Raw genomic sequence first — 55,008 nt, forward strand, 5'->3', positions numbered from 1 at the left:
TTCAGTTCGTCGCGCGCCAGATATTCGTCGTCGACCAGCAATACGCGTTGTGTGGCTACCATGTGGCGGTCCTCTTCGGAATGGTCAATATGACTTCGGTACCGTGGCCCGGCCAACTGTTGATGGCCAGGTTGGATTGGCGCGGAAAGGCCAATTTCAGGCTGCGCTTGAGCTGGTACAGGCCGCTACCGTTGCCGGCCGCGGACTCGACCGGCCGGCTGCCCAGTTCTTTCAGGCGCGGTGCGGCGATGCCGCAACCGGTATCGCTGACCCGCAACGTCAACGTTTCGCCGTGGTCGACGCCGATGATGTCGATTTTCAACGGCCGGTTTTGGCCTTGCATACCGTGCAGCAAGGCGTTTTCGGCCAGAGTTTGCAGGCAACGCGGCGGCAACTGGCACGGCAACAGTTGCGGCGAGATATTGCGTTGAAATTGAAACGCCTCCGGGAAACGTAGGCGTTGGAAATCCAGATAGCGTTCGACCTGGGTAATCTCCTGTTGCAGCGAGATCGAATTGGCGCCGGTATTGGTGCGGGTGTCGTCCAGAAACCGCGCCAGCTTGACGACGTACTGCGCCGCGGCGTCGGGATCGCGCCGGATCAAGGCCTTGATCGCATTCAATGTGTTGTTCATGAAATGCGGTTCGATTTGCGCGTTCAATGCCCGCAGTTCGGCCTGGCGGGCCTGATTGGCCAGACGGTCGCGCTCCAGATCCTGCATCACGAACAAAAACAGCAATAGGCCGAAGGTATTGACGACCGCCACCGGCAGCGCGGTTTCCACCACTAACGCCAGCGCGTCGGCATAGGGCGATACCAGCGCCAACAGCACCGCTTTCTGCATCAGCGTCCCCACCAGGGCGATGAAAGCGGCGCCGCGCAGGCGTCTGGCCAATACCGGCCAGAATCGAACCGCCAATCCGGCCCAAACCCCTTGCAGCACGGTCGCCGCTGCGCTGGCTTCGCCGGCGAAACCGCCCAACAAGTAACGTTCGCCGCCGGCAGCGACGCCGGCGCCGAAACCGATCCAGGGCCCGGCCGTAACGCCGGCCGCCAACACCATCAAGTCGCGGAAGCCGATCACAGCCTGCGAATGCTTCAGCGCATCCGACAACTCGGCCGGCCAGGCAATATGCTTGCCCAATTGGTGAACGTCCAGCAAGAAACCGCTGTGGGTGCCGATCATCGCGAAGATGCCGAAAAACGCCGAACAGACCAAGCGGTTGCGCCACAGGTGGCTGTCGCCGCGCAAGGCTTGCCTGAGCCAGTCGATCCGGATCGATACGTGCGCGGCAATCAACACCACGCAGACCCGTTGCGACAGTTGCGCGGTATTGTCCAGCCAGTGGAACAGCATGTCGCTGCCGATTGGATAGTGCATGGCTTGTCCGTGTTTTGCATGTTAATGGCTATTCCGTTCCCGGTCCCCGGCATCGCGCCGGGCCAAAATCGGGTTACGACTTCACCAAAGCCGGCTTAACGCAACATTAAAACCCGACCGGGGCTCGCCTTCCGCTGCCGGCAAGGCCGCTTCCGGATTTCGCCACCGTTTCCCGGCGTTTGAACATCGATTGCCGCCTTTTGGCCGGGTCGCGCTGGCGTTGGGCTGCCGTTGGGAAATACTGCTGGCGCGGCTGAGACAAAACGCCGGGTACGCGACAAAACCGGCAAACGCGGGGCGAAAAGTGGCCGCAGCACAGCAACCTATATCGGAGGCACCATGACACGTTTATTACTTTTGTTGTTTTCGCAACTGCTTCTCGCCGAGTTCGCGCAAGCGCAGATTTCTCAGCCATCGCCGCAGCGGCCGCTATTCGCAGAACCCCTGCAATGCGCAGCGTTCAGCCCTTACGTCGGCAACCTGACGCCGGAGTATGGTCCGCCGCCGTCCAGGCAGCTAATCGACGGTTTGCTCGATCAGTTGATCGAACAAACGCCGTTCCGCTGCATCATGACTTACGGCGTCATCAACGGCCTGGGGCAAGTGTTCGCCTCGGCCCAAGCGCGGCACTTAAAAGTCATCGCCATCGTTTGGCTGGACAGGGATGCGGCGATGAATACCCGCTCCATCGTGGCCGGCATCGATACCGCCAAATCCTATCCAGACACGATTATCGCGTTGAGTTGCGGTTCGGAGGTCCGCACCCGCCACGGCAATCGTTTCGACGGCGAAATTTTGCGCTGCATCGACAGTTTGCGCCAGGCCGGCGTCCGCCAGCCGATCACGACCATCGATACCTGGTGGGAATGGTGCGACCGCAGCCTGAACTGCCGGCCGACCCTGTTTGCCGACAAAGTCGATTGGATAGGGACCAATATTTTTCCGTGGTGGGAGAACAAGTTTTCGCCGATCCATACCTGCACCAGCGCCGAACAGGCCGCCGCTTTCCATATCGCTCGGGTCGAGGAACTGCGCCGGACCTACCCCGGCAAAGACGTCGTCATCACCGAATTCGGCTGGCCGAACGGCCCGGCCGGAGGCTCGGAAAGCAACCGCCATACCGGCCAACGTTGCGGCATCGCCAATCCGGAAAATCAGGCATTGGTCGTGCGCACCACCTTCGAGAAACTGGCGGAACGCGGCTGGTCCGGTGTCGTGTTCGAAGCCTTCTCCGAAAACTGGAAACCGGGCAGCGAAGGCCTCTTCGGCAGTTTTTGGGGGCTGTGCCAAGGTCTCGAGCCTTATACCTGCCAACGGCCGTTCGCCGCATTCCGGCCCTGAGACTAGCACGCCCGCAACGGTTCAGCCAAGCCGGCCGCCATAACTGCCGCCGGCCATCGGCGAGTGGCGCGGCGAAACCAATTTTTACGGCATATCCCGCAACGGCCGAGGCATTTGCCTCAGCCGGTCTGGCCGTTAACCCGCACAAGCCGCAATGGTACGTTTGGTATAAATAATGCTCGTCAACCAAGTCCAGTTACTTGATATTGCACCGGCATGACATTATTTGGCGACAAGCTCGCACCCGCTCCCGATTTGACCGCCTTTTTCAACGAACGCCATGAGCAGTTGACCAACTATCTGTACTACATGGTCCACTCCCGCGAAAATGCCGAGGAACTGGCCCAAGAAACCTACTTTCGATTTTTAAAACAGACCCCGCAAGCCGCCATCCTCGATCTGAATGCCTTTCTGTTTACTATCGCCAGTAATCTGGCCCGCGACCATTTACGCGCGGCCAAGCGGGACCAGGAGCGCGAATTCGTAGCCTTGGACGATAACATGCCCGACCATAAATCCGACCCGGAGGCCGTTATCGCCAAGCGTTGCGTCGAACAACAACTGCAGCGCGCGATCGCCAGCCTGCCGAACAAAACCCGGGAAATCTTTTTGCTATACCGGGCCGACGAACTCAGTTACAAACAAATCGCCCTCCGCCTGAACATCTCCGAGCGTAACGTCGAACACCACCTGCACCAGGCGCTAATGCAGTGCAGAAACTTTTTGACAAAACCATGAACGCTGCTTAAATGGCCGAACCGCTATCGCCGCCGTTTCCGCCAGTCCAATCGGAGTTCCCCCCATCGAGCCTCACACGCCTTTACCCGAACAGGAAGACCTGTTCGCCGCCGCCAGCGGCTGGTTTTTTCGCTTGCGCGCCGACAACGCCGATAAGCAGCAACGCGAAGCCTTCGTCGCTTGGCTCAACGTCTCGCCGCAACACGCCGCGGCCTGGGATGCCGTGCAACTCCTGTTCGCCGAACTGGAAGCGCCGGCCAAAGCCTTGCGGGCCGAACATGCCGGCGATGCCGGCCCGACGCCGAGCCGCAACCTACACTCCGCCAACGTCAACCGCCGCAAACGGCTTCTGGTGCGGATACCGGCTGCGGCAGCCGCCAGCCTGTTGTTGCTGGCCGGAGTGCTGCAGTCGGATTGGTGGCAAAACCGACAGGCCGATTACCATACCGTCGCCGGCGAACAACGCCGGATTGCGCTGGCGGACGACTCGACAGTGGTATTGAATACCGATACAGCGCTGAAGGTATCGTTGCAGGCGAACCAGCGCCGCGTCGAATTATTGCGCGGGGAAGCCTACTTCCAAGTCGCACACGCCGCGGAACGCCCTTTTTGGGTAATCGCCGGCGATACCCGCGCCAAAGTGACCGGCACAGAATTCGCCGTTAAACGGGCCGCCGCGGAAGTCAGCATCAGCGTGGCCGAGGGGCGAGTGGAAACCAGCACGGTCCGCAATACCGATCCGATTTTGGCCTTGGCGCCGGGCCAGACCGCCGTTTACCGCGACGGCCGGGCCGCCGGCCTGGAACCGGTCGATTTGAGCCGCAGCCTGGCTTGGCAGCAGGGGCGCATCGTATTCGTACAAACGCCGTTGGCCGAAGCGGTCGAAGAGCTGAACCGTTACCGCGGCGACAAGCTGGTGTTGACCGATCCGGCGCTAGCCCGGCGGCCGATCACCGCGGTATTCGCCGTCGACCGTCCGGATGACGCCGTTTCGGCACTGGAACAAACACTGAATGTCCGCGCCCGCCGGCTGGCCGGTTTTTGGGTGTTGCTGGGCTGACGCCGGGCACGCATATGCCCCAGATTCCCGGGCATAATCCGGCAGGCCCGCTTACAGCTGCGCCGCCCGGAGACCGAACAACGGCCTGGCATCACTTGTTATTGCCGGCATTGCTGGCTCTGCCGGCTTACGACGCAGTGGCCGGCAGCGTGCTCGACGTTGACTTCGCCTGCCATATCGCGGCCCAGGCTTTGGATCGGGCGCTGGTCGAATTCTCGCTGCAATCCGGACTGCAGATCGTTGCTGACGGCCAACTGACGGCGGGCCTGAATTCGTCCGGCGCCAGCGGCCGGCTGAAGCCGAGCCAAGCATTGGCAAAAATTCTGGCCGGCAGCGGTCTTGGTTTTACGATTAACGCCGACAACAGCGTTCTGCTGCATCATGCGGCAACCGCCGCGACTGGGGATGCCAGCCTTCCCGACTTCACCGTGGTCGGCAGGCGCACCGTGCCGCCGGGCAATCCGGCGAATCAGGATTACCGGCTGCAGAATTCCGTTACCGCCACTAAAACCGACACTGCGCTGATGGAAACGCCGTTTTCGGTAGCGGGCGTTACCCGGCAGGTCTTGCTCGACCGCCAAGCCGTTCGCCTCGACCAGGCGCTGCAACTGGTTGCCGGCGTGTTGCCGGAGGCGTCGAGCGCCTTGCTGCGCGACAGCTATACCATGCGCGGTTTCAGCACCGGTAACGGCATTTTGGCCTACCGCGACGGCAGCCCGTTCCCACAAGCCTATTCCAACGGTTTTTCCAGCAAACGCGACCCGGCCAATCTGGAGCGGCTGGAAGTACTGAAAGGCCCCGGCTCGATCCTGTTCGGCCGCGCCGAACCCGGCGGCATCGTCAACATGGTCACCAAGCAGCCTTCGGCCAAGCCGTATTACGCTGTGCAGCAGCAGTTCGGTTCGTTCGACTATTACCGGACCAGCCTCGACGCCACCGGTCCGGCCGCTAGCAGCGGCAATGTGCTCTACCGTTTCAACGCCGCTTACGAAAATGCTGGCTCGTTTACCGACTTCGTCGCCAGCGACCGCTTGTTTGTCGCTCCGGTGTTGAAATGGCAACCGAACTCGCGCAGCCAGTTCACTGCGGAATTCGAATATCAGAGGTTCGACGAATCGCCCGGAGCGGCAATTCCGCCGCTAGGCAATCGCCCGGCCGCGGTAGCCCGCAGCCGTAACACCGACGAGCCGGATTTCCTGGCCAATCGCGGCTACCGGATGTTGGCCGGCTTTAATTGGTCGCACGAATTCAACGATTTTTGGCAACTATCGCAACGTTTTTACTACCACTCGATTCGCGCGGAGATCGAAAATTCCTTTTTTACCGGTCCGGCCGATGCCGCCGGCAATATCCAGCGCGGCCTCGGTCGGCAGCAGCCCCGTTCGGACAATTTCTTTACCTCGCTGCAGCTAACCGGCCGCGTCGCCGCGGCGGGGCTGAAACATACGCTACTGTTAGGCGGCGATTACTACCGCGCCGACGATAGCGATCCGTTCGACGTGCGTTTTTTACCGGGCAGCTTCAACGTCTTCGCTCCGGTCTATAGCCCTATCGGCTTCGACGGCATCGATTCCGCCCGCCGAACCTTTTTTGCCGTCGACACCAGCACGTCCTGGTTCGGTTTGTACCTGCAGGACCAGATCGAAATGCCTTACCGGGTGTTTGTTTTGGGCGGTTTGCGTTTCGATCAAGCCAACCAGTTAGACCGCTTGCTGAACTCGATCGCAGGCGACGAACACCGAGTCAGTCCGCGCGGCGGCCTGTTGTGGCGGGCGTTGCCCGAATTGTCGCTTTATGCCAATTACAGCGAGAATTTCGGCGCTCAGAACGGCCGCAACGGCGCCGGCGAGATGTTGCCGGCGCAAACCGCGCAGCAATGGGAGCTGGGAGCCAAGACCGAGTTGGCAAACGGCAAATTTTTCGCCAGCGCCGCTTATTTCGATCTGAGCAAACAGCATGCGGCCGTGTCGGACCCGGTCAATCCGCAACTGTCGACGGCCATCGGCGCGGCGCAAAGTCGCGGCGCGGAACTGGAAATCAGCGGCGAACCGTTACCGGGCTGGCGCATCGTCGGCGGTTACAGCTATTTGATGTTTGCCGAAATCGTTCGCGATACCGGCGGCAGCAACGGCAGCGGCGACCAGGGCCACCGGCTGCCCAACGCTCCGCGCCACTCGGGCAGCCTGTTTACCAGCTTCGAATTCCAGAGCGGCCCGTTCGCACATTTGAAACTGGGCGCCGGCTGTAATGCCGTCGGCCAGCGCCAAGGCAATCAAGCCAACGACTACCAGGTTCCCGGGTATGTGTCGGCCAACGTGATGGCGGCCTATTCGCTGAAACTCGGCCATAGCAAGCTGACCGCGCAACTGAATGTCGAGAACGCGTTCGACAAGTATTATTTCGTCGGCAGCAACACCGGCTACGATATTTTCTTCGGCGCGCCGCGCACGTTTCTCGGCGCATTCCGCGTCGAGTATTGACCCCGCCTTCGCTAACCCCGCAATACGCCGTCCGATACATTCCTAAGTTCCGGATCAATCGACAGCCGCTCGCCGGCACAAACGCTTTGTAAAAAAAAATTTTGGGACTTTCCCGGTCGCCGTCGTCCTTAACGATGACGGCCAGCTACAGGCCGTTTCGGGATAAGCGCGCAATCCGCTGCCGACCGTTCGGCAATTTAGCGGCGTTAGGCGCTTAACCCGCGTCACGGACGACGGCAAAGCCACACCCGCCGCGAGACGGGGCCGGAAAGCCATGGGGTCTGTTTCAGACAGCCCGGTTGCCGCTCGGACGACCGAGGACGAGGCCGATAGCCGGAAGGCTATCGATACCGCAATCCCAACATCAAGGCATACAAACTATGACTATCTCTAAAGCGCAATCGAATCCGCGGCATCGCTTCGGTGCCGCAGCGGGTTCGGGTTTCGACAGAAAAATCCCGTTAGCGCTGTTACTGGGCGCCATATCGTCGACGCCGGCCACGGCGCACATCATCCCGGTCAATTTCGGCACCTTCGATGGCGCCTCGGCCGTGGCGCCGATTTCGTTGAACAGCGGGGCGGTCGGCAACTACGGCTGGGCCGACGGCGCCGACGCCGATTGGGCCGACACCCATAAACTGGCGGCGTTTGCGTTTACCTTGACCGGCCGCGCCAATGTCCTGCTGCAGTTCGATAAGAAAGCGAATGCGTTCGGCATTAACGGCATGGTTCCCGGCTTTTCTCTCTACTTGGGCTCGCCCCACTCGGGTGCCGTCGGTTCCGACCACGACTATTCGGTGGGGTCGGAATTGCTCAGGGTCGCCGATTGCGTCGCGACACCGGGCTGCACGGCGACGGAAGGTTCCTTCAGATCGCTAACCAGTTGGAATATCACCAACGACCCCGATCCCGGCGCCGCATCGCCCAGCCGTTTCGAATACATAGGCAGCGCCTACGACGGTAGCCAGACCTTGCCGGCCGCCAATTCGCCGTTAGCGGACGGCAACGCCTACCCGATTCCCGGCGGCGACGGCTTGCAAGACGGATCGGTATCCAAGTTGTTCAGCAATCTGGCACCCGGCAGTTACACGGTATTTGTCGGCGGCGCGGTCTATACCAGCCAGGCCAACAATGCCAACCGAGGCGTATTGGGCAGCTTCAGCCTGACGCCGGCCGCGGTACCGGTGCCGGGTGCGGTCTGGCTGTTCGGCAGCGCGCTGGCATTGTTTGGCGCCGCTAAAAAACGCAAAGCGCGGCCGCTCTAACAGGCTACTCGGCTAGTCGCTATGTCCGCTCACGCCGGACCGGCATTACTCGATTAAAAATCTTTAAAGGAATTACACATGAGTTCTCCAACATTACCCGCTTCCGTCCTGAAACTGCGCGCCGCACTGGCCTTGGCCGTATGCGGCTGTCTGGCCGCCCCGGCCCACGCCGCCGACTATGGTTTTACCGACCTCGGCACCGCCGGCGGTCCGTATTCATCTGCCAACGCGATCAATAACGCTAACCAAACCACCGGCATCAACAGCCTGGGCACGCCCAGCGAAGACCAGGGTTGGGTTCTTTCGCGCTGGAACGGCGCCACGCTGAACCTGATCTCCGATCCGGGCCGTTTCAACGGTGGTTGGGCCATCAACTCGGCCGGAACCATAGCCGGCGGCTCGTCTCGTGCCTTCGTCGGCTATATCCACGCGGCAGTCTGGAACGGCAGCACCCGAACCGATTTGAACGATTTGGGCGGTGCGACCGACCCGAACGATAGACGTTGGAGTATAGCTACCGGCATCAACGACGCCGGCCAAGTGATCGGTACTTCGGTTACTGCCGACGAAAGCGCCACCAAAGCGGTATCGTGGAACAACAGCGTCAATCCCACCGTGTTGGCAACACTGGGCGGCGCTTCTAGCGAAGGCAACGGCATCAACAATGCCGGGCAAGCTGTCGGCAGCAGCTATCTCGACGGCGACGAATTCCGCCACGCGGCAGTCTGGAATCTGAACAACGCCGGCGTTGCCGATCTCGGTACCTTGGGCGGTAGCGAGAGCAATGCGTTGGCGATCAACAATGCCGGCCAAATCGTGGGTTGGAGCGACCTCACCGGCGATGCCGAACGCCATGCCGCACTTTGGAGCGCTGGCAGCGCAATCGATTTGGGTACCTTGGGCGGTTTGGAAAGCCGGGCGCTGGCGATCAACGATGGCGGCGCAATCGTCGGTTGGAGCAATTTGGCCGATGGCAGCCAACGTGCCACGGTATGGAGCGGAGGTACAGCCATCGACCTGAATAGCTTGCTGGAGCCGAGCGTGGCGGCAGCGGGTTGGATTTTGACCGAGGCGACCGGCATCAACAGCCAAGGCTGGATCGTCGGCAACGCCAAAAACAGCCTGCTGGGCATTACTGAAGGCCATGCCTACCTTCTGGCGCCAACCGCAGTGCCGCTGCCGGGCGCGGTCTGGTTGTTCGGGTCGGTGCTGGCGGGCTTTGCCGGCGCGGCGCGGCGCAAGCCCGCCAACGTCTGAGCGCCGCTTGGTGTCGGCCGTCCGGCATAGGCTGACGGCCGGACGTTTGATCGCCGCGGCGGAGTCGGTGAAAGGCGCCGCCGCATTTACTTGGCCATTTAACCGGTCAGGCATAGATCGGCATTTTTAGCAGGATTTCATATGAACAAACTTTTTTACGCTTTATTGGCCGCTGCCGGGTTGGTGGCGTTTGCCCCGCCGGCAACGGCCCACATCAGTTACGGCGATTTGGGCAGTCTTAGCGCCGTCGGCGATTCTGCTACCATGAGCAGGGGCCGGTTTTCGCGTTTCGGCTGGATCGCGGGGACCGGCGACAGCTTGGGCGACAGCCATGCGCTTGCCAGCGCCACCGGCTTTTTCAAGTTCAATCTGGCTCAGGCCGCCAACGTCCAAATCAGCGTAACCGCCGCCTCGGCCCAAATGAACCCGGCGTTCAGCGTCTACGCCGGTCTGTTGCCTGGCCATTCGCACGATTACGACGGCCACGATCCCTTGGCGAGTTACGACGATAATCTGTTGTATACGGCTTCGGCGCACGACCGTCGCCCGGACGACCCATTGATCAGCCATTACATTCCGGCCGGTTACGACAACAACGGCGCCGTGTTGACAGACCCGGTGTCCGGCTATCCGATACTGGTGGAAAACCCGGCCTGGAACGTGGCCGATCCCAATCTGAACGGCTTGAGTCCGGCGCAATGGTACGCACAGAACTATCAAGCGCACGACGGTTACCGGGACACGCTGAACTTCACCACCTTGGGCGGCTTGAAATACGAAGCGGAAGTCGGAGGCTGGGTGCCGGCTAATTTCGATGTGTTGAACGGCCCGTTCGACGGTTTTGCCGGCCAATTCGATCCGTTCGGCAATTGGAGCATGGCCAACGGCGACGGCGAGTGGAGCCGGATCGATTACATTTCGTCGGTTAGCAGCACCGCTTGTGCCGGGCCGAATTGTATCGTTACCGGCAGCGGCGGCTTCGCCAACCCCGGCCATTTCGCCGGCAACGACGGTATAACTGAGACCTTGATATTGGCGTTGGCTGCCGGAAACTACACGATTGCCGTCGACGGCGAGTCTTGCAACGACTCGTCTTTGGAGTGCTTGGCTCCGTTCATGGCGGCGAACGTAAGCGTGCGGGTGGTGTCGATACCCGGCGCGGCTTGGCTGATGCTTTCCGCGCTGGTCGGTTGGATCGGTTGCCAGCGCCGAGTCGGCGACGGTACCGCTCGCCAAGCGCTATAGCGCATTGGCTTCCGCCGCTGTCCGCAATGAAATAAACGCCCGGCCGTGCCGGTTCAGCGGAGCAAAGCCGGCTTTGTATGGTCCAGCCGCGCTTGGCTCTGCTGGCAATTGCCGGAATCGAGGCGGGTTTCCGCCGGTTGGTTCAATAACGAAACTCCGGCAAAAACACCGATTTCGCTTTCCAGTTGTCGCTCCAGCGTTTGTAGGCTTCCTTGGCGGAATGGCCGGCACCGATCGCCAGCGGGCAAGAGCAAATCCAGATATGTTTGTTCAATTTCATCTTAGGTTTGGTCATGGACTGATACTCCGTGTTGTTGCAATTTGGTTGGGCGGCATTCTGGCCGCGCTGTCTTACAAATTGCTTAACGAACTGGCTTTTTATCCGATTCGAATCCGTTACCGGTTACCGCCAGGATGCGCGTTTAGCTCAGTCGGCATATAAAATTTTTCATATAAGTCATTCAGATAATGCGCATTTGACTGATCTGCAGAGCTAGAGTAGATTGCAACAACCTCCGCACGGCATGCCTTGGCGGCATGGAGTGGAGGATTTCAAATCTACAGGAGGTTTTTATGATTTGCTTTGCCCGACTGCGCTCAACCGCCGCCGCCGCTCTTGCCCTGGTTCTGCTAACTCAGCCGGCACTGGCCGGCACCATCCTGTCGCCGATTGCGGTGATTAACAACACGATAGGCAATTACAAAGGCATCGCGGGCTTTCCGGAGGATACCGACGAGACGCCGATGTTCAACCAATCCGGCCTTTCCCTCGGCTTCACTAGCGGCGTCACCGATTTCGCCGCATACATCGGCTCCAACCCGACCCATATCGGCGGCACGCCGGAAATCGGCAACGGCTGGATCAGCCCGGCTTATTGTCCCTGCACCGGCACCCTCGATTTCGATTTGGGCGCCAACTACAGCATCAAGCAAATGGCGTTATGGAACATGGCCGCCAACAGCGGCGCCAACGTTGCGGAGATAAATTTGTACAGCTCCAAGACCGCCGATTTCGCCGCCCCCACTGCCATAGGCTCGTTTACCAACCCGGAAATGCCCGACGATAATCGCCCGCGCGCGCCGTATCCGGCAACGGTATTCGACCTGGACGATTCGGTCGGCCGCTACGTCAGATTGCAGATCAATTCGTATTACGAGGCTTATCTGGTTTCGGAAATCGGCGAAATCGCTTTCGACGTCAGCGCCGTACCGCTACCGCCTATGCTATGGTTGTTTGCCGCCGCCAGTTTCGGCATCCTTAGCGCGTGTCGGCAGCGGCAAACTACGGCATTGAATTAATTCGCAACGGAATCCGGCGCCCTAAACCGCTCGAAGCGGCGCCGGTACCCGACGAAATGCCCCACTAACGGTTCCCCTCGTTAAAATCTGCCTGTAAAATCCGCCGACTTCATTACTGCGATTACCGGGAGCAGCGCACTCATGGGCAGAGCCTACCAAAACCGAAAAGTATCGATGGCCAAAACGGCCGACGCCAAAACCAAGATTTACAGCAAATACGGCCGGGAAATCTATGTGGTCGCCAAGTCCGGCGGCGTCGATCCGGCCGGCAATCTGACCTTGCGCGGCTTGATCGACCGGGCCAAGAAAGACCAGGTGCCGTCCCACGTCATCGAAAAAGCCTTGGAAAAGGCCAAGGGTGCCGGCGGCGAGGATTTCGCACCGGCGCGTTACGAAGGCTTCGGCCCCGGCGGCTGCATGGTCATCGTCGATTGCCTGACCGACAACCCCAATCGCACTTTCAACGACGTCCGCCTGTGCTTCACTAAAACCAAAGCCAAGATCGGTACGCCGGGCACGGTTGGCCACATGTTCGACCACGCTGCGATTCTGGCTTTCAAGCACGACGACGAGGATGCGGTGTTGGAGGCGCTGTTGGCGGCGGACGTGGACGTCAGCGATATCGAAAACGACAATGGCAAGATCACCGTATTCGCGCCGCATTCCGACTATTTCAAAGCCAAACAGGCGTTACTGGATTTATTGGGCGAGATCGACTTCGAAGCCGACGAAATTCAATTCTTGCCGAAAGGCTTGACGCCGATTGCAGGAGACGATGTGGCGATGTTCGAAAAATTTCTGGATATGTTGAACGATCTGGACGACGTGCAAAACGTCTACCACGACGCCGAGTACTAAATCTCAGGTCTGGCTGCGCTCCAGCCAATGCGCGACCGCCGGCGCCCGGTAGCCGGCGTAGCGTTCCAGCAAGGCCGCCGGATCGGTGTCGACCATCAGCAGCGCCCGCGTTTGCGGTTTGACGAATTGTTCGGCGGCGACGTGGTCGAGGAATCGAATCAAGGCATCGTAATAGCCGGCGATATTCAGCACGCCGCAGGGCTTGGCGTGAAACCCGAGCTGAGCCCAGGTCCATATCTCGAATAATTCTTCCAACGTGCCGATGCCGCCTGGCAAAGCAATAAAGCCGTCCGCCAATTCCGCCATCCGCATTTTGCGCTCATGCATCGATGCGGTGACGTGCAGCTCGGTCAAACCGGGGTGGGCGACTTCCTTGGTTGCCAGCGCTTGCGGAATTACGCCGACCACTTGGCCGCCGAGCTCCAATACCCGGTCGGCGACGGCACCCATCACGCCGATACCGGCGCCGCCGTATACCAGACGCACATTCCGTTCGACCAAGGCTGCGGCTAGTTGCCGGGCAGCGGCGACATATATTTCGCTACGGCCCGGACTGGAACCGCAATAGACACAAATACTGCGAATGGCAGCCATTTTTCAAATCCAAAACTATTCTGTGCGCCAGGAAAATGCCGGCAGCGGGTAGGTTGCGAATCTTGTTCGGCCGCAGAGGGCCGAACCGGCTTTGCAGACGAAAACGCTCAGCCGCCGTCGGAATCCGCCGACGAGTCGCCGCCGGGCTTACCGCTATCGCGGTTTTCCTTGGCCAACACCTTGGTCACAAAAAACAAACCGCCGACCAAAGCCAGCACCATTACCACCTCTAGCAACATTCTCATCATAGCGGCCACCCCTTGCACGACGTTGGCGAACGCGGCACCGGTACGGGTACCGCCGGCACGTTTTAGACCGCGCTAGAGCGGCTGTCAACCATGATGCCCGCAGGGTTAAGCGCCGGCGTTACCTTGCTTCAGATCTTTTTCCAGTTGCTCGTGCGCCCGCTCCAATTTGGCGAATACCCGCAAAATGTCGGTGGCCGACAGGATGCCGACCAATTTGTCTTTCTCGACCACCGGCAAAGCGCCGATGCGGTGGTCGGCCATCATCGCCGCAGCCGCCGAGGCCGTGGTTTCGGGGGTAACGGTATAAACGCCGCGATGCATGATGTGCACGACTTTCTGCGAGACCACATGCAACTGGGTGTTGTCCTTATTGGCTTCGACGGCGTTGGAATTGCTTTTCGGACCCAGGGCCTTGTACAAATCGCGGTCCGAGACGATACCGACCAGTTTGCCTTTCTCGACCACCGGCAAATGGCGGATTTTTTCGTAGTGGATCAGGAAAAATACCCGGTCGATCAGGTCGTGGGGTTCTACGGTAAATACCTTGGTGGTCATCAATTCCGAAACTAGCATGTCGTTCTCCGATACGGGTTTAGCTTATAAAAATTATTAGGTTATTGGTTAATGGTCCGACCAACGGCGGTTAAAATCAAGCGCCGTTGCCGGCGCCCGGCCGGCGCAACGGTCGCAGCGGCTGCAAATGCGTCAGATAAAAATGCATATCAAGCGCTATCTGCCGTTAAGCGGGCTGCATCTGCTCGCAACGCCGGTAAAAAGTGTTGTCACGTCGTTTTGCGCGTAATTGGGCCAACTGGTGGACGACGCACTTGTACACCACAGGTCTGTTTTTAAAAACGGGTCCGATGCGTATCTTGTTCTTGGCTTGCAAACGCTCCTCCCCACTCGCGAAACGCCGCTGTCCAGAGCCCGGAGCCGGTATCGATTTTATCGCCGTATACGATTTTGACCGAGTGAGCAAATTGGCGCGGCATGGATGCCGAAGGTCGAGCAATGCGGGAACGATTGCCGAAACCGCGCAGATATTCGTTTGGAACGGATTTGAACGGCCGATAGGCTGGTCCGAAGGGCGAAAACCGGGGACGGTTTTGGTAGCGAAAGAACCCCGGCTGTGGCCGAGCCCCGACTTTAAATCCGGCTTTGCTTAGCGCCTGATTCATAACGCCTTAGCTTGAGCGCACTCTTTCAAATCCATCGCGTAGGCGCAAAGCGCTTTGGAGGATTTGTTGCCGTGGCCTGCGGATAACCTGCCAGGTATTCAGTGGCGGCATAGGCTGCGAGCCTGCCGCTGTCGGTAAGCGCACCGGTCAGTCCCAAGGCGGCTCGTCGCCGTCGTAAGCGACGAAGTGGCTATCGGCCGGCTGGGTGATATTTGCCGCCAGCGCCGCAACCGGCGTCGCGGAATCGGCCTTGGCAGCGGCTGGTTCCGCGGCACCTAGCCATTGGCCGAAGGGCTCCGGATCCTTGCCGGCCGGGATGTACCATTTTTTGTTGGAGGCATCCCAACGCGCACCGAGCGCTTTCGCGGCGTCCTTTTGCGCGTAAGGCACATTCAAATAGGTTTTTGCGGCCGCCATCATACTAAGCGCGGCCAAGCGGTAGTCTCAATCATGCCGGCATTGTAAATGATTGCCCACCCAAGCCATACCGCCAATCGCAGCGTTCGCGCAAGCTTTTGCCGCCGCGGCTCCGATCGGCCGGTTGACACCACCCGCGCCGGGCGCAAGCGGTCAGTCTTTTTGATTTTTCCGGTTTATGTTGATATTGCTGGCAAACGTGGTTGTGGCGAACAACAGCGACGAAATAATGAACTCGCCGGACAAGAAACCTACGATTCCGGTGATGAAGGCCAAGCCGTTCAGAATGTCTTTTTGTACGTTAGTCATGGTCTACTCCAAAAGTTGAACACATGGCTAGACTATAGGGACGGCCTATTTAATTAACAATAGCGCAAAAAACAGACACATTGTTTTTTAATCGAAAACAAACTGGCGAAATCGGCCTGATCTCGCTGCGGTGGTGGCCTGCGGCGGTTCCGATTCGGTTTAGTAAGGCGTCCCGTCTTTGTGGGTGAAATGCCAACGGCCTTCGATCCACGCCGCCTGCTGATCGTCGTCCGGGTATTGGGCCGAGTCGGCGGGGCTGCGGTCGCCGATTTCCAGATATTGCACTGCTTGCTCGGTTCGGTTCAGCAGATGGTGGGCATCGCCGCTGCCGGCCTTGAACCCGGCGCACATGCCCGGTGCCAGCGGAGTTTCCCCGGCATCGGTCACTAGGGTCGGATGGCCTTGCAGCACATAGATGAATTCGTCCTGCTGCGAATGCGCATGCCGTAACGCCGAACAGGCGCCAGGCTGCAAGGTCGTCAGATTGACGCCGAAATTAGTCAAGCCGAACAAGTCGCCGAGCGCGCGCTTCTCCCGGCCCGCCATCCTTGCGGCGAAGGGTTGCGGATACGTCGAGGCCTTGGCCCTGGGCTCGACCGCTGCCGCGAAAACGGCGGCCGGGACATCGGGTTGGTTAATATTCACCCCGCAGCCGGCGCTAGCCGGCGGTCGCGATTGGCCTGGACCGGCTCGACCTCGACCGGGCAGCCCCATAGGGCCGAAACTACCGCGTTCGCCCGCCCGCCCGCTGCGCTGGACAGGAAACGCGTCCGGGCCGGGGCCGGCCGCAAAGCCGCGGCGCGTTGATCGCCTAGCCGGCGTGCCAATTCCTTGGCGACCGCGGTCGCCGGATCGATAATCGCCCGGTCGGGACCGACGATGTCTTTGACCAGCGGCAGCAAAAACGGATAGTGGGTGCAACCCAACACGATGGTATCGGCGCCGGCTTCCAGTAGCGGTGCCAGATAGGTTTCCAACAAAGCCCGAGTGGCGGGACTGTCCAATTCGGCATTTTCCACCTGCTCGACCAGGCCGGGACAGGGTTGCAACAGAATTTCGATGTCCTGGCCGTAAGCCGCGCACAGCCGGGCCACGTTGGCGCTGGCCAGGGTCTGGCGAGTGGCCAGCACGCCGACCACGCCGGATCGCGTCATCCGCGCGGCGGGCTTGATCGCCGGTTCTATCGCCACTACCGGCAGCGGGCACCAGGCGCGTAGTTTTTCGATGGCTACCACAGTCGCGGTATTGCAGGCGACGACGATGGCCTTGACCCCTTGGTCCAGCAAAAAGCCGGCAATAGCGGCGGCGCGGTCTTCGATAAACCCGGCATCGCGCTCGCCGTAGGGGGCGTAACCGGAATCGGCTACATACAGCAAATCTTCCGCGGGCAACTCGGCGCGAATGGCCCGCAATACGGACAGACCGCCGACGCCGGAATCAAATACGCCGATCGGAGCGTCGGCGGCAGACATACTCATGACAGGACCAATTACCAGCTTGAATGGTTAAACGATATTGGCGAACAACTATACCAGCATCGCCGGGCGAAACGCTGTGCCACCGATAACTCGGGCTAGCGCGCCGGCGCCAGCGTCGCCATATCGATTACGAACCGGTATTTGACGTCGCTTTTCAACATCCGCTGGTAAGCGTCGTTGATGCCGGCCATCGGAATCAACTCGATGTCGGAGACGATGCCGCGCTCGGCGCAAAAATCCAGCATTTCCTGGGTTTCGCGGATACCGCCGATCAACGACCCGGCCAGCGCACGCCGTTGAAAAATCAGATTGCCGACATTCGGCGCCGGATGTGGCTTTTCCGGCACGCCGACCAGACACATCACGCCGTCGCGCTTCAGCAACGCCAGATATGGGTCCAGATCGTGCGCCGCCGCGACCGTGTTCAAAATGAAATCGAAACGTTTCAGATAACGGCTCATCGCTTGCGTATCCTTGGAAACCACCACGTCGTCGGCGCCGAGCCTCTTGGCATCGGCTGTCTTGTCCGGCGAGGTCGTGAACAGCACGGCCTCGGCGCCGAAGGCCTTGGCGAATTTCAGCCCCATGTGGCCCAAGCCGCCCAAACCGACGATGCCGACGCTGTGGCCGGCGCCGATCCGCCAGCGCCGCAACGGCGAATAAGTGGTAATGCCGGCACAAAGTAACGGCGCGGTTGCCGCCAAATCCAGCACGGGAGACAGCCGCAACACGAAATCCTGATCCACCACGATCTGGTTCGAATAGCCGCCGTAAGTCATTTTGCCGGTGTGCGGATCGGGGCTGTTGTAGGTAAATACTGCGTTTTCGCAAAACTGTTCCTGGTGGTCCAGGCAATCCTGGCAGGTGCGGCAGGCATCGACCATGCAGCCGACTCCAACCGAATCGCCGGCGCGGAAGCTAGTGACCGCGCCGCCGACGGCCGCGACTTTGCCGACGATTTCGTGGCCCGGCACGATCGGAAAGCTGCTGCCGTTCCATTCGTTGCGCGCCTGGTGCAAATCGCTGTGGCAGACGCCGCAGTACAGAATGTCGATCAGCACGTCGCGCGGCCCCGGTTCGCGGCGTTCGAATTGGAACGCACGCAACGGCGTCAACGGGTTGTAGGCGGCGTAACCATAACTTTTCAGCATTTCAGCGTCTCCTGGTGCGGATCGGGTAAGCGGGGTAAATAGCGGATTTTTACCACAAATCGCGCCGCCGTAGCGCCGAAGCGCGGCCGACCCCGGTAAATAACGCTGAAGCGGCCGGCTCCGGTTCGTGCTAACGTAGCGCCGATTTCAGCAGCACGCACTCGCGAGGTTCATGTCTCCCGACCAATTCCAACGACAGCTACTGGCCTGGTTTGACCGCCACGGCCGCAAGGATTTACCCTGGCAACGCGATATCAGCCCTTACCGGGTCTGGGTATCCGAGATCATGCTGCAACAAACCCAAGTCGCCAGCGCGATCGGCTATTTCGAACGCTTCATGTCGCGCTTCCCGTCGGTGCAGAGCCTGGCTTCCGCCGAATTGGACGAGGTACTGCAATACTGGGCCGGGCTGGGCTACTACGCTCGTGCCCGCAACCTGCATAAAACTGCACAAATCGTCGCGGCCGGCGGCGGCGAATTTCCGCAGACGCTGGCCGGCATGTGCGCATTGCCCGGCATCGGCCGCTCGACGGCCGGCGCCATTCTCAGCATCGCCTGCGGCCAGAGCCAGCCTATTTTAGACGGCAACGTCAAGCGGGTGCTGGCCCGCTACCACGCCGTAACCGGTTGGCCGGGCGAAACCCGCGTCGCCGAGCGGCTCTGGCAAATCGCAACGGCATACACGCCATCGCAGCGCACCGCGGCCTATACCCAAGCCATGATGGATCTGGGCGCTACGCTGTGCACTCGCAGCAAACCGTTGTGCGAAATCTGCCCGGTCGCCGCCGGCTGCCAAGCCCGCCAACAAGGTCTGGTCCGGCAATTGCCGGAAGCCAAACCGCGCAAAACCTTGCCGGTAAAACAGACCTATTGGCTGCTGCTGCAAGATCCGGAACGGCGAATATTGCTGGAAAAACGGCCGCCGACCGGCATCTGGGGCGGTTTGTGGAGCCTGCCGGAATTCGAAGACATCGCCGCCGTCGGCGACTGGTGCCGTCGGCTCGGCTGCATGGTACAGGCACCGCAGACGCTGCCGGCCGGGCGCCACACTTTTTCGCATTACCACCTGGATTACACGCCGCTGCTGGCCGAGCTGGAAAACCCCATAAACAATGTGATGGAAGCGGACCGGGCGGTTTGGTATAAAGCCGCCGACTTTGCGTTACTTGGCTTGCCGGCGCCGGTCAAGCGCCTGCTGCTGCAACATTACCCCGAGGATTTTTATGACGAGAATGGTTAAATGCGTGAAATTGGGCATCGAAGCGGAAGGGTTGGATGCGCCGCCGTTTCCTGGCCCGAACGGCCAGCGCATTTTCGAGCACGTCTCGAAACAGGCCTGGAAAGACTGGCTGGCGATGCAGACGATGATCATCAACGAGCGCCGGCTGGCCAGTTTCGACCCGGCGGCGAAAAAGGTATTGGAAGCCGAGCGCGAAAAATTCCTGTTCGCCGGCGGCTTCGAAATGCCGGACGGTTACGTACCGAAAAAGGATTGAGCCGCCGGGTGTAACGGCCCGCTGCCGCCTTGCAATCGAGTGCACAGGTTTTGTCCGGATAAGATCTGTGCGCGGCATTGACAACAAAGGCTGGTCTGGCAGACTGGCGACGGTTACAGCAACCGTGCCAGGAGACCACCATGAGCGCAACCGTAGCCCCGCAAGTCCAATCTATGCGCGCCGCTCTAAGCGACGGCAATTGGGTCGGCCGCATCGTCGACGTGTTTTACGCCAAGATGCTCGACGACTACCGCATCAACCGTTTTTTCTGCACCCGTCCGGCCGCCGAACAAGCTGCGGCGCTAAAGGCCTATCTGAAGGCTTATGCCGGCAACTTCAACAGCAAGGACGAAAAAGTGCTGGCGGCGCTGGACCATTACTTTACCGTGGCTTTCGCCCGCAACAACGCCAAGCCCGGCGGCAACGATTTTGCATTTTTGCCGGATACCGCCGGCGGCCGGGATAGCGGAACCGCGACACTGCTATGCCCGGCGCACGGCTTTCTGGTCAAACTCGGCCTCGACGATTTTCATTACGATATAGTTATCGAGCATCTCAGCGCCGCTTTACAGCAATTGAACGTGGCCGACGATCTGGCTTACCAGATGCTGGCTTTGGCCGAAAAAGGCCGCAACGGTTTGCTGGCCCGCGCCGGTAAATCCAACAGAATCGGCTGACCGGCAGTATTCGCCGGGGCGTTTGGCCCAGAAGCGGGTCAGCGCAAAATATCGTCGCCCAAGGTTCTGGCGTAATCTTCCGGAAAAGCGGTTTGAATATGAATGTCTTCGCGGCCGTTATCGGTCAGCTTGCAGACCAGAATAAACAATTGCACGATGAAGCCGTCACCCTTATGGGTGGATAGCCAGTCGAACGACATTTGCGCGCCCTTGGCTTTGGGGCGGAACACGGTAAATACGTCGAAATCCCGCCCCTTGCGCAGCACCACGCCGCGAATCTCTACTTTCCGGCATTGCGGATCGTTGAGCTTGGCCAGCTCGATTTGGCCCGGCACCGAATTCAGCACCTCGTGTACGGCTTGTATCAGATGCTTGCGCGAACCGAGCAAAATCGAATCTTTGGCCGGCAGTTTGGCGCCGCCGCGCGAGAAAAAATCCTCGCGCTCAGCGGTGTGCAGCGAGATGGCATGGCCGGGCTTGGCGACCCCGGCCGCCAGATCGGGGCGCGGCCGGCGCTCGCTGTCGCACAGTATCCGGTGGACTTCGTCCAGCCCGTAGGGGCGGTTATAAGCCATCGCTGAATTCCTTTCCGAAAACTGGTCGGCCAGAGGTTTACTTCTTCACGTACAAGTCGGTGATCGTGCCTTCGATCATCTCCGCCGCGAACGCGAAGGTTTCCGACAAGGTCGGATGCGGATGGATGCTGAGGCTGATATCGGTGGCATCGGCGCCCATTTCCAGCGCCAACACCGCTTCGGCGACCAGTTCGCCGGCACCGGGGCCGGTAAAGCCGGCGCCGAGAATGCGGCCAGTGGTTTTGTCGGTGAGGATTTTAGTAATGCCTTCGCTACGGCCCAGGGCCAGCGAACGGCCGGATGCGGCCCAGGGGAAGGTGGCTTTTTCGTATTCGACGCCTTGCTGCTGGGCTTGGGTTTCGGTCAGTCCCATCCACGCTACTTCCGGGTCGGTGTAAGCCACCGACGGTATCGTCAGCGCATCGAAGCCGGCTTTGTGGCCGGCGATGGTTTCGGCGGCGATTTTGCCTTCGTGGGTGGCTTTGTGTGCCAGCATCGGGTTGCCGACGATGTCGCCGATCGCAAAGATATGGTTAACGTTGGTGCGGCCTTGTTTGTCGACCGGAATGAAACCGCGTTCGTCTACTGTAACTCCGGCTTGCTCGGCGGCTATCAACTTGCCGTTCGGCCGGCGGCCGACCGCGACCAACACCGCGTCGAAGGTTTCGTTTTCCGGCGCACCCTTGCCTTCCATCGTCACTTTAATGCCGGCGTCGGTCGCTTCCATGGCCTTGACGCTGGTTTGCAGCCACAGGTTGTCGTATTGCTTTTTGATCTTGCGCTGCAATGGCGTGACCAAGTCTTTGTCGCAGCCGGGAATAATCTGGTCCATCAACTCGACCACGCTGATTTTCGAACCCAGCGCGTGGTAAACCGTGGCCATTTCCAGGCCGATGATGCCGCCGCCGACGATTAGCAGTTTTTCCGGCACGAAGTTCAGATTCAACGCGTCGGTGGAATCCCAAACCCGCGGATCGTCGTGCGGGAAACCGGGAATTTTGGTCGGCTGCGAGCCGGCGGCGATGATGGCGTTGTCGAAGGTCACGGTCTGGGTGCCGGCCTCGTTGGTCAGCGTCAGGCTGTTGGCGCCGGCGAATTTGCCTTCGCCGTGGAGCACAGTCACTTTGCGCTGCTTGGCCAGTTTGGCCAGGCCGCCGTTCAGGGTTTCGGTGACGCTCTGCTTCCAACTTCTAACTTTGTCCAGATCGATTTGCGGTTTGCCGAAACTGACGCCGTGCGCGGCCATGTCTTCGGCTTCGTGGATGATTTGCGCCACGTGCAGCAAAGCCTTGGACGGAATGCAGCCGACGTTCAGACAAACGCCGCCCAATACCGGATGGCGTTCGACCAAAACCACTTGCTTGCCCAAATCGGCGGCGCGAAACGCGGCGGTGTATCCGCCGGGGCCGCCGCCCAAAACCAGAACTTCGGCGTGAGTTTGTGTATTGCTCATGAAATGGAACTCCCTGAATGGTGGAATCGGTTACCGGCGCCTGCGGCAAGCTGGCGCTTAGCTTAGCAACGATTTTACCGGTTACCGCGCAGGATAGAAAATTAATCGGCCCCGGCCCGGAATCCGCAGATTCGGCAGGGGCGATCGGGCGGGAGTTCGCCGCCGCAACCGAAGGCCGGCCGGCCTTCGGCCGAGTTTGAAAAAATGCCTATTTGTTCATCGCGATGATATTGTTGATCAGACTCTTGCCCGGAAAATCCATCATTACCATGCCCACCCGTTTGCTGATGCGCATGTTGATATTCAGCGATTGGTAAACCTGGTTCAAGACCACGTAACTGGTGCGCAGATTGGCCAGATATTGACTGCTCAACGGATTGGTGCCGAGAAACGCGATCGAACACAGCTTGCCCAGGCAATTCACCCGCGGAAAATCCGGATAGGTGTTGGGATTGGTCAATGTGGTCAAGCCGGTCATCAATTGCGGCGCATCGGTTTGCGGCGAGCTTTTGCCGCTGGCGGCGAAGTAGGGAAAACCGCCGGTGGAACCGGTCAGGCAGCGGTTTATGTAAATTTTGTCCGGGTCGCCGCTGGCCGCCGCCATGAACTGCGTTTTGGCCTTTTCCCAGACGCTATACAGGTCCCAATTGGTGTTGAGCGGGCAATCGTCCGGCGCGGTGCCTTGCCGTTCCAGTTCCTTAAAATTGATACCCAGCCGGGTCCATTCCGCGAAGTTTTGCAGCAATACGACCTTGCCGCGCACCGAGCCCAAGGTCGGATTGAAGTCGGCCTCGGGCTGCCAGAACAGGTCGGGGTATTTGCCGGCGATCGCATTGTAGGTTTGCCAAAATTCGCGGGTGCTGCCGATGGCGGTCGATTCTTCCTTGATTCGCATAACCACGGTTTCGCCGGGATGCTGCTTCAAAAACGTCTGCACGATATCCAGTACGCCGGTAAAACTGGCTTTTTGGTAGACGGACCCGTGGTAAATCAGGAAATTATCGTTGACGTGGCGGCAACGGATGTCCAACACCCGGATACCTGCTTCGAGCTGCTCGCGCAGGTCCATGGACTGGGTTTGCGGAATATCGCCGCCGTACAAAGACATCGTGTCGTGAGTGCCGGGTAGCGATAGTTGGCTAAGTTTCAGCGTATCCGGCAGGTCGGTTAGCCAGTCCGGGTTGTGCGCGCCGCTGTCGGCGTCGTGAGAATAGGCCTCGCGGTCGATGGCGGTGGAGGCGGCTTCGGCATTGGCGGCGATCAGGCCGGCCAGGGCAAATGCGGTTAACGTGGCGGATAATTTCATGGCTGTCTCCTGATTACGGTTATCGAATACCGAAGATCGGCTTCGTTTAACCGATAACAGTCAATCCGCGTGCCAGCTTGCGCGATTCGGGACAATCCCTTGATTTATCAGGCTAATTGAAAATTAACCGCCGGCTTTAGCGAACAGGATGCGCTGGGATGGGTACGAAATATCGTATATTTGCTTTATGTCGTGCCGGGCTTGCCGACACAAAGCCGGCAGCCGCGTTGCAATCGAACGTTAGCCGGTAGCGGAATGGAAGGTTAGGAAATGGGTATCAGCGCAGCGAAAATTTTGCCGTTTTACCGGCATTCGCTGCGCGACAACATCCGAACGCAATAGCCATTTCCTATCAGGCTCTATTGGCTCGGCGTTTCCGGCAAATGCCGAGGCTGCGCGGCTAACGGCTTACTCTGTACCGCTATCCTACTGCTTCCCGCTGCGCAAACCACTCCGTCAATGCCCTGGTTTCCCCCAGCGCCTGCAGCCGGCGGTCGACCGCACCGTGGTTGCCCCAAACCACATCGTTCAGCACGCCATTGTCGACTTGGGCTTCGATGTCTTTGCAGTACAAGCCCTTATCGCGTTGTAGGTAGAATCCATAGGTCCGACAAGCGATCGGGCGTTGGGGGTAGACTCGGCAACTGCCGCTAGCGCGGTCGAGCAAGGGGCAGGCGATAGGGCGGACGCTTTGCTCGGCCAGCGCGGCAACGTCTTCGGCTACCGCCCGCAAAATCTGGCTTGGCAGCAAGGCCAGCCCTTCGTCGAGTAGCCGCCATTCCGCCAGGCTGAGCCGCGGAATGTCGGCCAGGCGGTGGCAACAACCTTGGCAACCTTGCCGGCACAGCCAGTCGGGCCGTTCGGAGCGGATAGCCGCGACCCTGGCGTCGATGTCGGCGTGTAAGCCTTCGAGCGGCGTCATCGGCGCAACTGGCAATGCTGCGTTTGTTCGTTATTGCGGTTCCGCATCGCCTTGCCGAGTCTGTTCCGTAGCCGGCCGGCCGGCTACGGTCCCGCGCTTTTTCCATTTGGCGTAGAAGTAGGTCGCGCCGGAAACGGTGCCGGCCACCGTCGCCACCGTGCCCAGGATGGGCGCGGCGGTGACGATTAACGGCGGGCTGACGATGCCCAACCAGACGCCGACCGCAGTCAGCCCGGTGGGCGCGGCGACGGCTGCGCCGGCGGCGGCGATACCGGCGGCAATGCCGGTTGCCATGGAAACGTTTTCGGTTCGGTTGGCGAGTTTTTCGTGATCCATCTGCTTGGCCTGTTGTGCTAGGGGTTGGATTTGGTTGTTGGGGGTGGCCGGTAACGCGCCACATTGTGGTCCGGCCGCGAAAACCCTGTCAATGCAGCGAACGCGCGAGGTGCTGGCGGCGCGGTCATCGGCACGCGGCGGGAGTTCCGATCACCGCTTCGATGTTACCAAGCGGTTGATTGCGCCGGCAGCCGTTATCAGCTCACCACGGTGCGCATGGCATGCTCCTCGTCGAACAGCGTGCGTTGTTGTTCCAATTTGTCGACGAATTCTTTGTAAAACTCGCCGGAAATCTTGGCCATCATTTTCGCAGCTTGCTCCGCCAGCTTGGGGTCGCTGGTGGTGCCGGTGTATCGCAGCGGACCTTGGGTCGGATCCGGATTCGGTACTCCCAGGTGTTTATCGAGCACCATTTTATTCTGTATCGGCCCGGCCTTTTTGGTATTACTGACTACCCGGAAGCGGTTGCCCAGCTCGTTGGCTTTGATGCTCGGCCCCATCGCGCCGGAAATTTCGATACCTTTCAAACCGCGGTCGCGGAGCGCTTTGGCGATCACATCGATCACTGCGGTGCCGGGCTTTTTACCGACTAAAACGCCGGCGTAACAGGACGTGATGATCAAGCGGCGAAAGTTATCGGGTAATGCTTTGGAGCCTTTGGTCAGCTTGTTCGCCATATCCAGCGCCGAGCGGCTTTCGATTTGCCCCGGAGAACCGTGGCCGACGATACACAGTTCCTGAACGCCGCTCAGATCGGGGTTGTCGTCGTAGTACAGCACGGGGCCGCCTACCCGGGTCAAGCCGTAATCGATCGACGTCGAAACGATAAAATCCAATTGGCTGGCGGTCGTGCCGGAATTGCCGATAGCGACTTTAGGTACGGTTACAAGTACGGCCATGTCTCACCTCGCTTGCTCGAAAGCAGTAGATTGCGCATTTGAATAAAACCAGATAGCTAGTTAGCGGGCCGGGCGGCCCGTAACCGCTGAATGAAGTATAGCCGGGGGTGGCCCGGTTCGTCAGGCTTAGCATGCACGCGGCGCAGACCGTTTGCAGGGTCTGACGGCGCGCCTGCGGCGCCGGCAAACCAAATCGCTTTACGGTCTTGCCGCCTACAACACGATGTTCTCGCCGGTCACCTTGTCGGTTTGCTGCTGTACGATGGGCTTCAGTCCGCAATATTCGAGTACTTCGGCAATCCTTTGTTGGGTGGGCCACTTGCCGGTCTTGCGGATTTCGTATGCCAGCAGCATTTCGGCGCGTTCGACCTGGGAAATCTGAAAACTGGTGTGGCCGTTGCCGTCGTAGAAACTGACGCTGTTGCCGTTTCTCACCATCGCTTCGTAGCTCAGGTCGGCGATGAAGAAATCCGGATCCGTGGCATCGCCCTTGGCGTCGGCCGGCAAGTGGGCGTATTCGAGCTGGTTGAACTGGACTGCGGACGACACCGTTTTCTTGTTGTTGACGTCCGACTTGCCGTCCTGCAGGATGCCGCGCTGGATATTGCGGTAAATGTCCGCGGCCGCGCCGCTCCCGGTGCCGGGGTGCGCCCGATGCAAGGGTTTGACTTCTAGGTAAGCCAGCCCCTGCATCTCGATGACCTTTCCTTCTCCGTGTTTGCGGTCGTGGTCCTCGGCATAAACGTTGTAGCCGACCACATGCTCGGATTCGTGACGGGTACCGGTGGTGCCCAAAGTCTTGCGCTGAAAAGCCGCGGAACCGTGCGTGCCCACGCCATACTTGCCGCGTCGCTTCCGCAGCAACAACTTCATCTTCTTTTTCTTTTTATCGACTCCGCCGGAAAGTTTGAGTACGACTTCGACATCGAGTCCGACGTGGGTTTTTTTGTGTTTCATAGATAATCCCGGCTATTTGTTGCAAAAACGCTTGGCGGCGAATCGCCGCCGCAACCTGGGCCGACCGGCCGCGGAAAAAATCCGTCTAACGCCAGACGGGTTGGGCAAATAGTAGACGCAATCCCGGTTCGCGGGCGGTTTTGTCCGCATCCCCACGCCGTCAGTTAGCCTTCGGTAACTTGCTCGGCGCCGCGGCTTTGGTCGACGAAACGTTCGGAGGCGTCGTCCAACTGTCGGCCGGAGCGGCCGAGCGGTTGGTGGATGTACAGCGACTTCGACAACGATTTGCCGCGTTTGCCGTCGCCGTTGCCGGGCGGTTTCATCGCGTATTTGACCGGCATGCGGTGGTCGGCCAGTTGCAGGGCCGGGTTGAACACCTTGTCGAATTTCCACAAGTTGCCGACGAAGTTGGTCTGGCCGCGCATTAATATGCGGCCGACCGATTTACCGAATTTGCGGATCGCGCTCCAGCCCATATGTTTGGTAAACATGATGCGCTGGGTTTCGACCAGTTCGGCGTAAAACTCTTCCAGCGGCATTCGCGTCGGCATGACCGCGTGTTGGATGTCGAACAGGCGATAGTCCAGCGTGGATAATTTGCGCGATTCGGTCAGCCAGATTTCGGTGCCGGGGTAAGGCGTGTTGATGCTGATATTGACGATTTCCGGCACTTCCTTGCACCATTCGCGCACGACGCGGAAGCGTTCGTGGTCCCAGTCGGTATCGGCGATGATGTTGATCGCCACGTTGATATCCAGCGAGCGGGCGAACTCCAGCGCTTCGAAATTGCGGCTCAAGTCGATGCGTTTGCGATACCGCTCTAAGCCCTCGGAATCGATGGCTTCGATGCCGAGAAACATATAAGCCATGCCCAGTTCCTTCCACAGCCGGAATACGTCCTTGTTGCGCAGCAGCACGTCGCCGCGGGTTTCCAGGTAATACTCCTTTTTGACGCCCTTGCGCGCCAGCGCTTCGCCGATCTCCAGGCCGAGTTTCTCCTGGATGAAAGCGACATCGTCGACGATGAACAGGCCGGGCTCGCGCACCCGCTGCACTTCTTCGACCACTTTGTCCGGATGCAGGGTGCGGTAACTGCGGCCGTAAAAGGTCCAGGCGCTGCAAAAGCTGCAATCCCAGGGGCAGCCGCGGGAGAATTCGATCGAGGCGCACGGGTCCAGCATGCCCAGAAAATACTTGTTGCGGTGTCTGAGCAGGTCGCGCGCCGGGCTAATTCGGTTCAGGTCGGTGACGAAGCTGGGTTGCGGGCCTTGGCCCTGAGTGGTGACTACGCCGGGTACGGCGTGGACATTGGCGCGGTCGGTTTCGATTGCCTCCAGCAGCAAGGGCAGGCCGGATTCGCCTTCGCCCTTCAGTACCGCATCGATGGCTTCCTCGCCGTGTTCCAGCAACTCGTCGGCGATGAACGACGCGCTATGGCCGCCGACCACGATAAAAGCCTGCGGCAAGCGTTGTTTGCAGGCTTTGGCCAAGTCGACGACTTCCGGTACGTTGGCCAGATAGTTCAGCGAAATCGCGATGACGTCCGGACGCCAGGCTTCGACCAGGCGGAACAGGGCTGGCGCCGGCTCGACTTGTAAGTCGATCAACTGCGTTTCGCAGCCGTAGCGGCGTGCGGTTTCGGCGATCAGTTCCAGGCCCAAAGGCTCCAGGCGCAGAAAGACTTTGGTATACATCAGCGGGCTAGGGTGCACGGCCAGAAATTTCATCGGCGACTCTCTGTTGGCGGCTGCGGGAACTTCAGATTATGCCAAATTTCGCCGCAGGGCAAAGCCGGCAGCTAAAAGGAGTCTTTCCCGAAATTCGGCGGCGTCGCGTTTTTGCCAAGCCGAGACCGGCGGTGCTAGAATGGCGCCGCATTTCCGCCCGCGCCGCCGCGGGCGGTTCGCGTCAACGGGGACGCTGGATGGCTGGTTTGCAAGGTTATGCTTTCGTCCCTCGCTTTGTTAAAATCCGCCGACTTTTTTGCCCCGCGGTTGCCTTGGTTATCGCCGATGCCGCCCTTCCAATTCCGCCGGATTTGACACTATGCCGCTCCCACCGCTCGAAACCCTATTCCGCCGCGAAGTGCTCGCGATGTCGGCGTATCATGTCGCCGACGCCAGCAATTACATCAAACTCGACGCGATGGAAAATCCCTATTCATGGCCGGATGACATCCAGCAGGCTTGGCTGCAACATTTGAAAACCTGCCCGCTGAACCGCTATCCGGACCCGGAGGCGAAAGTTTTGGCCGACGCGCTGCGGCGCAGCAACGCTATTCCGGAAGCATCCGCCATTCTGCTCGGCAACGGTTCCGACGAGATCATTCAAATCCTGCTGATGGCCCTGCCCAACACCGCTGCCGTGTTGGCGCCCGAGCCCGGCTTCGTCATGTACAAACAAATCGCGCTGAGTTTGGGGTTGCGTTACCGGGGCGTGCCTCTGGCGGCGGAAAGTTTCGATCTGGATTTGCCGGCGATGCTGGCCGCAATCGAAGCCGAAAAGCCGGCCGTCATTTTTCTGGCCTATCCGAACAACCCGACCGGCAACCTGTTCGACCCGGCGGCGATCGAAGCGATCCTGGCCGCCGCACCGGGCTTGGTGGTGGTGGACGAAGCTTATGCGCCGTTCGCCGACGCCAGCTTCATCGAACGCTTGGCGCAATACGATAATTTATTGGTGATGCGCACGGTATCCAAGCTGGGCCTGGCCGGTTTGCGGCTGGGCTTTATGGCCGGCCCTCCGGCCTTGCTGGAACAACTGAACAAGGTCCGCCTGCCTTACAACATCAACTGCCTGACACAGGCCACGGCCGGTTTTGCGCTGGAGCATCCGCAGTTTCTGTTGGAGCAAACCCGCTTGATTCGCGAACAGCGCGGCGTCGTGATGCAAGCCTTGCAAGCGATCGATTCGGTCAAGGCCTATCCCAGTGCGGCCAATTTCATTCTATTCCGGACGTTAACCAAACCGGCGGATGCGGTGTTTGCCGGTTTGAAACAGCAAGGCGTGCTAATCAAGAACCTGTCGCCGCAGGGCGGAATGTTGGAAAACTGCTTGCGGGCGACGATAGGTAAACCGGAAGAAAACCAGGCCTTTCTGCAAGCCTTGAAAGCCGCGCTGGCCTAGGCCGGCAGGCGCCGCAGCCCCGGCGTAATAACAGTTTTAATAAACAGGGCCAGTAAGGTATATTTGCCGAACAATTATAAAAATTGATGTAGCTCTAAAAAATACATCGTCACGCAACAGGAGTATGTTCTATGAATCAAGAAGGCGTCGATACGTCAAAGCGCCAATTTCTGACCTCGGCGCTGTCGGTGGTTGGAGCCGTGGGTGCCGGTTATCTGGCGGTGCCCTTCCTCTCGCAAATGCAGCCCAGCGCCAAAGCCATGGCGGCGGGCGCTCCGGTCGAGGTCGACATCAGTAAAATGGAACCGGGCCAGTTGATCCGGGTGGCTTGGCGCGGCAAGCCGGTATGGATCCTGAACCGTACCCCGGAAGTGCTGACGACGCTGGCCACGCTGGACAGTAAACTGGCCGATCCGGTTTCCAACGAATCTCTGCAGCCCGAAAACAGCAAAAATCCGGTGCGCTCGATCAAGCCGGAAGTTTTTGTCGCGATCGGTCTGTGTACCCATTTGGGCTGCTCGCCCACCTTCCGCCCGGAAATCGCCCCCGCCGACTTGGGCAACGATTGGAAAGGCGGTTTCTTCTGCCCCTGCCACGGCTCCTGGTTCGATTTGGCCGGACGCGTGTTCCGCGGCGTACCCGCGCCGACCAATCTGGAAATACCGCCCTACCGGTATGAAACAGACAATCTGATCGTCATCGGCGAAGACAGCGAGGCTAGAGCAGCATGAAGCAAAAAATGAATCAATACAGCGACTGGCTGTTGGAGCGCTTTCCACTCTCCGATTTGTGGAACGAACACATGGCGCATTACTACGCGCCGAAAAATTTTAACATCTGGTATTTCTTCGGCTCGCTGGCGCTGTTCGTGCTGGTCAACCAGTTCGTCACCGGCATTCTGCTGACGATGAACTACAAACCGGACGCCAAACTGGCGTTCGACTCGGTCGAATACATCATGCGCGACGTCAACTGGGGTTGGCTGGTGCGCTATATGCACTCCACCGGCGCCTCGGCGTTCTTCATCGTGGTCTATCTGCACATGTTCCGCGGCCTGGTTTACGGCTCGTTCAAGCAACCGCGCGAACTGATCTGGATCTTCGGCATGCTGATTTTCGTCTGCCTGATGGCGGAAGCCTTCATGGGCTACCTGCTGCCTTGGGGCCAAATGTCCTACTGGGGCGCGCAGGTGATCATCTCGCTGTTCAGCGCGATTCCCGTGGTTGGCGACGAATTGTCGTTGTGGGTTCGCGGCGACTACGTGGTATCGGATGCGACGTTGAACCGCTTCTTCGCCTTTCACGTCATCGCCGTGCCGCTGGTGTTGCTGATCCTGGTGTTCCTGCACATCGTCGCGCTGCACGAAGTCGGCTCCAACAACCCGGACGGCGTCGAGATCAAGAAAAACCTGAACTGGAAAGGCAACCCGATCGACGGCATTCCGTTCCACCCTTACTACACCGTCAAGGATATCGTCGGCGTCGGCGTGTTCATGTTCTTCTTTGCCACGGTGATTTTCTACATGCCGGAGCTGGGCGGTTTCTTCCTGGAGCACGCCAACTTCATTCCGGCCGATCCGCTGAAAACGCCGGAGCATATCGCCCCGGTCTGGTATTTCACCCCGTTTTACGCGATTTTGCGTGCGGTACCGGATAAATTCGCCGGCGTCATCGCCATGGGCGGCGCCATCGTCGTGCTGTTCATGCTGCCTTGGCTGGACCGCAGTCCGGTCAAATCCATCCGCTACCGCGGCGGCTTGTTCAAAAAAGCGGTACTGTTGTTCGTCATCGCCTTCCTGGGTCTGGGCTATTTGGGTACGCAACCGGCCACGCCCGGCGCGACGATGGTGGCGCGGGTATTCACCGCAGTGTATTTCGGCTTTTTCCTGTTGATGCCGTTATATACCCGCTGGGAAAAAACCAAGCCGGTGCCGGAACATCTGACGCCGCAACCGACGCTGGAAGACCGGATTCCGGCAGTCAAGGCGTTGATCGACGAAGTGGTGGCAGTCCGTCAGGTTCCCGATAATTTGGGCGGTACGATTCCGAAAAAAGGCCCGAACTGGCCCGGTATACAAGCCGTGCTGATTCGTTTCGCAAAAAACCTGAAAAAGAGCCTGGACTAAGCCATGAAAAAGACACTCTACACTCTTTTGTTTTTGCTGCCTTTCAACGTGTTGGCCAGCGGCGGCGGCATCAAACTGGACAGCGCCGATATCGACCTGAGCGACATCCAATCATTGGAACGCGGCGCCAAACATTACGTCACCTATTGCTTGGGTTGCCATTCGGCCAAACACATCCGCTACAAACGCATCGCGCTGGATTTAAAACTGGACGAAGCGGAAATCCTGAAAAATGTCGCGCCGCTGGGCGCCGGCATTTACGACCAAATGCATTCGGCGATGAACGCTCACGATGCGGAAAAATGGTTCGGCACCACGCCGCCGGATTTATCGCTGATCGCCCGCTCCCGCGGCGCCGACTGGCTCTACAGCTATCTGCGCAGTTTCTACAACGACCCGTCAAAGCCGTTGGGCGTCAACAACGCGGTTTTCAAAGATGTGGGCATGCCTAACGTGTTCTGGCAATTGCAGGGCTCGCAAGCGGCGGAAATCCATAAAGTCGAAGGCCAGGACGTGGTTACCGGATTGAGGCTGGAGCAACCGGGGCAGTTGTCGCCGAAAGAATTCGACAAATTGGTCAACGACCTGGTCAATTTCCTGGTCTACGTCGGCGAACCGGTGCAACTGGAACGGCAGCAAATGGGTAAATACGTGTTGTTCTTCATCTTCATGTTCATCGTCTTGGCCTATTTGCTGAAGAAGGAATACTGGAAAGACGTGCACTAAGCGTCGATTTCCACACCGCAAAAAACCGGTATCGGCCACCGATACCGGTTTTTTTTATGCTTTGCTTTCGGACTAGCCCGCTAGCGCTAATCGCCCTGGAACGGAGTCCGGCCGAAAGCCGGCACTCCGGGCAACGGCCCGGCCGAGCCCGGATCGCTCCAGGCAATACTGGTTTTACCGGTTTTGGCCGGATCGCGCGCCGCTTTGGGCGGCGCAATCTTCTTGCCTCCCATCAATTGGTCGATTTGGCCTTTGTCCAGCGTCTCCCAATCCAACAAGGCCTGAGCCATGTTGTGCAGAATGTCGATATGCGTCTTCAGAATAGTTTCGGCGCGTTGGTAGTTGCTGGACAGCATGCGCCGGATTTCCTTATCGACGAATAAAGCCATTTGTTCGGACATCGGTTTGGCCTGCGGCCCGAAATAGCCGCTGTCGCTATCGCCGCAATCCATCGGACCCAAGCGGTCGGACAAGCCCCATTTGGTCACCATGTTCCGCGCCAGTTGGGTAGCGCGCTGAATGTCGTTGGAGGCGCCGGTAGTGACTTTGTCCTTACCGTAAATCAAAGCCTCGGCAATCCGGCCGCCGAACAGGCTGGAAATTTGCCCTTCCAGTTTCGCCTTGCTGGCGCTGTATTGATCCCTTTCCGGCAGGAACATTGTGATGCCCAAGGCGCCGCCGCGCGGCATGATGCTGACTTTATAAACCGGGTCGTGCTCCGGCACCAGCCGGCCGACGATGGCGTGTCCGGCTTCGTGGTAGGCCGTCATCAGCAGTTCTTCCCGGCTCATGATCATCGTGCGTTTTTCCGCGCCCATGATGGTTTTGTCGCGGGCTTTGTCCAGGTCGTTCATCGTCACTTCCCGCTGGTTGTTGCGGGCGGCGAACAAGGCGCCTTCGTTGATCAGATTGGCCAATTCGGCACCGGAGAATCCGGGCGTACCGCGCGCCAGCGCGTTGATATCGACATCGGCGGCCAGCGGCACCCGGGCGGCATGCACTTTGAGGATTTGCTCGCGGCCCTTGATATCCGGCAAGCCGACCTGCACCTGGCGGTCGAAACGGCCCGGCCGCAGCAGGGCTTTATCCAGCACGTCGGCGCGATTGGTGGCGGCGATGACGATAATGCCCTCGTTACCGCTGAAACCGTCCATTTCCACCAACAACTGGTTCAAAGTCTGTTCGCGTTCTTCGGTCCCGCCCATGTTGCCGCTGCTGCGCGCGCGGCCGACCGCGTCGATTTCGTCGATGAAAATGATGCAAGGCGCGCGTTTTTTGGCGTTATCGAACAAGTCGCGCACGCGCGAGGCGCCGACGCCGACGAACATTTCGACGAAATCGGAACCCGAGATCGAGAAGAACGGCACGCCCGCCTCGCCGGCAATAGCGCGAGCAATCAAGGTCTTACCGGTGCCGGGCGGTCCGACCATCAACACGCCGCGCGGAATTTTACCGCCCAGCGCTTCGTATTTGCCGGGATCTTTCAAGAAATCCACCAACTCGGCCACGTCCTGCTTGGCTTCCTCGGCGCCGGCGACGTCGTCGAAACGTACCTTGACCTGGTCCTCCGTCATCAATTTGGCCCGGCTTTTGCCGAAGGCGTTTTGGCCGCCGGCGCCCATTTGCTGCTTGCGCATGAAATAAATCAAGACCGCAATCAACAATAAGGTCGGAATCCACGAGTAGAAAATTTGCAGAAAGCTGGTTTCGTTGTCCGGACGCTCGACCTTGATTTTGACGCCGTATTCCAGCAAATCGTCGATCATGCGCATATCGCCCGGATTGTAGGTGCTGAATTCGCTGCCGTTATGGCGCCGGCCGCGAATGGAGCGGCCGTCGATCACGACTTCGGCGACCGACTTGCTGCGGACGTCGAGAATGAAATCGGAATAAGACTCGTCGTTTTGATTGCGGTAGGCGGACGAGGTGGGGTCGAAGGCGGCAAACAGGGCAATGGCAACGCCGGCCAATACGAACAGTGGGATGAGGATTTTTTTCATGATAAGCCTCCCGATGAGGATGCAAGCCGCAGTCGCGGCGGAAAAACAGCCGACCTGCTATATCGTCGATTGTTTATCCAAATCAAGCAAATTTCAGTCCAAGTGCAGAATTGGTGCATATTCCGTTAACAACTCCCTACCTTTGGCGCTATCGGCAACGACAACGCGCCACGGCCTGGGCGTTGCAGTCGGTAAGTTATTCGCGGAAAACCGTTTCCTTGCCGCGTGTCGGAATAGGGTTCGAACAAGCGGATTCCGCTATGGCGCGGCTGACAATCGCTGCGGATAAGGCATCGATGCACTGTGCCGGCCGGCTTGTGCGATCCGGCCGCATACGGTATCGCGCGGTAATTGCAAAAACGGGCAAATATGAACCAAGTTGGTGCGTTTTCGCTGTGGCGGGCCTTGTATAGGGATGTTTTGTCGTGGTTACGACAACGTTGCGGTCGCCTGTCGCGGGGTTTTCGGTGGGATTTACGACAAAACCAACATTTCGCGGGGACTGAAAAAAATGTTTGTTTTGAGTTTGTTTTGTATGTATTATTTTTTCAAAACAAATACAGAACAAAAATGAGCCTGACCCGTAAACAACAAGAGATTTTCGACTTCCTGCTGCAAAACCAGGAACAGTTCAACCATCCGCCAACGCTGGAGGAACTCTGCACGGCGATGGGTTTGAAATCGCGCGGTTCGCTGCACAGCCAGATCAAAGCTTTGATCGACGCCAACCTGGTCGAAGCGCCGGAGCGTAAACAACGCGGCATCCGTTTGACCGAATACGCCAAGGCCATGGCCAAGCCGGCCGAGCAGTCCGACCTATTGCCGTTCGTCGGGTTCATCGCCGCCGGCAAACCGATCGAAGCCATCGAAAATATCGCTTACATGGCGGTACCGGAGCAGTTGAAAACCGGCAAGTCCTGTTACGTGTTACAGGTCAAAGGCGATTCGATGTTGGAGGAAGGCATTTTCGACGGCGACTGGGTCGTCATCGAACAACGCAGCCACGCCCGTAACGGCGAGATTGTCGTGGCCTTGGTCGACAAAGCCGAAGCCACGTTGAAGTTCATCGAGCAATATCCGCACGAAACCTTGCTGATACCCGCCAATTCCACGATGCAGGCCATGCGCTACAAACCCGAGCAAGTGGAAATCCAAGGCGTATTGGTTGGGCAAATGCGGAGTTACACCCACCACCATTAATGAGGAAACGTTATGCCGCGTCAATCAGTCCATATGCGAGACCAAAAAGCCAACCAACTAGCCATGCACATTCGCGCCGACCGCCAGGCGGCGCTGAATATGATCGAGGAAATCACGCTGGTGATTGTATTGTGGGGCGTATTTTTGCTGGCGGCCGGCTGATGCGGGTTGTCGATAGCGGGATTCGTTACCAACGGTCGGCGCGCAATGTATAAACTCTGTTTTTACGCGCCGGCCAGCCATGTCGAAGCCATCAAACACGCCTTGTTCGAGCTGGGCGCCGGCCGTTTCGGCGACTACGACCGCTGCTGCTGGCAAACGCTGGGCCAGGGCCAGTTCCGTCCGCTATCGGGTAGCGAGCCGTATTTAGGCGCCATCGATCGGCTGGAAACCGTCGCCGAGTACAAGGTGGAAATGGTTTGCGCAGACGAGGTTGTCAAAGCTGCCGTGCAAACCCTGCTAGCCTGCCATCCCTACCAACAACCGGCCTACGCCGTTTATAAAATGCTGAATCTCGAAGATTTGCCGTAACGCGGCCGAGAGACCGCCGGCATCAATGGCCTTCGTCGCCGTCCTCGCCTTCCTTCTTGCTGATTTCTTCCAAAGCCAGACTGCCCAGCGCCCCGGCCGGTTTGGTCGCCGAACCCAAACCCTCGCTCAAGTTGATTTTCAATTTCAGATTGTTCGGCGAATCGGAATTGCGCATCGCTTCTTCCAGCGAGATCACACCGCTTTTGTACAGCTTCAATAGATGGCTGTCGAAGGTCTGCATGCCGACGTTTTCCGACTTTTCCATCGCCTCCTTGATCGCGTGAATGTCGCCCTTATGGATCAAATCGCTGACCAATTTAGTGCCCAACAGGATTTCGATTGCCGCAACCCGCTTGCCTTCGATGGTCGGTACCAGGCGTTGCGAAACGAAGGCCTGCAAATTCAACGACAAGTCCATCAACAATTGCGGCCGGCGCTCTTCCGGGAAGAAATTGATGATCCTATCCAGCGCCTGGTTGGCGTTATTGGCATGCAAGGTGGACAGGCACAAATGTCCGGTTTCGGCAAAGGCTAACGCATGTTCCATCGTTTCCTGGCTGCGGATTTCGCCGATCAGGATCACGTCGGGCGCCTGGCGTAAGGTGTTTTTCAATGCGTCCTCGTAACTCAGCGTGTCGACGCCGACTTCGCGCTGGTTGACCAGCGAACGCTTATGCGGGTGAACGAATTCGATCGGGTCTTCGATGGTGATGATGTGGCCCGACGAATTGCTGTTGCGGTAATCGATCAAGGCGGCCAGCGAGGTCGATTTGCCGGAACCGGTGCCGCCGACGAACAAAATCAGGCCGCGCTTTTCCATGATTTTGTCTTTCAAAATTTGCGGCAAGCCTAAAACGTCGGCATTCGGAATATCCACCTTGATATTGCGGATCACCAACGCATAACAATTGCGTTGCTTGAAAATATTGACCCGGAATCGGCCGATGCCCTCTTCGGTAATCGCCAGATTCATCTCCGGTACGTGCTCGAAACTGGCGCGCTGCTCGTTGTCCATCACGCTGTCGGCAATCTGTCTGATCCGTTCCGGAGTCAGCTTGACGTTTTCCAACGGCTTCAAGGTGCCTTGAAACTTTGCAGCCGGCGGCGCACCGGCCGTCAAATACAAATCGGAACCGTCGTGCTGCACCAGGATTTTCAAATAGTCTCTAAATTCCATATCGGCCAATCTCGCGTTGAAAAATACCCAAAGTTTAGGCCAATCGGCCGACAAGTGAAGTCCGCCAAAATACCGGATTGGCCGAATCGCGCCGAGAAATTCTTTGCCATCGCCGCCGATTACTCGTTTATCCTTGCGTTTTTTGCAATGCCGCCGCCGCCATGCCCCGCACCCGATTCAAGCTGAATGACCCGTATGCCGAAATCGACTGGTTGTACGGCATCGTCGCTAGTATCGACGATGCCGCGCTGGTGTTGGGGGCCGACCGGCATATCCTCTACGCCAATCCGGCCGCGGAAGCATTGTTCGAGCTGGCCGGTAGTGAATCCCCTCGCGCCGGCGAATGGCACACCCGCCTGTATTACCCCGACCGGATGCAGCGTTGCGCCGTCGCCGAATTGCTGCGGTCGGCCGGGACTGAGTCTGCGCCTGCAATCGCACTGTGTCTGGCCAATACTGCCGGTTCCAGCATGGCGTTGTCCTTGAAAATCCGCAAGCTGGACAGCCGGCAAGGCCAAGCCTACCTGTTGCTGTTTTCGCCTCGCTCGCCGAGCCCGGCGCCGGCAACCGAATCCGCCGCCGAACTATTGGAGCACAGTCCGAATTTGAGCACGGTTCTAAACCACATGCCGGCCATGATCGGCTACTGGGACCGCAATTTGCGCAACCGCTTCGGCAATACCGCTTACGAGGAGTGGTTCGGTTTCACGCCGAGCAGCATGCTCGGCAAACACATCCGCGAAGTGATCGGCGATAAGTTATATGAATTGAACAAACCGTATTTGGACGCGGTACTGCGGGGGGAAGCGCAGTATTTCCAACGCACCATCGTCGATGTAGCCGGCAGGGAACGTTATACCCAGGCGGCCTATTTGCCGGACTATGCCGACGGCCGGGTCATCGGCTTTTTCGTCCTGGTTACCGATGTGACCGAATTGAAGCGCGCCCAAAAACGGGTCAGCGAATCGGAAGCCAGCCTGCGGGCGATCTACGACAACTTGCCGTTTCTGGCCTGGATGAAAGACCGCGACGGCCGCTACTTGCAAGCCAACAAGCATTGGTTGCAGGCGGTCGGCGTCAATCAAACGCACGCGCTGAACGGTATTACCGATTACGACATCTGGCCGCGAGAGCTGGCCGAACATTACCAGGCGGTAGACCGGGAGGTCATGCAAAACCGTCGGCAAATCCAGCTCACAGAACGTGCGTTCGACGGCGGCCGCGAAACCTGGACCGAAACCATCAAGTCGCCGGTCATCGGCGAAAACGGCGAAGTGCTCGGCACCACCGGCCTGGCCAGGGACATAACCGAGCAACGCATCGCCGAAGAAACGCTGCGCAATTATAGCGAGCGCTTGCGCCTGGCCACCCAGGCCTCGGCCATCGGCATTTGCGAATGGGACATCGGCAGCGGCCAAGCCGACTGGGATGCGCGAATGTACCAGATATTCGGTATCGCCCAGGGCACGCCGATCGATTACGACGTTTGGGCGCAACTGGTTGTCGCGGATGATTTGCCGCGCTGCAAAGCCAAGCTGCGCAAGTTGATCCACCACAAACGGGAACAACATTGGGAATTTCGCATCCGCCGCCAAAACGACGGCAGTTTGCGCTACATCCAGGCGGCCGCCATCGTCGGCAGCAGCCCCAACGGCGAGCAGCAAAAAATCGTCGGCGTCAATATCGACGTGACCCGCTACAAGACCATCGAGCATGCCTTACGCGACAGCGAAGCCCATTTGGCGCACGCACAAGCGCAGGCTCATCTGGGCAGTTGGCGCCTGGATAGCGATTTGAGTACGTTGCACTGGTCGGACGAAAATTACCGGATATTCGGCACACCAGCAGGAACTGCCGTTACCTATCGACATTTCCTCGATTGCGTACATCCGGAAGACCGAAACTTCGTCGACACCGCCTGGCAAGCGGCAATGAAAGGCGCAATTTTCGATATCCAGCACCGCATCCTGGTAAACGGCCAGCTCAAGTGGCTGCGGGAACGGGCCGAACTGGATTTCGACAGCCAGGGCCGCTTCTTGCGCGCGGTGGGCACGTCTCAAGACATTACCGAGCTGAAGGAGATCGAACGCGACCTGGAACACTCGCGCTCCCGGTTGCGGCTCCTCTACGCCCGCCGCGAAAAGGCCCGCGAAGAGGAGCGCAAGCGCATCGCCCGCGAAGTGCACGACGAACTCGGCCAGATGCTGACGGCGCTGCGCATGCAAATTTCGTTGATGCGGCTGCGGTTTGCCGACGGCAACGCCGAGCTGGCGGCAAAAATCCAGGATACGATGGTCTTGCTGGACAAAACCATAGAAGTTACCCGCGACGTGGCAACTTCGTTGCGGCCGTCGGCGATCGAGATGGGCATCGTGCCGGCACTGGAATGGCAAATCAAAAAATTTTCCGACCAATCCGGTATCGCTTGCGATTTTATCCATCCCGAAAACGGGCTGGACATGGACGAGGAATGCGCGATGGCGGTATTCCGCATCGTTCAGGAGTCGTTGACCAACGTGCTGAAGCATTCCGCCGCGGATAAGGTTAAAATCAGCATCGGCATCGAAGCCGGCCATTACTGTCTGGAAATTTTCGACAACGGCCGCGGCTTCGACGCATCGGACGCCAGGAAAACCCAATCGTTCGGCTTGATCGGCATCCAGGAGCGATCCATCATGCTGGGCGGCGCGACCGAAATACTCGGTTCCCCCGAGGCAGGCACGGCCGTTCGCGTCCGAATCCCGGCCGCCCCCAACAGATACGTTTTATGATTCGACTGGTCATAGCCGACGACCACGCCATCGTGCGTAGCGGGCTCAAACAATTATTCGCACTGAATGCGGACATCGAAATTAGCGGCGAAGCCGAAAACAGCGAACAACTGCTGGACTGCCTGCAGCGCAGTGCGGTGGACCTGGTGCTGCTGGATTTGAACATGCCCGGCCTGGGCGGCTGCGAGACGATAAGCCGGATCCGGCGGGAGTTCCCAACGCTGCCGGTGCTGGTGTTGAGCATGCACAACGAGCTGCAAATCGTTAGTTTGGCGTTGAAGGCCGGCGCCAACGGCTATCTGACCAAGGACAGCGACCCGGAAATGCTGATGGCCGCAATTCGCAGGGTTGCGGAAGGCCAGCGTTTCATCGATCCGAAACTGGCCGAGAAAATCGTGTTCGCCGACGAAGTCGAGGCCGCAAAAAAACCGCACGAGAAGTTGTCGGCCCGCGAATTTCAAATTCTGGAATTGCTGGCCAGCGGCAAGGGCATCAACGAAATCAGCCAGGAACTGGCTATCAGCAACAAAACCGTCAGCACGTACAAGTCGCGGCTGTGCGAAAAGTTGCAAATCAAAAACACGGCGGAATTGATCCGCTATTACGACGCCCAAATTTGGCAGCCGTAGCCCAAGCCATCCGCTCGCCTTCCGCACTCGACCCGGCGATACGGCAACGGACATGGTCGCAAGCCCTTGTTATGTGTAGGCTTTTAGAGCCCGTCACCGCATTCGGCTTAACCCGGAACGCTTAATCCACAGTATAATGCTGCGTTTTTCCGTTAATCCCTCCCGTTATGAGTCAACAACGAAAAGCCGTGGCGCTGATTTCCGGCGGCCTGGATTCCATGCTGGCCTGCCAGACCATCATGAACCAGGGCATCCATGTCGAAGGCATCAATTTTTTTACCGGGTTTTGCGTCGAAGGCCACACCCACGCCATCCGTAAGCAGGATGCCGACAAGGTCAAGCGTAACAACGCGCTGTGGGTGGCCGAGCAACTCGGTATCAAGCTGCACATCATCGATATCATCGAAGAATACAAACAGGTGTTGCTCAATCCCAAACACGGTTACGGCGCCAATCTGAACCCGTGCCTGGACTGTAAGATCTTCATGGTCAACAAGGCCAAGCAGTGGATGCAGGAAAACGGTTTCGATTTCATCATCACCGGCGAAGTGGTCGGCCAGCGGCCGATGTCGCAGCGCAAACAAACCATGCCCATCGTCGCCGCCGAATCCGGCGCCGACGACCTGCTGGTGCGGCCGCTGTCGGCGCAAAATCTGCCGGCCACGCTGCCGGAACGCGAAGGCTGGATCAGCCGCGACAAAATGTTCGGCTTCAGCGGCCGTTCCCGCAAGCCGCAAATGGCCCTGGCTAAGGAATTCGGTTTTGCCGATTACGCCCAACCGGCCGGCGGTTGCTGCTTCCTGACCGACGAGAGTTATTCGTTGAAACTGACCGACCTGTGGCAGGCCCGCGGCAAGCGCGATTACGACCTGGACGACATCATGCTGTTGAAAGTCGGCCGCCACATCCGCCCCCGCCCGCATTTCAAAATCATCGTCGCCCGCGAGGACGGCGAGGCCCGATTCATGAGTGGCTATAAAAAAGAATTCGTCAGCATGCATTGCACCAACCACCGCGGCCCGTTGGTCTTGATCGACGGCGAAGTCGGCGAAGACGATCTGGCCTTGGCCGGGCAAATCCTGGCGCGTTACGGCCAGGGCCGCGACGCCGAGCAGGTCGAGGTGACGATACGCGACCGTGCCGGCGCCGAACGCAATATTTTCGTCAAACCGCTGGCAGCCGAGCAAATCCGCGAGGAGTGGTTCGTATGAGTGCGCATGTTTTAAACGCCCGCCGTCTGCTATGTCCGCTGCCGGTGATCCGCACTCAGGATAAAGTCAAAACCCTGCAAACCGGCGATGTGTTGACCGTGGAATGCACCGATCCGGGCGTGATGCAGGATATTCCGGCTTGGTGTCGGATTAATGGACATCAGGTTTTGGAGACTCGTTCGGGTGATGGGGAGTATGTGATTGTGTTGGAAGTGGGGTGAGTTGAGTTGTTGTGTCGCTGTCGCGACGGCTTGATTTAACGTCGGGTCTCGGCCCGACAGCCGAGGTACTTTTCTTTGCTTGTCCAAAGAAAAGTACCCAAAAGAAACGACACCCGGACGCCGCTTTAATCCTGCGCTCCGAAGCTTTCGACGGGGATCGACAGAAGGGGCTTCCTGCCCCTCTGTCGATGTGCGGCATCCATGCCGCACCCCTGCGGGCTATTCCCGCCGAAAGCTCCGGTGCTCGGCGCGGCATACGGGAGGAAAACCATCGCGACAACAAGAAACAGATCCCTTCTAAAATGGGATGATATATTGAAACCATTTAATTACTGTTAGCCAAATACAGTTCAACCGCATATGAAGGAGGATCAACATGGGACAAATTAAAGGATATGTAGAGATTGACCTGACAAAGACGTCTGGCGAAATAGAGTCGATTAGGGTTGACGGAAGTGAGTTCGGATTAGAGAGCGGTGGCGACTGGGCTAGAGATCGTGATGATCTAGAGCTATGTGCAGGATTCTTATTCATTGCATTTTGCGAAGGGTTTGATTTGCTCCTCAGTGTTAGTATTCATGGAAATTCAAATACAGATTACAACCTCAGGGTGCGGGAAAATGACCTTGAAGAATTTGAAATACAAAAAGTTGTCATTACTGAAGATGAGCTTGACATAAGCAATTTGTTTCCAAATGACGATGTAGATGTAGACTAATAGCAACGAGTAGCTCGCATTTCATTCAACTCTGACGAGCCAAGGTGCTCTGGTTAGTTTAGACGTTAGCTATCAAACGAGAGTCATGGACATCAAGAATGCATTCCTGATATCCGCATTGCTGCTGTTTTCATCGACTACCTATGCCGAAAAGAAAATCATGCTGTTTGGCGGACCCAATAATGATGTCTATTTGGGCTGTTTTAATTGTAATGATATTGCCTCAGATTCAATACAGAACGATATCGGTATGTATGGGTCTGATATCTCTCCAACGAGCATATTTAATGATATTGGCAAGTATGGATCAGACATATCTCAATACAGTCCATGCAATGACATCGCCTTGAATCCGCCGATTCTAGTCGATGAGGATGGTGGGTTTTACGGATATCTAACTCTGAACGATATAAAGCCAAAGGCTATTACAGACCCGAAAATTCTGGCTTGGTTGAAATACAAAGTATGCAAAAAAAGATAGCTAACCCTGCAATTCACCGAACCTATGTGAAAAGCCCCTCAGGTCTTTGATTTCGAACGCTAGGAGGCTATCGATTATGGGGGGTGAATTTGATTCAAAAAAGAAGCTAGCTGATCTCTTACGCAAAGACTTTAAATTTATTACGAAAAACCTGGATAATGATCCCAGTGAGTTTTGGTCAAGAACATTTATTAAGACCACTGTTTCTTTAATTGAGGCCGAGATATTTTTACTAAAGCAAGAAATTTTACATTATTGCGGAAATAATCAGATTCAGCTAAGCCCTGAGCTTTTATTGTTTTTAAATAATAAGAAGTATGAAATCAATAGTAGTGGTCAAATTACAGAGCGTCTGTTGCAGGTTCGTGTAACAGACGATATTAGGTTCGTCTTTGGGCAGATTTTATCTATTAAAGGGCACAAGCCACAAAAAGATTTTGAAGATGCTGGATGGTCTAAGGTTATTAGTACAATCGCAGTAAGGAATAGGCTAACTCATCCAAAATCCGTTGATGATATGAATATTTCTAAACAAGAAGTGAATGATTGCAAGCTAGCTTTTAACTGGTGTATAAGTAATGTTGTCCATTATTTAGATCAAGAGAAAAACGATATAGAAAGGCGTGTAACGAATCTTGAGATAATACGAGATAAACTTATTAATGAAAGCTCCAAAGATTCCTAGCAATCCGTCTCACATAAATAAGTGGGTAGGTTGGATTGGTGCTGCCCAGTAGGGCGCGACTGTTTGTGACACGTGGATTTATTATTATCGGTCCAGCTTGGTGGGCAAAAAGCGTTGCCGACCCTACGTTTGAATGTCGGGTTAAGGTCGATGCCACGAAGAGCATCTAAATTCCGGGATGGTGTTGTCCCGTATGCCGCGCCGAGCACCGGAGCTTTTGGCGGGAATAGCCCGCAGGGGTGCGGCATGGATGCCGCACATCGACAGAGGGGCAGGAGCCCCTTCTGTCGATCCCCGTCGAAAGCGAGGAGCGCAGGGAATAAGCGGCGTCCGGGTCGCCTTTCTTTTGGATACTTTTCTTTGGCGATGCAAAGAAAAGTATCGCGGTTGTCGGTCCGCGAACCGACATTAAAATACTTGTCGCGATAGCGACACAAATTAACAGGTTACAAAATGGCAGTAGGACAAATCGACTTCCCCACCATGTATGCCGTAAAAGGCATCAAACTCGGCTCCAGTAACGCCGGTATCAAACAAACCGTGCGCGACGACATCTTGGTCATCGAAATGGCCGACGGCGGCAGTTGTGCGGCGGTGTTTACCCAAAACGCGTTTTGCGCGGCGCCGGTGCATATCGCCAAAGCACATTTGTCGCAAAACCCGCGCTGGCTGCTGGTCAATTCCGGCAATGCCAATGCCGGTACCGGCAAACAAGGCTTGCAGGACGCCTTTGCCTGCTGTGCCGGGTTGGCCGGGGAAGTCGATGCGCTGGCGCAACAGGTGCTGCCGTTCTCGACCGGCGTGATCGGCGAACCGTTGCCGGTGGAAAAACTGGCCGCGGCGCTGCCGGCCGCGGTCGCCAATTTGGCCGAATCGCATTGGGACCGGGCGGCGCGGGCGATCATGACCACCGACACCTTTCCGAAAGGGGCGTCGCTGACAATCGACATCGGCGGCCATCCGGTCGCGATTACCGGCATTTCCAAGGGTGCCGGCATGATCCAACCCAATATGGCAACAATGCTGGGCTTTATCGCCACCGACGCCAAAATCGAGCAGGGTCTGCTGCAGGAATGCCTGAATGCGGCGGTCGAGCAATCGTTTAACCGGATTACCGTGGACGGCGACACCTCGACCAACGACGCCTGCGTGGTATTGGCCAGCGGCTGTAGCGCGGCGCCGGAGATTTTGCCGGGCAGCGAACATCTGGCAAGCTTTGGCGCGGCTCTGGCTACGGTTTGCAAACGTCTGGCGGAATTGATCATTCGCGACGGTGAAGGCGCCACCAAGCTGATGCGTATCATCGTCGAGCAAGCCCGCGACAGCGGCGAAGCGTTACAAGTCGCGAAAACCATCGCCCATTCGCCGTTGGTCAAAACCGCATTCTTCGCCAGCGATCCGAATTGGGGCCGGATCTTGGCCGCCGTGGGCCGGGCCGGCGTCGAAAATATGGAACTGGAGAAAATCGAGATTTACCTGGGTACGGTCTGCATCGTCGAAAACGGCGGTCGCGCCCCGTCTTATACCGAACAGGACGGCCAGCGGGTCATGAGCCAAGAGGAGATCGACGTCACCGTGCGTTTGGGCCGCGGCACAGCCAGCGAACAGGTGTTGACCTGCGATTTTTCCTACGATTACGTCAAAATCAACGCCGAATACCGGACTTAATTTCATCATGGCCCACCGGAATAGCGTGGTTCACGTCGCGGTCGGCGTCGTTCGCGATGCGGCCGGGCGGATACTGATCGCCCAACGCGCTCAACACGCGCACCAGGGCGGCTTGTGGGAGTTTCCCGGCGGCAAGCTGGAGCCCGGCGAGCCGGTGTTGCAGGCTTTGGCCCGGGAACTGCGGGAAGAGGTCGGGATTCGGGTGGCCGCGGCCGAGCCATTGATCAAAATTCACCACGATTACGGCGACCGCCGCGTGCTGCTGGACGTCTGGAACGTCAACTCGTTCAACGGCGAAGCTCGGCCCTGCGAAGGCCAGGCCATGCAATGGGTTAATGCCGGCCAGCTTTCCGATTTCGTCTTTCCGGCCGCCAACCTGCCTATCATCGCCGCCGCCCGGCTGCCGGCGTATTACGCTATCCTGGAAGGTCCGGATGCGGAATCGATCATGACGAATTGCCAACGCATCATCGACAACGGCGTCAAATTACTGCAATTCCGGGCTAAAGCGCTGGCCGCCAGCGATAAGCAAAACGTGCTCGAACAGGTATTGCAGCAATGCCGGCAACACGCCGTCGAAGTGCTAGTCAACGCCGATCTGGATTTGGATATTAGTCAGGCGCAAGGCCTCCATTTGAGCAGCCGGGCTTTGTTGAGACTGGATCGACGCCCGGCAGGAATGCGCTGGGTCGCAGCGTCTTGCCACAATGCAGCGGAACTGCAGCACGCGCTGGCAATTGGGGCGGATTTTGCGGTGTTGGCGCCGGTCATGCCGACCGCATCGCACCCCGACACGCCGCCGCTGGGCTGGCAACGCTTTAGCGAACTGCTGGAGAGCGCCAACTTGCCGGTCTTCGCCTTGGGCGGATTGGGTCGGCAGGATCTGGCGCTGGCGCAAACGGCCGGTGCCCAAGGCATCGCCGGCATCAGCGCTTTTTTGGTTTGAAGCGGTCTATCGGCGGCTAACGCTGCTTTCGAAAGCCGGTTATCCTTGGCGGGACAGCCGCTTCGCGATTTTTCTGCCGGCCCGGCGCAGCTCTTTGCCGATAGCAGCCAGCAACGCGGCCGGCGACCGGTTCATCTTTTCCCGCAACGTCCGCCCGCGCTTTTTCGCGACTTCGTAAAGCTCGGGATGCACGCAGTTCATGAACGCCAAATTTTCCAATTCGCGAAAACCCTGATCGAGCAGTTTCCGGTACAGCGGATGGGATCGGTTCACGTAGAGAAAGGTATTTTGGACGTAACAGGTATCGATGCCGGCTTTGCCCCAGAATACCGGCCGGAACAAATCGAAAATCGCGTAGCCGCGTTGCTGAAACATCGCGCCCCAATCGCTATGCAGGCGTTCGTTGATGTGGTGGGTTCCGCCCTGGCCGAGGTAGGCCGCACCGAACAGCACCACGTCGGACAAGGCCGCCAGCGAATCGACGAAATTCTCCGACACGGCCGGTTCCAGATGTTCGGCTACTTCCAGCGACATCGCCAAATCGAATTTTTCCGCCGTGCGAATGGTTTGGTTCAAGTCGACCGGATTGAAGCGGATTCTGGCGTCGACCATATTCTGTTGGCTATTCCAGACGCCATCGTAGCCCACCAACTTTTCCGCGCCCAAATCGGCCGCCGCCTTCAGCCAGGTGCCGGCGCCGCAGCCCAAATCGACGACGGAGCGCGGCGTATGGAAACCCCAGAGGTAACCGAGATATTGCTCGGCCGACAGCAAACTGCCGGTCTTTTGCGAATCGTAAAAGGCTTGATCGTAGTACTGCTTCATCGGTAACTATGCGGAGATGGAATTAAAAAGGTTGGCCGTCGTCGGCATCCGGCCGACCGGGGTTTTCGTGGTCCCAGACCGGCGGGCCGGGAATCTTGTGCGCTTCGGTGGCCCAGTCACCGAGGTCAATCAGCTTGCAGCGTTCCGAGCAAAACGGTTTGAATTTTTCGGCGGCAACCCACAGCACCGGTTTGCGGCAGGTAGGGCAGGCGACTTGCGGCGGGGATTGCGCGGCCATCAGAACATGCAGCGGGTCAAACGGAACTCGACGTCGTCCTGGGTTTGGCACGGCCGGTTTTCATCGGCCGACGGGATCATGAAGCGGATGCTGAAGCGGTGTTTGCCGCCGCTGATCTCGGCGAAACAGCGCTGCTCCGGTTGCAAAGCCACGCGCAGCAATTGCACCGGATGGTTTTTGTTGTCGAGCGCCAATTGAAAAAAACCGGCCTTGGCCACCTCCGGAGTTGGAGTGCTGCTTTGGCGGATGAAGCCTAGAATCAGGTCGATGGCGACCCGAATATCGACAAACGGTTGGGTCCAGCGCTCCAAATCCTTTTGCTGCTCCAGTTCGTCCTGTTCCAGCCAGTAATGGAAGGCCGGCAGATCGAACGAGCAACTGCCGCCCGGAATCGAATTGCGCTGCGAGATACTCTGAAACAAGTCGCTTTCCATTACGCTGATGCCGATCTTGCCGTTGGCGCTGTATAAGTTACGGCTGGCCTGGTTCAATTCGGCCAGGATTTCCTGCAGTTTTTCGTCGTCGACGCCGTGGTTATGGGCCAATTGGTTCAACACCTTGGTGTGGCGGTCCAATTCTTTGATCAATTCGGATTTCAAATCGCTGCGGCTGAAGATGGTCAGAATGTCCAACAGGACGGAGATGGCGGCGCGTTTGTCGAAAACGGAAGCGCCCAACATGAAATGGCTGAGCTGTTGAAAGAGCTGCTCCAAGCGCATAAACACACGAATTCGTTCGTTGAGCGGGAATTCGTAGACAATTTGTGTATTCAAGCCGATGGTGTCCTGGCGGTGGCTAAAAAAATGTAGGAATTGTGCAGGCTTTTAACCTGTTCTGCAAGCTGCTCCGGCCCGGCGCTGTTGTCGATTACGTCGTCGGCGCGGGCCAGCCGTTGCGGCCTCGGCATCTGGCTGGCAACGATGGCCTGGGCCTGTTCGGCGCTGAGTTTGTCCCGGGTCACGACCCGTTCGATCTGGGTTGATTGCGGACAATCGACGACCAGGATCCGGTCCACCGCATACGGATTTTTCGATTCGAGCAGCAACGGCACCGCAATCAGGCAGTATACGGCTTGCAATGCCGCCACGTCCGCGGCGATGCGGGCGTAGACCTGCGGATGCATGATGCCGTCGAGCCGGCGCCTTTGCTCCGGATCGCTAAAGATCGCCTGGCGCAATTTTGCCCGATCGAGGCTGCCGTCGGCTTGCAATATCTCGGTGCCGAATGCCTGGACGATGGCTTGCAACGCCGGCTGGCCGGGCTCAACCAAACTGCGGGCGATCAAATCGGCATCGACCACCGGCACGCCCAATTCGGCAAATAAGCGGCAAACCGTGGTCTTGCCGCAGCCGATGCCGCCGGTCAAACCGATTTTCAGCATCGGTCACAGGCCCGTAATTCGCAGATACCAGGCATTCATTTGCTCGCCCCACAGCAAGGCCAGCCAGCCGGCCATTGCCAAGTAAGGCCCGAACGGAATCGGCTTGGCCGCATCGCGCCGGCAGAACACGATCATTGCTATGCCGACCGTTGCGCCGACCAGGGAAGACAACAATACGATCAAAGGCAGATATTGCCAGCCCAGCCAAGCGCCGAATACGGCCAGCAATTTGAAATCGCCGTAGCCCATGCCTTCCTTGCCGGTCAGCAATTTGAAGCCGTGGAATACGCACCAGAGGCTCAAATAGCCGGCTACCGCGCCGATGATGCTGTCGCGGCTGTCGGCAAAAATCCCGAATACGCTGAGCAGCAAGCCCAACCACACCAAGGGCAGCGTGATGGAATCGGGCAACAATTGTTGGTCGATGTCGATAAAACTCAACGCAATCAGGCACCAGGTCAACGGCAAGGCAAATGCCAAGGCCCAACCGTAACCCAGTTGCCAGGCCACCAGCGCCGAACACAGGCCGGTAAAGGCCTCGATCAGCGGGTAGCGCCAAGCGATTTTCGCGCCGCAGTTGGCGCATTTGCCGCCCAGCAGCAGGTAACTGAAGACCGGGATGTTTTGGTAGGCTTTGATTTCCGCTTTACAAGCCGGGCAATGCGAAGCCGGCAGCAACAAGTCGAAACGTTCGGCCGGAGCTTCGGCCGGCAATTCCAGGTACTCGCGGCACTCTCGGCGCCAACCGGCTTGCATCATCAGCGGCAGCCGGTAAATCACCACGTTCAGAAAGCTGCCGACCAACAGGCCGAGTACTAAAGCGCTGCCGGTCACAAAACCGGCGGATTGGGCTAAGGCGTTAAACAACATAGGCAAGCAGGAAAGATTGGCCGGCTCCGAGACCCGTAACAGGCCGGAGCCGGCAATACGTTAGATAGCGGCGCCCAATTTGAAGATCGGCAAATACATCGCCACGATCAAGCCGCCGACCAGAATACCCAAGATCACCATGATGATAGGTTCCATCAAGCTGCTCAGGTTATCGACCAGGTTGTCGACCTCTTCTTCGTAAAAGTCGGCGACCTTGTCCAGCATCGCGTCGATCGAACCGGACTCCTCGCCGATCGCCACCATTTGTACCACCATATTCGGAAACATGCCGGTGGTTTCCAAGGCGAATTTCAATTGCTGGCCGGTGGCGACGTCGTCGCGTACCCTCATCACTGCTTCGTAGAACAGGATGTTGCCGCAGGCGCCGGCGACCGAGACCAAGGCTTCGACCAACGGCACGCCGGCGGCCGACATCGTCGACAGCGTGCGGGCGAAGCGGGCAATCGCCGATTTTTGCAGGATCATGCCGACCACCGGGATTTTTAGCAGCATCCGGTCCAGAAAATGGTTGAAGGCCTTGGAACGCTTCTTAAAGTAGGTAAACGTGTAACCGCCGATAAACAGCACGCCGACCACGGCCCACCACCACTCCTGTACCCAGGCCGACAATTCGATGACGAATTGGGTGAAAGCCGGCAAATCGGCGCCGAAGCCTTTAAACAAATCCTCGAACACCGGCACCACGAATACCAACAAAATCGCCGTGACGATAAACGCTACCACCAGAACCGCAACCGGATAGGTCAGGGCTTTTTTGACTTTTTTCTTGATCGATTCGGTTTTTTCCTTGTAGGTGGCGATTTTATCCAACAGGGTTTCCAGTACCCCGGCATGCTCGCCGGCTTCGACCAGATTGCAGAACAACGCATCGAAATATAAAGGCTTGCGGCCTAGCGCCTGTGCTAGCGTGTCGCCGCCCTCGACGTCGGCTTTGATCGACAGCAGCATTTCCGACATGCTGGCGTTGTCGTGGCCCCTGCCGATGATATCGAACGACTGCACCAACGGCACCCCCGCCGCCAGCATCGTCGCCAATTGGCGGGCGAATACCGCGATATCGCCCGGCGTGATTTTTTGTACCCGCGGACTGAACAAGGGTTTCGCCTTGGGTTTGATGCCGACCACCCTGATGCCCATCCGCCGCAATTCGGCGCGGGCGATTACCTCGCTCTTGGCGCTGATGGTGCCTCTGGTTTTCTTGTTCTGTTTGTCGAAGCCGTCCCAGTTGAATTCGATCTGCTCTTCTTGTTTTGCCATGATTATTCCGTGGTGACGCGGTCAATTTCTTCCAGCGAGGTAATGCCCTGGCGGACTTTCAACAAACCGGAGGCGCGCAAATCGTTGATGCCTTCGCTGCGTGACAATTCGGCCATTTCCATCGCATTGCCGCCGCGCAGGATCAAGGCCCGCATTTTTTCGGTGATCGGCATCACTTGGTAAATACCGACCCGCCCTTTATAGCCGTTATTGCAATGTTCGCAGCCCACCGGCCCATATATTTTGAAGGTACCGATGTCCTCTTTTTTGAAGCCGGCCGAGATTAGCGCACTTTCCGGATAGTCCATTTCCTTTTTGCAATGTTCGCACAAGCGCCGTGCCAGCCGTTGCGCCATGATCAGCAAAACCGCCGACACGATGTTGAACGGCTCGATACCCATTTGCACCAAGCGGTTGATGGTCTGCGGCGCGTCGTTGGTGTGCAGCGTCGACAACACCAAGTGGCCGGTTTGCGCCGCTTTGACCGCGATACTGGCGGTTTCGTAATCGCGAATCTCGCCGACCATGATGATATCCGGGTCTTGCCGCAAGAACGCCTTGAGGGCTTCGGCGAAGGTCAAACCGGCTTTGGGGTTGACGTTGACCTGGTTGATGCCTTCCACGGTGATCTCTACCGGATCTTCGGCCGTGGAAATATTGGTCTCGACGCTGTTCAGTATGTTCAAACCGGTGTACAGCGACACGGTCTTACCGCTACCGGTCGGCCCGGTGACCAGTACCATGCCGTAGGGTTTATGAATCGCATCGAGGAAGTTTTTCTGTTGTTCCGGTTCGAACCCGAGTTTTTCGATACCGATTTGGGCGCTGGTCGGGTCGAGAATCCGCAACACCACTTTTTCGCCGAACAAGGTCGGACAGGTATTGACCCGGAAATCGATGGCGCGGTTTTTCGATATCTGCATCTTGATCCGGCCGTCCTGCGGCACCCGCCGCTCGGCGATGTCCATTTTCGACATGACTTTCAGCCGGGAAATGATCCGGTTGGCGATGCCCACCGGCGGACTGGCTACTTCCGACAGAATGCCGTCGGCGCGGAAGCGGATGCGGAACCGCTTCTCGAACGGTTCCATGTGAATATCCGATACGCCGCGCTTGATCGAGTCCAGCAGAATCTTGTTGACGAAACGTACGATAGGCGCGTCGTCGATATCCGAACCGCTAGTTTCCTCGGCCGGCTTGGCTTCGTCGCCGGCGGAAATGTCGATGTTGTCCAGATCGTCGTCGAGCAAATCCTTCATCGATGTATCGGCCGCTTCCAATGCGGTATCGATCATCTTCATCAATTTGTCTTCTTCGACCAGGATGTTCTCGGTGTTGTGCCGAGTGTGGAACTTGATCTCGTCCAGGGCCTGGAAATTGGTCGGATCGGCCGTCGCCACGAACAAGCGGTTGCCGCGTTTGAATAAGGGCAATGCGTGGTGCTGGCGAATCAATTTTTCGCTGACCAGTTTGATCGGCAGGAACGACGGATCTATCGCGTCCAGGTCGAGAAACGGCACGCCGAACTCGGCCGAGGCCAGCGTGGCGATGGTTTTACTATCCGCGTATTTATGTTCGACCAGATAGCTAATAAAGGCCTGTTTGCGTTTTTGCGCCTCCTGCAAACAGGTCGCGGCCGACTCTTCGGTCAGCAGCCCCTTTTGAATCAGGCACTTAACCAGACCGCTGAAATGAATGTTGGAAGGTGCTGTCGCCATGAAAAAAGGTCAAGATTGGTTTTACTGCAGCTTTGTGCTGCAAATATAGATGAAGTAAGGATATTATCCAAACTCGACGCTACGTAACGGTCCGCTACCGGCAGGCGGAGCCGGTGCGGAGGAGCAGCCGCCGGGCGTGGTGGCGGCTGCGGCTAAAGCGGCTTAAATTTCGTGGTAGATCGCCGCACCTTCTTCCAGGAACTGCTTGGATTTTTCCTCCATGCCGATTTTTAAAGCCTCCGCTTCTTCCAGGCCTTTTTGTTCGGCGTAGTTGCGCACATCTTGGGTGATTTTCATCGAGCAGAAATGCGGGCCGCACATCGAACAAAAGTGAGCAACTTTAGCCGATTCTTTCGGCAAGGTTTCGTCGTGGAAGGAACGAGCTTTTTCCGGGTCCAGCGCCAGATTGAACTGGTCTTCCCAGCGGAATTCGAAACGGGCTTTCGACATCGCGTTGTCGCGAATCTGCGCGCCGGGATGGCCCTTGGCCAGGTCGGCGGCGTGAGCGGCAATCTTGTAGGTAACGATGCCTTCGCGGACGTCCTGCTTGTTGGGCAGGCCCAAATGCTCTTTTTGCGTCACGTAGCACAACATCGCGCAGCCGTACCAGCCGATGTTGGCGGCGCCGATAGCGGAAGTGATATGGTCGTAGCCGGGGGCGATGTCGGTGGTCAAAGGCCCCAAGGTGTAGAACGGCGCCTCGAAGCAATCTTCCAGCTGCTTGTCCATGTTGACCTTGATCATTTGCAGCGGCACGTGGCCGGGGCCTTCGATCATGGTCTGCACATCGTGTTTCCAGGCGATTTGAGTCAATTCGCCCAAGGTTTCCAGCTCACCAAACTGGGCGGCGTCGTTGGCGTCGTAAATTGAGCCCGGGCGCAGACCGTCGCCCAGCGAGAACGACACGTCATAGGCCTTCATGATTTCGCAGATTTCTTCAAAGTGCGTATACAGGAAGCTCTCGGTATGATGAGCCAGACACCATTTGGCCATGATCGAACCGCCGCGCGAGACGATGCCGGTCAGGCGCTTAGCTGTCAGCGGCACATGTTGCAGGCGGACACCGGCGTGGATGGTGAAGTAATCCACGCCCTGCTCGGCCTGTTCGATCAGCGTGTCGCGGAAGATGTCCCAGGTCAGTTCCTCGGCCTTGCCGTCGACTTTTTCCAGCGCCTGATAAATCGGCACGGTACCAATCGGCACCGGCGAGTTGCGCAAGATCCATTCGCGGGTTTCGTGTATGTTCTTGCCGGTCGACAAATCCATGATGGTGTCGGCGCCCCAGCGGATGCCCCACAGCATTTTTTCGACTTCTTCCTCGATCGACGAAGTAATCGCCGAGTTACCCAGGTTGCCGTTGATCTTAACCAGGAAGTTGCGGCCAATGATCATCGGCTCCAGCTCCGGATGGTTGATGTTGGCCGGGATGATGGCGCGGCCTCTGGCGACTTCGGAACGCACGAACTCCGGCGTGATGAAGGACTGGATGTTGGCACCGTAGGAAAAGCCGGGGTGTTGGCCTTGGTAACGGTCGCGCATCGCTTCCAGATTCTGGTTTTCGCG

Annotated in this window: 58 protein-coding genes and 1 riboswitch (2 of these 59 only partly in view); of the genes, 28 read left to right on the forward strand and 30 right to left on the reverse strand. The window is 58.0% G+C overall.

The genetic code is table 11. From position 1 onward, the window contains the following. Together MKFW12EY_RS00540 and MKFW12EY_RS00545 are read right to left on the reverse strand one after the other, a co-directional pair. On the reverse strand, nt 1-62 hold the start of the coding sequence (locus tag MKFW12EY_RS00540) for a LytR/AlgR family response regulator transcription factor (protein ID WP_054760825.1). Its footprint begins 733 nt before the window's first position; the window shows 62 of its 795 coding nt (coding positions 1-62); its start codon is at nt 60-62; its stop codon lies beyond the left edge, outside the window. Beyond that, nucleotides 56-1,381 carry a LytS/YhcK type 5TM receptor domain-containing protein gene (locus MKFW12EY_RS00545; RefSeq protein WP_054760827.1) on the reverse strand — a complete coding sequence of 442 codons (1,326 nt, stop codon included), beginning with the start codon at nt 1,379-1,381 and terminating at the stop codon, nt 56-58. The genes MKFW12EY_RS00540 and MKFW12EY_RS00545 overlap by 7 nt, the downstream gene beginning before the upstream one ends. A gap of 339 nt (nt 1,382-1,720) precedes the next feature. Here MKFW12EY_RS00545 and MKFW12EY_RS00550 point away from each other — a divergent pair, with 339 nt between their 5' ends. The 7 genes from MKFW12EY_RS00550 to MKFW12EY_RS00580 all read left to right on the forward strand — a co-directional run bounded on the left by MKFW12EY_RS00550 (nt 1,721) and on the right by MKFW12EY_RS00580 (nt 10,767). Continuing rightward, entirely contained in the window at nt 1,721-2,722 is a 1,002-nt protein-coding gene (locus tag MKFW12EY_RS00550; protein ID WP_221053815.1) for a glycoside hydrolase family 17 protein, read from the forward strand. A 216-nt stretch (nt 2,723-2,938) separates the two neighbouring features. Next, the gene (locus MKFW12EY_RS00555; RefSeq protein WP_054760833.1) at nt 2,939-3,460 is read left to right on the forward strand and encodes an RNA polymerase sigma factor; all 522 of its coding nucleotides are present in this window, start codon (nt 2,939-2,941) and stop codon (nt 3,458-3,460) included. Between the two features lie 100 nt (nt 3,461-3,560). After that, entirely contained in the window at nt 3,561-4,520 is a 960-nt protein-coding gene (locus MKFW12EY_RS00560) for a FecR family protein (RefSeq protein WP_280637660.1), read from the forward strand. A 14-nt stretch (nt 4,521-4,534) separates the two neighbouring features. Next, nucleotides 4,535-7,000 carry a TonB-dependent siderophore receptor gene (locus tag MKFW12EY_RS00565; RefSeq protein ID WP_082409760.1) on the forward strand — a complete coding sequence of 822 codons (2,466 nt, stop codon included), beginning with the start codon at nt 4,535-4,537 and terminating at the stop codon, nt 6,998-7,000. Nucleotides 7,001-7,231: 231 nt separating this feature from the next. Next, nucleotides 7,232-7,307: riboswitch (cyclic di-GMP riboswitch) on the forward strand. Nucleotides 7,308-7,380: 73 nt separating this feature from the next. Continuing rightward, the gene (locus MKFW12EY_RS22955; protein ID WP_054760840.1) at nt 7,381-8,265 is read left to right on the forward strand and encodes a hypothetical protein; all 885 of its coding nucleotides are present in this window, start codon (nt 7,381-7,383) and stop codon (nt 8,263-8,265) included. Between the two features lie 78 nt (nt 8,266-8,343). Further along, nucleotides 8,344-9,522, forward strand: coding sequence for a hypothetical protein (locus MKFW12EY_RS00575; protein WP_221053816.1), 1,179 nt, complete (start codon nt 8,344-8,346; stop codon nt 9,520-9,522). A gap of 141 nt (nt 9,523-9,663) precedes the next feature. Further along, the gene (locus MKFW12EY_RS00580; RefSeq protein ID WP_054763466.1) at nt 9,664-10,767 is read left to right on the forward strand and encodes a hypothetical protein; all 1,104 of its coding nucleotides are present in this window, start codon (nt 9,664-9,666) and stop codon (nt 10,765-10,767) included. Nucleotides 10,768-10,909: 142 nt separating this feature from the next. Here MKFW12EY_RS00580 and MKFW12EY_RS00585 read toward each other — a convergent pair whose 3' ends face one another. Further along, complete coding sequence (locus MKFW12EY_RS00585) at nt 10,910-11,062, reverse strand: hypothetical protein (RefSeq protein WP_157198031.1); 153 nt, start codon at nt 11,060-11,062, stop codon at nt 10,910-10,912. A gap of 278 nt (nt 11,063-11,340) precedes the next feature. Here MKFW12EY_RS00585 and MKFW12EY_RS00590 point away from each other — a divergent pair, with 278 nt between their 5' ends. Both MKFW12EY_RS00590 and MKFW12EY_RS00595 read left to right on the forward strand, forming a co-directional pair. Further along, nucleotides 11,341-12,066: a hypothetical protein gene (locus MKFW12EY_RS00590; protein WP_221053817.1), complete on the forward strand. Its 726-nt coding sequence runs from the start codon at nt 11,341-11,343 to the stop codon at nt 12,064-12,066. A gap of 141 nt (nt 12,067-12,207) precedes the next feature. Beyond that, a complete protein-coding gene (locus MKFW12EY_RS00595) occupies nt 12,208-12,924 on the forward strand; it encodes a YebC/PmpR family DNA-binding transcriptional regulator (RefSeq protein WP_221053818.1) in 717 nt (238 codons plus the stop codon). 3 nt (nt 12,925-12,927) lie between these two features. On the opposite strand, the gene MKFW12EY_RS00600 is transcribed toward MKFW12EY_RS00595, so the two are convergent. The 9 genes from MKFW12EY_RS00600 to MKFW12EY_RS00640 form a co-directional block, all read right to left on the reverse strand. After that, the gene (locus MKFW12EY_RS00600) at nt 12,928-13,518 is read right to left on the reverse strand and encodes an LOG family protein (RefSeq protein WP_221053819.1); all 591 of its coding nucleotides are present in this window, start codon (nt 13,516-13,518) and stop codon (nt 12,928-12,930) included. Nucleotides 13,519-13,625: 107 nt separating this feature from the next. Beyond that, nucleotides 13,626-13,766 carry a hypothetical protein gene (locus MKFW12EY_RS00605; RefSeq protein WP_157199586.1) on the reverse strand — a complete coding sequence of 47 codons (141 nt, stop codon included), beginning with the start codon at nt 13,764-13,766 and terminating at the stop codon, nt 13,626-13,628. A gap of 105 nt (nt 13,767-13,871) precedes the next feature. Further along, the gene (locus MKFW12EY_RS00610; RefSeq protein WP_054763464.1) at nt 13,872-14,339 is read right to left on the reverse strand and encodes a CBS domain-containing protein; all 468 of its coding nucleotides are present in this window, start codon (nt 14,337-14,339) and stop codon (nt 13,872-13,874) included. A 275-nt stretch (nt 14,340-14,614) separates the two neighbouring features. Beyond that, nucleotides 14,615-14,944, reverse strand: coding sequence for a hypothetical protein (locus tag MKFW12EY_RS00615; protein ID WP_157199585.1), 330 nt, complete (start codon nt 14,942-14,944; stop codon nt 14,615-14,617). Nucleotides 14,945-15,091: 147 nt separating this feature from the next. Then, nucleotides 15,092-15,364: a DUF5710 domain-containing protein gene (locus MKFW12EY_RS00620; RefSeq protein WP_342394026.1), complete on the reverse strand. Its 273-nt coding sequence runs from the start codon at nt 15,362-15,364 to the stop codon at nt 15,092-15,094. A 150-nt stretch (nt 15,365-15,514) separates the two neighbouring features. Next, complete coding sequence (locus tag MKFW12EY_RS00625) at nt 15,515-15,670, reverse strand: hypothetical protein (RefSeq protein ID WP_172680373.1); 156 nt, start codon at nt 15,668-15,670, stop codon at nt 15,515-15,517. Nucleotides 15,671-15,829: 159 nt separating this feature from the next. Continuing rightward, complete coding sequence (locus MKFW12EY_RS00630) at nt 15,830-16,315, reverse strand: cupin domain-containing protein (protein ID WP_280637632.1); 486 nt, start codon at nt 16,313-16,315, stop codon at nt 15,830-15,832. Next, nucleotides 16,312-17,148 carry a glutamate racemase gene (murI, locus tag MKFW12EY_RS00635; RefSeq protein WP_245006401.1) on the reverse strand — a complete coding sequence of 279 codons (837 nt, stop codon included), beginning with the start codon at nt 17,146-17,148 and terminating at the stop codon, nt 16,312-16,314. Before murI ends, MKFW12EY_RS00630 begins: the two co-directional genes overlap by 4 nt. A gap of 95 nt (nt 17,149-17,243) precedes the next feature. Further along, nucleotides 17,244-18,299, reverse strand: a complete 1,056-nt coding sequence (locus tag MKFW12EY_RS00640; protein ID WP_221053820.1) for an NAD(P)-dependent alcohol dehydrogenase — start codon at nt 18,297-18,299, stop codon at nt 17,244-17,246. Nucleotides 18,300-18,471: 172 nt separating this feature from the next. On the opposite strand from MKFW12EY_RS00640, the gene mutY reads away from it, so the two are divergent. The 3 genes from mutY (at nt 18,472) to MKFW12EY_RS00655 (ending at nt 20,472) form a co-directional block, all read left to right on the forward strand. Continuing rightward, a complete protein-coding gene (gene mutY, locus MKFW12EY_RS00645; RefSeq protein WP_054763374.1) occupies nt 18,472-19,539 on the forward strand; it encodes an A/G-specific adenine glycosylase in 1,068 nt (355 codons plus the stop codon). Further along, nucleotides 19,523-19,795, forward strand: coding sequence for an oxidative damage protection protein (locus MKFW12EY_RS00650; protein ID WP_054763375.1), 273 nt, complete (start codon nt 19,523-19,525; stop codon nt 19,793-19,795). The genes mutY and MKFW12EY_RS00650 overlap by 17 nt, the downstream gene beginning before the upstream one ends. A gap of 140 nt (nt 19,796-19,935) precedes the next feature. Next, entirely contained in the window at nt 19,936-20,472 is a 537-nt protein-coding gene (locus tag MKFW12EY_RS00655) for a globin family protein (RefSeq protein ID WP_221053821.1), read from the forward strand. 38 nt (nt 20,473-20,510) lie between these two features. On the opposite strand, the gene MKFW12EY_RS00660 is transcribed toward MKFW12EY_RS00655, so the two are convergent. The 8 genes from MKFW12EY_RS00660 to hpnR all read right to left on the reverse strand — a co-directional run bounded on the left by MKFW12EY_RS00660 (nt 20,511) and on the right by hpnR (nt 28,647). Beyond that, a complete protein-coding gene (locus MKFW12EY_RS00660; protein ID WP_221053822.1) occupies nt 20,511-21,047 on the reverse strand; it encodes a hypothetical protein in 537 nt (178 codons plus the stop codon). A gap of 37 nt (nt 21,048-21,084) precedes the next feature. Beyond that, nucleotides 21,085-22,500: a dihydrolipoyl dehydrogenase gene (gene lpdA / locus MKFW12EY_RS00665; RefSeq protein ID WP_221053823.1), complete on the reverse strand. Its 1,416-nt coding sequence runs from the start codon at nt 22,498-22,500 to the stop codon at nt 21,085-21,087. Nucleotides 22,501-22,708: 208 nt separating this feature from the next. After that, entirely contained in the window at nt 22,709-23,806 is a 1,098-nt protein-coding gene (locus tag MKFW12EY_RS00670) for a phosphatidylinositol-specific phospholipase C (RefSeq protein WP_221053824.1), read from the reverse strand. A 421-nt stretch (nt 23,807-24,227) separates the two neighbouring features. Continuing rightward, a complete protein-coding gene (locus tag MKFW12EY_RS00675) occupies nt 24,228-24,728 on the reverse strand; it encodes a YkgJ family cysteine cluster protein (RefSeq protein WP_221053825.1) in 501 nt (166 codons plus the stop codon). A 30-nt stretch (nt 24,729-24,758) separates the two neighbouring features. Next, nucleotides 24,759-25,064, reverse strand: coding sequence for a hypothetical protein (locus MKFW12EY_RS00680; RefSeq protein ID WP_221053826.1), 306 nt, complete (start codon nt 25,062-25,064; stop codon nt 24,759-24,761). Between the two features lie 197 nt (nt 25,065-25,261). Beyond that, nucleotides 25,262-25,963: a hypothetical protein gene (locus MKFW12EY_RS00685; protein ID WP_054759452.1), complete on the reverse strand. Its 702-nt coding sequence runs from the start codon at nt 25,961-25,963 to the stop codon at nt 25,262-25,264. 213 nt (nt 25,964-26,176) lie between these two features. Further along, on the reverse strand, nt 26,177-26,920 hold the full coding sequence (locus tag MKFW12EY_RS00690) for a hypothetical protein (protein ID WP_054759454.1): 744 nt from the start codon (nt 26,918-26,920) through the stop codon (nt 26,177-26,179). A 164-nt stretch (nt 26,921-27,084) separates the two neighbouring features. Next, nucleotides 27,085-28,647: a hopanoid C-3 methylase HpnR gene (gene hpnR, locus MKFW12EY_RS00695; RefSeq protein WP_054759457.1), complete on the reverse strand. Its 1,563-nt coding sequence runs from the start codon at nt 28,645-28,647 to the stop codon at nt 27,085-27,087. Between the two features lie 319 nt (nt 28,648-28,966). Between hpnR and hisC the strand changes: the two genes are divergently transcribed. The 4 genes from hisC (at nt 28,967) to MKFW12EY_RS00715 (ending at nt 32,897) form a co-directional block, all read left to right on the forward strand. Next, on the forward strand, nt 28,967-30,046 hold the full coding sequence (hisC, locus tag MKFW12EY_RS00700; RefSeq protein ID WP_054759459.1) for a histidinol-phosphate transaminase: 1,080 nt from the start codon (nt 28,967-28,969) through the stop codon (nt 30,044-30,046). 131 nt (nt 30,047-30,177) lie between these two features. Then, nucleotides 30,178-30,777, forward strand: coding sequence for a ubiquinol-cytochrome c reductase iron-sulfur subunit (gene petA / locus MKFW12EY_RS00705; RefSeq protein WP_054759461.1), 600 nt, complete (start codon nt 30,178-30,180; stop codon nt 30,775-30,777). After that, nucleotides 30,774-32,171, forward strand: coding sequence for a cytochrome b (locus MKFW12EY_RS00710; RefSeq protein WP_221053827.1), 1,398 nt, complete (start codon nt 30,774-30,776; stop codon nt 32,169-32,171). The genes petA and MKFW12EY_RS00710 overlap by 4 nt, the downstream gene beginning before the upstream one ends. A 3-nt stretch (nt 32,172-32,174) precedes the next feature. Next, nucleotides 32,175-32,897 (forward strand): cytochrome c1, encoded by a 723-nt coding sequence (locus MKFW12EY_RS00715; protein ID WP_054759463.1) that lies wholly within the window; start codon nt 32,175-32,177, stop codon nt 32,895-32,897. A gap of 86 nt (nt 32,898-32,983) precedes the next feature. Here the strand turns inward: MKFW12EY_RS00715 and ftsH are convergent, their stop codons facing one another. After that, nucleotides 32,984-34,897, reverse strand: a complete 1,914-nt coding sequence (ftsH, locus tag MKFW12EY_RS00720) for an ATP-dependent zinc metalloprotease FtsH (RefSeq protein WP_082409670.1) — start codon at nt 34,895-34,897, stop codon at nt 32,984-32,986. A 570-nt stretch (nt 34,898-35,467) separates the two neighbouring features. Between ftsH and lexA the strand changes: the two genes are divergently transcribed. The 3 genes from lexA to MKFW12EY_RS00735 are packed head-to-tail and all read left to right on the forward strand — an operon-like array spanning nt 35,468 to nt 36,628. Next, nucleotides 35,468-36,097: a transcriptional repressor LexA gene (lexA, locus tag MKFW12EY_RS00725; protein ID WP_054759465.1), complete on the forward strand. Its 630-nt coding sequence runs from the start codon at nt 35,468-35,470 to the stop codon at nt 36,095-36,097. Between the two features lie 12 nt (nt 36,098-36,109). Next, complete coding sequence (locus tag MKFW12EY_RS00730; RefSeq protein WP_157198033.1) at nt 36,110-36,259, forward strand: hypothetical protein; 150 nt, start codon at nt 36,110-36,112, stop codon at nt 36,257-36,259. A gap of 45 nt (nt 36,260-36,304) precedes the next feature. After that, entirely contained in the window at nt 36,305-36,628 is a 324-nt protein-coding gene (locus MKFW12EY_RS00735) for a YqfO family protein (protein ID WP_054759467.1), read from the forward strand. A 22-nt stretch (nt 36,629-36,650) separates the two neighbouring features. On the opposite strand, the gene MKFW12EY_RS00740 is transcribed toward MKFW12EY_RS00735, so the two are convergent. Continuing rightward, a complete protein-coding gene (locus MKFW12EY_RS00740; protein WP_054759524.1) occupies nt 36,651-37,805 on the reverse strand; it encodes a PilT/PilU family type 4a pilus ATPase in 1,155 nt (384 codons plus the stop codon). A 161-nt stretch (nt 37,806-37,966) separates the two neighbouring features. On the opposite strand from MKFW12EY_RS00740, the gene MKFW12EY_RS00745 reads away from it, so the two are divergent. The 9 genes from MKFW12EY_RS00745 (at nt 37,967) to MKFW12EY_RS00785 (ending at nt 47,135) form a co-directional block, all read left to right on the forward strand. Next, entirely contained in the window at nt 37,967-40,576 is a 2,610-nt protein-coding gene (locus MKFW12EY_RS00745) for a PAS domain-containing sensor histidine kinase (RefSeq protein WP_221053828.1), read from the forward strand. Next, nucleotides 40,573-41,205 carry a response regulator gene (locus MKFW12EY_RS00750; RefSeq protein ID WP_096875527.1) on the forward strand — a complete coding sequence of 211 codons (633 nt, stop codon included), beginning with the start codon at nt 40,573-40,575 and terminating at the stop codon, nt 41,203-41,205. Before MKFW12EY_RS00745 ends, MKFW12EY_RS00750 begins: the two co-directional genes overlap by 4 nt. Nucleotides 41,206-41,372: 167 nt before the next feature. Continuing rightward, the gene (locus MKFW12EY_RS00755; protein WP_064020088.1) at nt 41,373-42,416 is read left to right on the forward strand and encodes a tRNA (5-methylaminomethyl-2-thiouridylate)-methyltransferase; all 1,044 of its coding nucleotides are present in this window, start codon (nt 41,373-41,375) and stop codon (nt 42,414-42,416) included. Continuing rightward, nucleotides 42,413-42,637: a sulfurtransferase TusA family protein gene (locus MKFW12EY_RS00760; protein WP_054759473.1), complete on the forward strand. Its 225-nt coding sequence runs from the start codon at nt 42,413-42,415 to the stop codon at nt 42,635-42,637. Before MKFW12EY_RS00755 ends, MKFW12EY_RS00760 begins: the two co-directional genes overlap by 4 nt. Nucleotides 42,638-43,013: 376 nt before the next feature. Further along, nucleotides 43,014-43,355: a hypothetical protein gene (locus MKFW12EY_RS00765; RefSeq protein ID WP_054759475.1), complete on the forward strand. Its 342-nt coding sequence runs from the start codon at nt 43,014-43,016 to the stop codon at nt 43,353-43,355. A gap of 85 nt (nt 43,356-43,440) precedes the next feature. After that, the gene (locus tag MKFW12EY_RS00770) at nt 43,441-43,836 is read left to right on the forward strand and encodes a hypothetical protein (protein WP_054759477.1); all 396 of its coding nucleotides are present in this window, start codon (nt 43,441-43,443) and stop codon (nt 43,834-43,836) included. 76 nt (nt 43,837-43,912) lie between these two features. After that, complete coding sequence (locus MKFW12EY_RS00775) at nt 43,913-44,521, forward strand: hypothetical protein (protein WP_157199201.1); 609 nt, start codon at nt 43,913-43,915, stop codon at nt 44,519-44,521. 453 nt (nt 44,522-44,974) lie between these two features. After that, nucleotides 44,975-46,189 carry a bifunctional glutamate N-acetyltransferase/amino-acid acetyltransferase ArgJ gene (gene argJ / locus MKFW12EY_RS00780; protein WP_221053829.1) on the forward strand — a complete coding sequence of 405 codons (1,215 nt, stop codon included), beginning with the start codon at nt 44,975-44,977 and terminating at the stop codon, nt 46,187-46,189. Nucleotides 46,190-46,196: 7 nt separating this feature from the next. Further along, nucleotides 46,197-47,135 (forward strand): Nudix family hydrolase, encoded by a 939-nt coding sequence (locus tag MKFW12EY_RS00785; protein WP_221053830.1) that lies wholly within the window; start codon nt 46,197-46,199, stop codon nt 47,133-47,135. Between the two features lie 39 nt (nt 47,136-47,174). On the opposite strand, the gene MKFW12EY_RS00790 is transcribed toward MKFW12EY_RS00785, so the two are convergent. From MKFW12EY_RS00790 to thiC, 8 genes are all read right to left on the reverse strand, one after another. After that, entirely contained in the window at nt 47,175-47,960 is a 786-nt protein-coding gene (locus MKFW12EY_RS00790; RefSeq protein ID WP_221053831.1) for a class I SAM-dependent methyltransferase, read from the reverse strand. A gap of 22 nt (nt 47,961-47,982) precedes the next feature. Continuing rightward, nucleotides 47,983-48,198: a DNA gyrase inhibitor YacG gene (locus tag MKFW12EY_RS00795; protein ID WP_054759485.1), complete on the reverse strand. Its 216-nt coding sequence runs from the start codon at nt 48,196-48,198 to the stop codon at nt 47,983-47,985. Next, a complete protein-coding gene (gene zapD, locus MKFW12EY_RS00800) occupies nt 48,198-48,971 on the reverse strand; it encodes a cell division protein ZapD (protein WP_064020095.1) in 774 nt (257 codons plus the stop codon). The genes MKFW12EY_RS00795 and zapD overlap by 1 nt, the downstream gene beginning before the upstream one ends. After that, nucleotides 48,968-49,579, reverse strand: coding sequence for a dephospho-CoA kinase (gene coaE, locus MKFW12EY_RS00805; protein ID WP_054759487.1), 612 nt, complete (start codon nt 49,577-49,579; stop codon nt 48,968-48,970). The genes zapD and coaE overlap by 4 nt, the downstream gene beginning before the upstream one ends. A 3-nt stretch (nt 49,580-49,582) precedes the next feature. Further along, a complete protein-coding gene (locus tag MKFW12EY_RS00810) occupies nt 49,583-50,449 on the reverse strand; it encodes a prepilin peptidase (protein WP_054759489.1) in 867 nt (288 codons plus the stop codon). A 60-nt stretch (nt 50,450-50,509) separates the two neighbouring features. Beyond that, complete coding sequence (locus tag MKFW12EY_RS00815; protein ID WP_221053832.1) at nt 50,510-51,727, reverse strand: type II secretion system F family protein; 1,218 nt, start codon at nt 51,725-51,727, stop codon at nt 50,510-50,512. A gap of 2 nt (nt 51,728-51,729) precedes the next feature. Continuing rightward, nucleotides 51,730-53,445 (reverse strand): type IV-A pilus assembly ATPase PilB, encoded by a 1,716-nt coding sequence (gene pilB, locus MKFW12EY_RS00820; protein WP_221053833.1) that lies wholly within the window; start codon nt 53,443-53,445, stop codon nt 51,730-51,732. Nucleotides 53,446-53,607: 162 nt separating this feature from the next. Further along, nucleotides 53,608-55,008 carry the 3' portion of a phosphomethylpyrimidine synthase ThiC gene (gene thiC / locus MKFW12EY_RS00825; RefSeq protein WP_221053834.1) on the reverse strand. Its footprint extends 468 nt past the window's final position, so only the last 1,401 of its 1,869 coding nucleotides appear in the window; its start codon lies off the right edge, out of view; the stop codon is at nt 53,608-53,610.

It is taken from the genome of Methylomonas koyamae, from assembly GCF_019669905.1.
Taxonomy (GTDB): domain Bacteria; phylum Pseudomonadota; class Gammaproteobacteria; order Methylococcales; family Methylomonadaceae; genus Methylomonas; species Methylomonas koyamae.

Excerpts from the sequence above, each read along its gene's own strand:
- MKFW12EY_RS00545 (WP_054760827.1), bottom strand. The coding sequence starts at position 1,381 with ATGCACTATCCAATCGGCAGCGACATGCTGTTCCACTGGCTGGACAAT.
- MKFW12EY_RS00550 (WP_221053815.1), top strand. The coding sequence starts at position 1,721 with ATGACACGTTTATTACTTTTGTTGTTTTCGCAACTGCTTCTCGCCGAG.
- MKFW12EY_RS00555 (WP_054760833.1), top strand. The coding sequence starts at position 2,939 with ATGACATTATTTGGCGACAAGCTCGCACCCGCTCCCGATTTGACCGCC.
- MKFW12EY_RS00565 (WP_082409760.1), top strand. The coding sequence starts at position 4,535 with ATGCCCCAGATTCCCGGGCATAATCCGGCAGGCCCGCTTACAGCTGCG.
- MKFW12EY_RS22955 (WP_054760840.1), top strand. The coding sequence starts at position 7,381 with ATGACTATCTCTAAAGCGCAATCGAATCCGCGGCATCGCTTCGGTGCC.
- MKFW12EY_RS00575 (WP_221053816.1), top strand. The coding sequence starts at position 8,344 with ATGAGTTCTCCAACATTACCCGCTTCCGTCCTGAAACTGCGCGCCGCA.
- MKFW12EY_RS00580 (WP_054763466.1), top strand. The coding sequence starts at position 9,664 with ATGAACAAACTTTTTTACGCTTTATTGGCCGCTGCCGGGTTGGTGGCG.
- MKFW12EY_RS00585 (WP_157198031.1), bottom strand. The coding sequence starts at position 11,062 with ATGACCAAACCTAAGATGAAATTGAACAAACATATCTGGATTTGCTCT.
- MKFW12EY_RS00590 (WP_221053817.1), top strand. The coding sequence starts at position 11,341 with ATGATTTGCTTTGCCCGACTGCGCTCAACCGCCGCCGCCGCTCTTGCC.
- MKFW12EY_RS00595 (WP_221053818.1), top strand. The coding sequence starts at position 12,208 with ATGGGCAGAGCCTACCAAAACCGAAAAGTATCGATGGCCAAAACGGCC.
- MKFW12EY_RS00600 (WP_221053819.1), bottom strand. The coding sequence starts at position 13,518 with ATGGCTGCCATTCGCAGTATTTGTGTCTATTGCGGTTCCAGTCCGGGC.
- MKFW12EY_RS00605 (WP_157199586.1), bottom strand. The coding sequence starts at position 13,766 with ATGATGAGAATGTTGCTAGAGGTGGTAATGGTGCTGGCTTTGGTCGGC.
- MKFW12EY_RS00610 (WP_054763464.1), bottom strand. The coding sequence starts at position 14,339 with ATGCTAGTTTCGGAATTGATGACCACCAAGGTATTTACCGTAGAACCC.
- MKFW12EY_RS00615 (WP_157199585.1), bottom strand. The coding sequence starts at position 14,944 with ATGAATCAGGCGCTAAGCAAAGCCGGATTTAAAGTCGGGGCTCGGCCA.
- MKFW12EY_RS00620 (WP_342394026.1), bottom strand. The coding sequence starts at position 15,364 with ATGATGGCGGCCGCAAAAACCTATTTGAATGTGCCTTACGCGCAAAAG.
- MKFW12EY_RS00625 (WP_172680373.1), bottom strand. The coding sequence starts at position 15,670 with ATGACTAACGTACAAAAAGACATTCTGAACGGCTTGGCCTTCATCACC.
- murI (WP_245006401.1), bottom strand. The coding sequence starts at position 17,148 with ATGAGTATGTCTGCCGCCGACGCTCCGATCGGCGTATTTGATTCCGGC.
- MKFW12EY_RS00640 (WP_221053820.1), bottom strand. The coding sequence starts at position 18,299 with ATGCTGAAAAGTTATGGTTACGCCGCCTACAACCCGTTGACGCCGTTG.
- mutY (WP_054763374.1), top strand. The coding sequence starts at position 18,472 with ATGTCTCCCGACCAATTCCAACGACAGCTACTGGCCTGGTTTGACCGC.
- MKFW12EY_RS00650 (WP_054763375.1), top strand. The coding sequence starts at position 19,523 with ATGACGAGAATGGTTAAATGCGTGAAATTGGGCATCGAAGCGGAAGGG.
- MKFW12EY_RS00655 (WP_221053821.1), top strand. The coding sequence starts at position 19,936 with ATGAGCGCAACCGTAGCCCCGCAAGTCCAATCTATGCGCGCCGCTCTA.
- MKFW12EY_RS00660 (WP_221053822.1), bottom strand. The coding sequence starts at position 21,047 with ATGGCTTATAACCGCCCCTACGGGCTGGACGAAGTCCACCGGATACTG.
- lpdA (WP_221053823.1), bottom strand. The coding sequence starts at position 22,500 with ATGAGCAATACACAAACTCACGCCGAAGTTCTGGTTTTGGGCGGCGGC.
- MKFW12EY_RS00670 (WP_221053824.1), bottom strand. The coding sequence starts at position 23,806 with ATGAAATTATCCGCCACGTTAACCGCATTTGCCCTGGCCGGCCTGATC.
- MKFW12EY_RS00675 (WP_221053825.1), bottom strand. The coding sequence starts at position 24,728 with ATGACGCCGCTCGAAGGCTTACACGCCGACATCGACGCCAGGGTCGCG.
- MKFW12EY_RS00680 (WP_221053826.1), bottom strand. The coding sequence starts at position 25,064 with ATGGATCACGAAAAACTCGCCAACCGAACCGAAAACGTTTCCATGGCA.
- MKFW12EY_RS00685 (WP_054759452.1), bottom strand. The coding sequence starts at position 25,963 with ATGGCCGTACTTGTAACCGTACCTAAAGTCGCTATCGGCAATTCCGGC.
- MKFW12EY_RS00690 (WP_054759454.1), bottom strand. The coding sequence starts at position 26,920 with ATGAAACACAAAAAAACCCACGTCGGACTCGATGTCGAAGTCGTACTC.
- hpnR (WP_054759457.1), bottom strand. The coding sequence starts at position 28,647 with ATGAAATTTCTGGCCGTGCACCCTAGCCCGCTGATGTATACCAAAGTC.
- hisC (WP_054759459.1), top strand. The coding sequence starts at position 28,967 with ATGCCGCTCCCACCGCTCGAAACCCTATTCCGCCGCGAAGTGCTCGCG.
- petA (WP_054759461.1), top strand. The coding sequence starts at position 30,178 with ATGAATCAAGAAGGCGTCGATACGTCAAAGCGCCAATTTCTGACCTCG.
- MKFW12EY_RS00710 (WP_221053827.1), top strand. The coding sequence starts at position 30,774 with ATGAAGCAAAAAATGAATCAATACAGCGACTGGCTGTTGGAGCGCTTT.
- MKFW12EY_RS00715 (WP_054759463.1), top strand. The coding sequence starts at position 32,175 with ATGAAAAAGACACTCTACACTCTTTTGTTTTTGCTGCCTTTCAACGTG.
- ftsH (WP_082409670.1), bottom strand. The coding sequence starts at position 34,897 with ATGAAAAAAATCCTCATCCCACTGTTCGTATTGGCCGGCGTTGCCATT.
- lexA (WP_054759465.1), top strand. The coding sequence starts at position 35,468 with ATGAGCCTGACCCGTAAACAACAAGAGATTTTCGACTTCCTGCTGCAA.
- MKFW12EY_RS00730 (WP_157198033.1), top strand. The coding sequence starts at position 36,110 with ATGCCGCGTCAATCAGTCCATATGCGAGACCAAAAAGCCAACCAACTA.
- MKFW12EY_RS00735 (WP_054759467.1), top strand. The coding sequence starts at position 36,305 with ATGTATAAACTCTGTTTTTACGCGCCGGCCAGCCATGTCGAAGCCATC.
- MKFW12EY_RS00740 (WP_054759524.1), bottom strand. The coding sequence starts at position 37,805 with ATGGAATTTAGAGACTATTTGAAAATCCTGGTGCAGCACGACGGTTCC.
- MKFW12EY_RS00745 (WP_221053828.1), top strand. The coding sequence starts at position 37,967 with ATGCCCCGCACCCGATTCAAGCTGAATGACCCGTATGCCGAAATCGAC.
- MKFW12EY_RS00750 (WP_096875527.1), top strand. The coding sequence starts at position 40,573 with ATGATTCGACTGGTCATAGCCGACGACCACGCCATCGTGCGTAGCGGG.
- MKFW12EY_RS00755 (WP_064020088.1), top strand. The coding sequence starts at position 41,373 with ATGAGTCAACAACGAAAAGCCGTGGCGCTGATTTCCGGCGGCCTGGAT.
- MKFW12EY_RS00760 (WP_054759473.1), top strand. The coding sequence starts at position 42,413 with ATGAGTGCGCATGTTTTAAACGCCCGCCGTCTGCTATGTCCGCTGCCG.
- MKFW12EY_RS00765 (WP_054759475.1), top strand. The coding sequence starts at position 43,014 with ATGGGACAAATTAAAGGATATGTAGAGATTGACCTGACAAAGACGTCT.
- MKFW12EY_RS00770 (WP_054759477.1), top strand. The coding sequence starts at position 43,441 with ATGGACATCAAGAATGCATTCCTGATATCCGCATTGCTGCTGTTTTCA.
- MKFW12EY_RS00775 (WP_157199201.1), top strand. The coding sequence starts at position 43,913 with ATGGGGGGTGAATTTGATTCAAAAAAGAAGCTAGCTGATCTCTTACGC.
- argJ (WP_221053829.1), top strand. The coding sequence starts at position 44,975 with ATGGCAGTAGGACAAATCGACTTCCCCACCATGTATGCCGTAAAAGGC.
- MKFW12EY_RS00785 (WP_221053830.1), top strand. The coding sequence starts at position 46,197 with ATGGCCCACCGGAATAGCGTGGTTCACGTCGCGGTCGGCGTCGTTCGC.
- MKFW12EY_RS00790 (WP_221053831.1), bottom strand. The coding sequence starts at position 47,960 with ATGAAGCAGTACTACGATCAAGCCTTTTACGATTCGCAAAAGACCGGC.
- MKFW12EY_RS00795 (WP_054759485.1), bottom strand. The coding sequence starts at position 48,198 with ATGGCCGCGCAATCCCCGCCGCAAGTCGCCTGCCCTACCTGCCGCAAA.
- coaE (WP_054759487.1), bottom strand. The coding sequence starts at position 49,579 with ATGCTGAAAATCGGTTTGACCGGCGGCATCGGCTGCGGCAAGACCACG.
- MKFW12EY_RS00810 (WP_054759489.1), bottom strand. The coding sequence starts at position 50,449 with ATGTTGTTTAACGCCTTAGCCCAATCCGCCGGTTTTGTGACCGGCAGC.
- MKFW12EY_RS00815 (WP_221053832.1), bottom strand. The coding sequence starts at position 51,727 with ATGGCAAAACAAGAAGAGCAGATCGAATTCAACTGGGACGGCTTCGAC.
- pilB (WP_221053833.1), bottom strand. The coding sequence starts at position 53,445 with ATGGCGACAGCACCTTCCAACATTCATTTCAGCGGTCTGGTTAAGTGC.